This is a genomic window from Primorskyibacter flagellatus, from assembly GCF_900176485.1.
GTDB classification, from domain to species: domain Bacteria; phylum Pseudomonadota; class Alphaproteobacteria; order Rhodobacterales; family Rhodobacteraceae; genus Primorskyibacter; species Primorskyibacter flagellatus.
The window spans coordinates 1-57,512 of sequence record NZ_FWYD01000001.1 but is presented as its reverse complement, the minus strand read 5'-3'; the positions used below and the strand labels follow the sequence as shown (position 1 = coordinate 57,512).

The following is a 57,512-nucleotide window of genomic DNA, read 5'->3' as shown; positions in this document are numbered from 1 at the left end:
GGCTGATGAACATGCAAGAGATGGGTACTGCGGTGCAATACCGCTTGCCGGTCAAGCAGTTCATCCTCAACAATGAACGCCTTGGCATGGTGCGTCAGTGGCAGGAGTTGCTGCATGGCGAACGCTATTCGCAAAGCTGGTCGGAAGCCCTGCCCGATTTCGTGAAGCTCGCCGAAGCGTTTGGCGCGAAAGGCATCATCTGCAAGGACCCGGCTGATCTGGACGACGCGATCATGGAAATGCTGGACCACGATGGCCCGGTCATCTTTGACTGCCTTGTCGAGAAGCACGAAAATTGCTTCCCGATGATCCCGTCAGGCGAGCCGCATAACAAGATGCTTCTGGGTGAGGTCTCACTCAAGGACGCCATCGGAACCAAGGGTGCCGTGCTGGTCTGATCCAGCACCGCTTTAGTTTTCAGGAAAACCATTCCAGGGCTTGTTGCAAAAAGCCTTGGAAGCGGCCCCCGCCGGAAAGGAAGTTCATATGTCCGCGCTACATATCAAGAAGGGTTCGAACAAGCATTCGGCCTATAACCTGCGTCCCAACTTTTCGGATGTTACCGAAAAACATACGCTCGCCATTCTGGTCGACAACGAAGCGGGCGTGCTGGCCCGCGTCATCGGCTTGTTCTCGGGACGAGGTTATAACATCGAAAGCCTGACCGTGGCAGAGGTGGACCATACCGGCCATCTCAGCCGGATCACCATCGTAACCACTGGCACGCCTCAGGTAATTGAACAGATCAAGGCACAGCTTGGCCGGATCGTTCCGGTGCACAAGGTGCATGACCTCACCGTCGAAGGACCGTTTGTCGAACGGGAATTGGCGCTTCTCAAGGTCGAAGGCAGTGGCGAAAAGCGCGTCGAGGCGCTCCGCCTTGCAGACATCTTCCGTGCGCATGTCGTCGACAGCACGTTGGAAAGCTTTGTGTTTCAGCTGACAGGCGCGCCCGACAAGATCGATGCTTTCGCGGATCTCATGCGCCCCTTGGGTCTACAGGAAATTGCACGTACGGGCGTCGCTGCCCTGTCGCGAGGCCTGTAGGTCAGGCCATCGCCACATTGCCACGGAAGGTGTCGATCGAAACAACGTTCGACGCCTTCGCAACAAATCTGTCCATGTTGCGCTGCCGGGATCTGGGTGCCACCGGCGCGGACAGCTTGCTTGCCAGATCAGGATATTCCTGCTCCACCACCAGTTGCGGATTACGCGCCAGACGCAGATGCGCATCCTGACGCATATCGAACTGTATCAAATCCCCTGCATCAAGTGACACACCGTCCAACGCACTTTGGTCGGCACCGACGTAATACGCCAAGTCGCCGTGATCCTCGCACCAGATCACTGCCTTGCGATCCTTCGCATCACTCCACAAAACAACTCCAAACATGCTTTTACAGCTCATTGTTACTATACCTTCGAACTTTTCTTAAGTTTCGAACAATTCGATGCGGCTGCACATGATTTTCCAAGCGTCGCGGTCTTGCTTTTTGTGTCGTTTGGCTTCAAGGTTGGTGCCATATAGCAACAGATGTGATGCTATATGACGTCAATAATTACTGTATAAATGATTAGTTTAGAACTATTGGTTAAATTACGATCTATCAAATCAACCCGAGGGTGAATAGCCGATGGCGAGGCCAAAGAGAAATGGGCATCCAGCACCAAGTCCGTCCGATTTACGCAACATGCTGGGTGCCAACCTGCGTCAGCTGACCAAAGAAGCCGCGTCGATTTCAGGCCTTTGCAGGGATCTGGGGATCAACCGGACACAATTCAACAGATACCTCACCGGCGAGAGCTTTCCCCGACCGGATGTCCTGCACAGGATTTGCAGCTTCTTCAGGGTCGACGCGCGCATCCTGCTGGAACCAGTCTGCCAGATCAGCACGGTCAAGCATGACCTTTTGCATCATCCCGAGATCGCAGATTTTGTCGGCGCGGGCAGCACACGGGTTGACGAAGCCATGTTTCCGCCGGGCTTCTATCGGTTCACCCGGCGCAGCTTCACGGATGACGAGATGTTCGTGCAAGGCTTGGTCTATGTCTACCGCGAGGACGATTACACGTTTATCCGGGGCTACGAAGCAAAAGAGGCAATGCGCCAGCAGGGTCTCAGCACCGACGCACGAACGCGGGAATTCCGCGGCTTCATGGTCCCACAGGAAGGCGGCGTCGCGTCACTGATCAGTCGCCGCAACTCGCTTACCTTCTCGTTCAACTTCCTCGCGCGCGAACCTTCCTTCGAGAATAATTTCTGGATCGGTTACGCAACACGAACAGTGCGCGAATCGATGTCCGGCCGCCGCGTTGCGCGTCAGGTCTATGAACATCTCGGTCAGGATCTGCGTGACGTATTGAAAGCCGCGCGAGGCTCGGGCTTCGTGCGCGCTGAAGATCTGCTGACCTATCACCGCACCCATCTGCGTGTGAACGATCCGTTCAGGTAATGTCAGGGGCGCAGGGCGGGCCACGATGCAATCGGCGTCATGCAGACACTAGCGCGCCCGTCCCTTCCTCAGCCGCTATTCCGCGCTCGACCATCAGCCGATATAGATGCCAGGTGGCATGTCCCAACAAGGGCAGCACCAAGAACAGACCCAGAAACGCCGGCAACATCGCGACAAAGGTCAGTGCCGCGATGAACCCGCCCCAGCACAGCATCGGCACCGGGTTCTGGGCGACCACCTGAAAGCTCGTGATCATTGCCGTTACAAAATCGACTTCCCGGTCCAGCAACAATGGCAACGCCATCACGGTGATCATGTAAAGCAACAAGGCAAAGCCGGCCCCCACCAACGTGCCGACGGCCAGCATCGCAAGCCCGCGAGTCGTCAGAAACACCTCAACCGAACTTGAGACATTGGTCATCGTGCTCAGTCCCAGAAACAGCGCAAAGATCATATGCGCAAGAAAGAACCAGAACAGGAAAACCATCACGATGATGGCGCATATCGACGGCAATTGACGGCGTGACTGCCGCAAGATGACGCTGACGATCTGCATCCAGTCCAGCGGTTGCCCCTGCTCCAAACGGCGACTGACGTCATAAAATGCAACGGCCGCGAAAGGACCAAGCAGTGGAAAGGCGATCGTTGCCAGCACAAGCCAAAACGTGGTGCCGGTCGTCCAGGTGATCCAGGCCATTGTCAAGCCGCCCAACACATAGAACCCCGCGAAGACCAGCGCAAAGGCCGGTGCCCGAAGTATATCGGAAAACCCGCGCCTCAGCGCCTCTCTCAACATGGAAAATTCGATCGGACCAAAGGGCGGCAGGCCCAATTGTGGCGTCTCTGGCATAAGGCCATCCCCCAATAGGTGCGCGCGCTGCTTCCAGATCTATTGGAGCGTCAAATCACGCGAGGATCAAGAGGCATCGGCTGTGCCCCACCCAGGATCGCCCCATCCGCACGCCCTATGCTTCTTCTTGGTCCAAATACTCAACTGCACGACGTCGGTCGCGCAGACAACTCTCGCAATTTATTCGCCCTGCGCCTCTGACCGGCTCTTGCCCGATACCTTCTGCGCAAGCGTCGCCGCCATGAACTGATCCAGATCGCCGTCCAGCACACCCTTGGTGTCCGAAGTTTCGACCTGCGTGCGCAGATCTTTCACCATCTGGTAGGGGTGCAGCACATATGACCGGATCTGATTGCCCCAGCCAGCATCTCCCTTGGCCTCATGCGCCTCGTTTATGGCGGCGTTCCGGCGGTCCAGTTCCATCTGGTAAAGCCGTGATTTCAGGGCCTTCATCGCAATATCGCGGTTCTGGTGTTGAGATTTTTCCGAACTCGTCACCACAATGCCCGTGGGTGTGTGTGTGATCCGCACCGCGGAATCGGTGGTGTTGACGTGCTGTCCGCCTGCGCCGGACGACCTGTAGGTATCGACGCGAATGTCAGCCGGGTTGACCTCGATATCAATATTGTCATCGACCACCGGATAGACCCAGACCGAACAGAACGAGGTATGCCGTTTGGCAGCGGAATCAAATGGCGAGATCCGCACCAAGCGGTGCACACCGGATTCCGATTTCAGCCAGCCATAGGCATTGGTGCCGGAAATCTTGTAGGACGCGGATTTGATCCCCGCTTCATCGCCAGAAGATTCCGATTGCAACTCGACCTTGTAGCCATGCTTTTCGGCCCAGCGGACAAACATCCGCGCCAGCATCGAGGCCCAGTCGCAGGATTCCGTGCCACCCGCCCCTGCGTTGATCTCCAGAAACGTGTCGTTGCCGTCGGCCTCGCCGTCCAGAAGCGCCTCCAGCTCTTTCTGGGCAGCCCGCTTTTCAAGGCTGCGCAGCGCGTCCTCGGCGTCGGTGATGACCTCCTGATCGTCTTCCATCTCGCCCAGTTCGATCATCTCGATATTGTCGCGCATATCCTGCTGGATCGCATTGTGGGTGTCAAAGGCATCGACCAGCATCTGACGGTCACGCATCAGCTTTTGTGCAGCATCGGGATCATTCCACAAGTCCGGGTCTTCAACGCGCGCGTTGAATTCTTCCAACCGGTGCGGCGCGGTTTCCCAATTCATTCGCTGCCGCAAAAGTTCGAGCGACTTCTCGATCTTCTCGACGGAATTCTGAACGTCTGCGCGCATGAGGGACCCTTGCCTGTCTGTGTCAGATCTGCGTGATAGCAAGCGTTGCGAGGCGGGACAAGACGGGCCGCACACGCGCCCGCCCGTTCAGCGCCTCAGGCACCGCGGGCAAACGGGACCACCCGTCGCCCGCAACATCTGTCTCTTAATACAGCCCGCCCGAGCTCATCGAGCCGAAGGTCGCCTTCGGGCCGACAATCGCCTTCTTGCCGGTCGAGGTGGTAACTTCACGCGACGCACTGCCGCCAGTCGGGCTGATCAGGTCAAAGTTTGACCCCATCGCAAAGCCGCCGTCGAACTGGATGCCGAAGATCGGCTCTTCGCCTTGGCGGAAACACTCCGAAACCACATTCTCGCCGCGTGCGCTATCCGACAGGCGCGCACCGGTAGTGCGGTCGATATTGATGAACTGACACGCATCGGGAACCTTGAACGCGGCACCGCCGTATTTTTCCACGGCCTTTGTCATGAACCGCTGGAATACCGGCCCGCAGAAGCCGCCGCCCGACGCCCCGCGCCCCAAGCTGCGCGGCTGATCATATCCGATATAGCAGCCCGCGACGATGTTGGAGGTAAACCCAATGAACCAAACGTCCTTAGCGTCATTGGTGGTCCCGGTCTTGCCCGCCGTGGGAACGGATAGATTGACCACCCTGGAGGCCGTCCCGCGCTGCACCACGCCTTCCATCATCGAGGTCAGCTGATAGGCCGTCACGGCATTCATGACCCGTTCGCGGTTGGAGGTGATGCGCGGGCTGCGATTTGCGGCAATGGAGGGATCGGCGCAATCCTCGCAGACGCGCTGGTCATGGCGGTAGAGCGTCTCGCCATAGCGGTCCTGCACCCGGTCAACCAGCGTGGGTTCGACCCGCTCTCCGCCATTGGCGAACATCGCATAGGCCGCGACCATCTGGAACAGCGTCGTTTCCTGACTGCCCAACGCATTGGCCAGAACATGTTGCAGATGATCGTATACGCCAAACCGCTCGGCATAGCTTGCCACCACGTTCATACCGACCTCTTGCGCCAGACGAACGGTCATCAGGTTCCGCGAGCGTTCAATGCCAGTGCGCAGGGGTGTCGGCCCGTAAAACTGGTTCGACGCGTTCTTGGGCCGCCAGACCCCCTGAGGCGTGTTGATCTCAATCGGCGCGTCCACGATGATCGTGGCCGGCGTATAACCTGAATCCAGCGCCGAGGCATAGACGAAGGGCTTGAAGCTCGAACCCGGTTGGCGTTTGGCCTGTGTCGCGCGGTTGAACACCGAATGCTGGTAGCTGAAGCCCCCCTGCATCGCCAGAACGCGGCCTGTGTTGACGTCCATCGCCATGAACCCGCCCTGCACTTGCGGCACCTGCCGCAGCGTCCAGCGGATGAAGGCACCAGAGCCGTCCTCGACCATGCGGCGCACATGCACCACATCGCCGACTTCGAAATTGTCGAAGAAGTTGCCCTTGATCCAGGAGATGTCGTTGCGGGGCACCACAAAGGGTTCTTCCGCCGTTTCCGTGACACCCTCGATACCAAGGCGCAGTTGTTGATCCTCGATCCCCAGAACCACCGCCGGATGCCAGACCGATTCCAGATCAATGTCGCGCGCGACCCGCACATCGGCAAGTGCGGCACGCCACGCTTCTTCGCTGTTCAGATTGTCGGCAGCGATCTTCTTGCCAGACCCGCGCCAGCGTCCAAGCCCCCGGTCATACTGTTCCAACTGCTGTCGCAGCGCCTCGGCGGCTTCGACCTGCATCTCCGGGTCAAGCGTGGCGCGAATGGTCAGGCCACCGGAAAAGAACTCGCCCTCGCCGAAATCATCCTGCAACTGGCGGCGGATCTCGTCGGTGAAATAGTCGCGCGGCGGCAGTTGTGCCTGAAAGCTCTCGAAATCACCATTCTGGACAGAGCGCAACGGTTGCGCGACTTCCTGCTTGTAAACAGCGTCCGTCAGGTAACCGTTTTCGAACATCTCTTTCAGCACAAAATCGCGGCGCTGGGTCAGCCGCTCCTTGCGGCGCACCGGATGGTAATCCGATGGCGCCTTGGGCAATGACGCCAGAAACGCCGCTTCGTGCGGCGCAAGATCGCTGAGCGGCTTGTTGAAATATGTCTGGCTGGCAGCGGCCACACCGTAGGAGTTTTGCCCGAGGTAAATCTCGTTCATGTAGAGTTCGAGAATCTCTTCCTTGGTCAGTGTCGCCTCAAGCCGGGTCGCAAGGATGATTTCCTTGATCTTGCGCTCCAGCTGGCGGTCGCCGGACAGAAGGAAGTTCTTCATCACCTGCTGGGTGATGGTCGAGGCACCGCGCACGTCGCGGCCACGGCTGCGCACCGCATCATAGGCAGCCGAGGCGATGCCGCGCAGGTCATAGCCCTGATGTTCATAAAAATTCTTGTCCTCGGCGGAGATGAACGCCTGCTTGACCAGGTCCGGAATCTCTTCGGCGGGGGCAAACAGGCGACGTTCCTTGGCAAATTCGTCGATGATACGGCCTTCGGTTGAATAGATCCGGCTGATCGTCGGCGGGCGGTATTGCGCGAGGGATTCGTGGCTGGGCAAATCGCGGCCGTAAATCCAGAAAATCGCACCAAGGCTCAGCGCGATAATCATCGCACCCAGCGTCAGAACGCTGAAGATACCGCCAAAAAAGGATAGGATGAACCTGAGCACGCGAGCGGCCCCCTGTCTGATTGTTGTGCTTATCTATACATAGCCCTGCAAAGGGTCAAAACACATCCACCTGAAGATGCGCGCCTTTCCCCCAAATGCGGCGGGCGTCAGCGACGGCGCAGCTGTGACGTTGCGGCATCTTCTGCCGCCCAGGCGCTTAGCCCGTCGCGGATCCCCGCCGCCATGTTGGCCCGCCACATCGGATCGCGAAGTTTCCGTAGCTCTCCGGAGGTGGACAGGAACGCCACCTCGATCAGGACAGAGGGAATATCGGCGGCCTTCAGCACCGAAAACCCGGCCTGCCGCTGCGGGTGTTTGTAAACCTCGCCCACAGCGTTGCGGATGCCTGTCACCAGATGGCCCGACAGCGCCCGAGAACGCGGCGCATTGTCCAGCCGAGCAAGCTCTATCAGGACATTTGTCAGCCGGTCATCCGCCTCGGTCAGGTCCAGCCCGGACAGAAGATTGTCACGGTCGTGACGCTGTGCCAGCGCGGCACTGGCCGCGTCCGAGGCTGTCTCGGCCAGCGTATAGACCGACGCACCCGTTGCCACCCCCTCTTCCAGCGCGTCGGCATGCAGCGAGATGAAAACATCAGCGCCTTCGTCATGCGCGATGTCCACGCGGGCCTCAAGCGAGATGAAAACATCCGAATCGCGCGTCAGGATCACCTCGAATCCGCCCGCGCGCTGAAGCGTTTCCTTCACTTCGCGCGCAAGCGTGAGCATCAGTCGCGCCTCGGTCGTGCCATCCGCCTCGGCCCCCGGATCAAGCCCGCCATGGCCGGGATCAAGCACTACCCGAAGCAAACGGGTGCCGCTGCCGGTTTGTGACGGTTGAGCGCCGTTCGCGACCGGCAGATCCCGGTTCGGGTCTTGCACATCGCCTGCCCGCGCATCGAAATCCGTCTGATCGGCATTGTCCAACCGAACATGCAGCCGCGCCTTGCCGGTGCCCGCGTCGATTGTCATGGCAGATTGCGCCACAATCATCGGCCGCGCCATCCGGGCCGTCAGGCGCGACCAGCCCGGCCGTGGTGCCCCCAAATGAAGGTTTGAAAACCTGCCGGAATCCAACAATGCGTCGGGATCGACACCGCCCAAATCGACATCTTCGAAATCAATCACCAATCGGTTTGGCTGACCCAGCGTGTAGACCCGGTACGGCACGCCCTTGCTGAGCGTCAGGTCAACATTGGCCCCGCCAAATAGCCGATTCTGTATCACGCTGTTGCGCGGATCCAGCCGGACAGGGCCCGGCAGATCCTGAGCGAATCCCACCTGTGCCAGCACCGCCAGTACCAGCGCCGCGGTCCATGTTCTCAAACTGCTCATCCGTCTCTTCCCGTCCGGTTGAAACACACCCATACGCCCGGTTGGGTTGCTTTGGCCACTACACCGAAGCAATAATTTTTGCAGTTTCCACGCCGCCAGAAGCGAGATTTTCTGCCCTTTGGCGGGAGCCGCTACGGTTTCTGCTGACGCGTGGCCATGTAGTTTTGCAGCCGCGCCAGCCCTTCGGTGATGTCGGCGGTCGAACGGGCATAGGAAAAGCGCAGCGTTCCCGCCCCTCTGGTCGGGTCGAAATCCAGCCCCGGCGTCACGGCAACCCCTGCCCCGTCCAGTATTTCTGCCGCGAATGCACGGCTGTCATCGGTCAGATGCGAGACATCCGCATAGATATAGAACGCTCCGTCCGGCGGTGCGATCCGGTCAAACCCGGCCTTTGGCAGCCCTTCAAGCATCAGCTTTCGATTGGCGGCATAGACCGCAAGATTGCCCTGCAACTCTTCCTCGCAATCCATCGCAGCCAAGGCTGTCACCTGCGAGGCATGCGGCGCGCAGATAAACAGGTTCTGCGCCAATCTTTCGATCTGCCGGACCATGCCGGGGGGCACGACCATCCATCCCGCCCGCCATCCGGTCATGCTGAAATATTTCGAGAAAGAGTTGATCACGACGACATCATCGGACACTTCCAACGCAGTGACCGCCTTCGCCTCATATTCGACGCCGTGGTAAATCTCGTCCGAGATGAAGGCCGCGCCCTTGTCGGCGCAAAGCCCGATCAACGCTTCCATTGCGTCCTTGTTCAGCATGGTCCCGGTCGGGTTTGCCGGAGAGGCCACCAGCAACCCGTCAAATGCCGTGTCGCGCAATTCGGCAGGCACGGGTTGCAAACGATTTTCCGGCTTGGTCTCGATCTCCACCGGCTCCAGCTCCAGCGCGCGCAGGATCTGCCGGTAGGACGGATATCCCGGCTTGCCAAGCGCCACACGGTCGCCCGCATCGAAGAGCGCCGTAAACGCCAGAAGGAAGGCACCTGAAGATCCCGGCGTCACCACGACCCGCGCCGGATCAAGATCGACATTGTACCACTCGCCATAGAGCTTCGCGATCCGCGCGCGCAATGCTGGCAGCCCCAAAGCCACCGTGTAGCCCAACGCATCCTCTTCCAGTGCCTTCGCCAATGCGCGCCGCGCGCCTTCCGGCGCAGGCGTTCCGGGCTGGCCGACCTCCATGTGGATCACGCTGCGCCCGGCAGCCTCCGCGGCCCGCGCGGCCTCCATCACGTCCATCACAATGAAGGGATCGACCGCTCCACGCCTTGAGTTCTGCATCGCAACCTCCCTAAACTGTGCATCCAAAGGCTCTTATTCGAGCGAAACACCGGGGCGTCAATGCATCTGATAAAAACTCTTTGCCTCGCGGTCGGTGTCATGGCGCTGGCAGCAGTTCCTGCGCGGGCGGCGTCGCTGATCCGCGATGCCGATATTGAATACGCTTTGGCGCAACTTGCCGATCCGATCCTACGCGCAGCGGGGCTGAGCCCGGCGCAGGTGCGGGTGTTATTGGTCAATGATTCGTCGCTGAATGCCTTTGTGGCGGACACGCAGCATATTTTCATCCACACTGGCCTTCTACTGAAGCTACCCAACGCACGGTCCCTGCAAGCAGTCATCGCGCATGAGGCAGCCCATATCACCAACGGACATCTGACACGCCGGGCCGGCAACGTCGCCAGCGCCCGGACGGCTGCGGGCCTTGGCATGATCCTTGCCGCGGCTGCGGCTGCGGCAGGTGGCGGTCAGGCCGCAGCCGGTGTCGCCATAGGCACGCAATCCTCGGCGCTCCGCGTTCTGCTGGGCCATAGTCGTGCCGAAGAAGCCTCTGCCGATCAAAGCTCTGTCCGCTATATGGTGCGCGCGGGAGTGAACCCGAAAGGCGCTGTCGAAGTACACGAGATGTTCAAGGGACAAGAGGCGCTAAGCGTCAGCCGTCAGGATCCTTATACGCGGTCGCATCCGTTGAACCGCGACCGGATGCGCGCCATGCAAGGATTTGTTGCGGCTTATGGCAAGGACCTGCCCGACAGCAATGCCGCGCTTTATTGGTTCGCCCGCGCGCAGGGCAAGTTGTCGGCCTTTACCCGCGCGCCGGGATGGACGCTGCGGCGCGCGAAGGACAGCGCCACGCAAGACATCGCGCTTATGCGTCAGGCCGCAGCCCATCACCGCCAGTCAGATCTGAAAAACGCACTGGCCAGCATCGACGGTGCGTTGAAGCTGCGCCCGCGCGATCCGTTCTACATGGATCTCAAGGGCCAGATCCTGCTGGAAAGCCGGCAGGCGGGTGCCGCCGTCAACACCTATGCGCAGGCCTCGAAACTTGCCCCGCGCAATGCGTTGATCCTTGGCGGGTTGGGCCGCGCCCTGCTGGCGGCTGATCGTCCCCGCGATGCCCTGTCGGCGCTGGAAAAGGCCCGCGACCGCGACTGGCGCGACGCGCGGGTGTTGCGCGACCTGTCCGTGGCCTACGCCAAGACCGGCCAGACCGGCATGGCCTCGGTGGTTACGGCGGAACGCTATGCCCTTCAGGGCCGGATGAAAGACGCAGGGCTACACGCCAAACGTGCCGTAGACCTGTTGCCGCGTGGTTCCGGCCCATGGCAACGCGCACAGGATGTGCTATTGACTGCGGAACGCGCCACGAAACGGTAGCCCCGACCCCAGACATACCGATCGGAGAATGACATGAAACGACCCCTCGCCGCTTCCACCCTTGCCCTTGGGATTGCGCTGGCTGCCCCCGCGATGGCCTTTGACATCACCTCGATGAGCGAGGCCGAGCGCGACACCTTTCGCCAAGAAGTGCGCAGCTATCTTCTGGAAAACCCGGAAATCATCATCGAGGCGGTCAACACGCTTGAAGCGCGTCAGGCAGAACAGGCCGCGATGGACGATCGCACGATGGTCGAGGTCAATGCCGAAGCGCTCTTCAATGACGGATTTTCGTGGGAGGGTGGCAATCCCGAAGGCGATGTGACGCTGGTCGAGTTTCTGGACTACCGCTGCGGCTACTGCCGCAAGGCGCATGAAGAGGTCAAGGAACTGGTCAGCAGCGACGGCAATATCCGCTACATTGTGAAGGAACTCCCGATCCTTGGCGAAGAATCCGTGACGTCGTCGCGCTTTGCCATTGCGACCAAGCAAATCGCCGGCGACGAGGCCTATGCCGCGGTCTACGACACGCTGATGAATTTCAAGGGCGAAGTGACGGAAACCGCCCTGCGCCGTATCGCCGATACATTGGACCTGGAGGCCGACCCGATCATCGCGCAGATGCAGGCCGACGAGGTAAGCGAGGTGATCGAAGAGACACGCGCGCTGGCACAGCGGTTGCAAATCAACGGCACGCCGACCTTCGTCATGCAGGACGAAATGCTGCGCGGTTATGTACCGATTGACGGGATGCGACAGGTGGTCGAGACGCTTCGCGAAAATGGCTGAGACATCGCTGGCGGTCATTGCACTGCTGGCCAGCCTGCCCGGATCCGTCGGCGCAGCAGAGCGCTTGTTCGAGACGCCTGCCGCGCAAATAGCGTTGGGCGCTGAGCTTCGGACAGTGCTCGCCGATCATCCTGAAATTGTCGAGACGGCCCTGAGCGCTCCGCCACCGGTTGATCCGTATGCCGCTGAAAAAGCCGCCGACCTTGCCATGATCGGCGGCTACGCACAGCAACTGTTTGCGCGCGACGCGCCGGGTTTGGGCTCGGTGGAGGCTGGTACGGTCTGGGCCGTGTTTCTGAAGCCGGGCTGTGAAAGCTGCACGGATGTGCTGGCGGATCTGAAGGCGCTTGTCGAAAGGCGCGATCTGCGGATCAATCTGTTGCTTTTGTCGGCGGGACCAGAAGACACACGACCAGGACTTTTGCACGCGCTTGCCCGTCGTCAGGATGGGTCCGCTCTGCTCGCGCTGAACACAATCATGGAGCGACCAGAGATCACGGCTGCGGAGATTGTTGGCGGTCTTGCGATTGAAGTGAAGCCGGACAGTGCTGAGGCAGATGCCGATCTGGCAATGTTTGAGCGCATGGGGTTGGACAAAACGCCAAGCTATGTCTTGCCCGATATGATGATCCGCGGGCAGATGCCGGTCTTCGTTCTGGAACGCTATTTCGACAGATAGCGCGAATTCTTTCGGGATATTGCGACCTTGGCTGGGGTCGGAGCGAGGGGCCAGCCCCTCGCGCTCCCCGGAGTATTTTGGCCAAGAAGAAGATGGACGGTTTGGGGTAAGAGCGCAGTCTTTTTATTCGGCGGCGTGGGCGTTTTCTTCGGCGGCGTCGAGCTGGGCGGCACGCGCTTCGACCTGCTCGACGATATGGTCGATCATTTGAGCGTTCGAGAGCTTGTGACTTTGCCTACCTGCAAGATAAACCATTCCTGCACCGTTCCCGCCGCCGGTAAAGCCCACATCGGTCATCAAAGCCTCGCCCGGGCCATTGACGACACAACCGATGATCGACAGGCTCATCGGTGTCTTGATATGTTCGAGACGTTTTTCCAGCTCAGCCACGGTGGCAATGACGTCAAAGCCCTGGCGCGCGCAGCTGGGGCAGGAGATGATGTTCACGCCGCGGTGGCGCAGGCCCAGCGACTTGAGAATTTCGAAGCCGACCTTGACCTCTTCGACCGGATCGGCCGAGAGCGACACACGGATCGTATCGCCGATGCCCATCCACAACAGGTTGCCCAATCCGATGGCCGATTTGATCGTGCCGGACACCAGCCCGCCCGCTTCGGTGATGCCGAGGTGGATCGGCGCGTCGGTGGCTTCGGCGATGCCCTGATAGGCGGCCGCGGCCATAAATACATCGCTGGCCTTGACGCTGATCTTGTAGTCCTGAAAATTGTTGTCTTCCAGGATACGGATGTGATCGAGGCCAGATTCCACCATCGCATCGGGACAGGGTTCGCCGTATTTTTCCAGCAGATGTTTTTCAAGGCTACCGGCATTGACGCCGATCCGTATGGAGCAGCCATTGTCGCGCGCGGCGGCAATTACTTCGCGAACGCGATCGGCGCTGCCGATATTGCCGGGGTTGATCCGTAGGCAGGCAGCCCCTGCAAGTGCAGATTCGATGCCACGCTTATAGTGGAAATGGATGTCGGCCACGATCGGCACCGGGCTTTCGCGCGTGATGTCTGCCAAGGCTTTCGACGACGCCTCGTCCGGGACCGAGATGCGGACAATATCCGCCCCCGCCTCTGCCGCAGCCTGCACCTGCGCCACCGTGGCGGCCACATCGGTTGTGTCGGTGTTGGTCATGGTCTGCACCGAGATCGGCGCGTCGCCGCCGACAGGCACATTGCCAACCATGATCTGACGGGATTTGCGGCGATAGATATTACGCCACGGGCGGATGTGGTTGAGGCTCATGTCACTGTGATTCCGGGTTGTGGACGGTCCTTGAGCCTATGTAGTCCGGCACCAGGCGGTTTGCCACCCTTGCGGGCTGATGTCACTGGGATGGTTGCAGCGGATTGACCTCAGCCGCGTTAAGCTCTGCCACGACACGCGCAAGATCTGAATCGGCATTTGGCACTGCCACGGCATAGGTCTGTGTCAGGTGGTCAATCGAAAGCGCCACCTTTGACGTAACAGATCCATTCGGGCCTGCCGGACCGTAGGTTTGCCCGTTGACGGCGAAATAGACCGCGCCGGAATCGCCCACGCGCAGCGAGGCGGGGTTCTGCGTGCTGGGCACGTCATAGGTGTCGCCCGCGTTCATTATGCCTTCGAAAATCACCGATCCGTCAGCGGCACGCACCCGCACCCATGCCGGACGCACGGCGACCATCATCACACCTGGAACCGCGTCTTCAAGAACTTTAGGGCCGTTCGGTGCCAATTCCACATCCGGTGCGGCCATTGCGAAATCGACCTGCTCGCGGATCTCGACCTCGTCTTTCCGGAGCCGGTGCGCATAGGCCCCCACGGTCGAAGGATCAAGTGTCGAGATGGGTGCGTCACGGGCAACCAGCACCGGCACATCCAGTGCCTCGGGCCGGTAAAGACGGTCAAGCGCATCGTTGCGAGGCGGATCAAAAACGCCCGCCACGGCGGGATCGTCAGATGTGGGGGCCGCAGCCACACTGATCGGATCGAGATCGGACAAGACAACGGGTGTCTGGTCAACCGGGGCAAGCTGCACGCGCTGTACTTCTTGCAGAACGCTCCATGCGCCGTAACCGATACCGCCGACCAGCGCCAATAACACAAAGGTCGAGCCGATCGCGCGCGGCTCAATCTGTGACAGCACGGATGCACCGACCGGCGCAAAGGGCATCGCCGGTTCGGTAAACGGGTCCTTGCCGATACGCGATGGTTTTTCCTGCTTCTTGATGCTGGAAGCGCGGTCGGACATGCCATGTGCGGTCTCGAACCCGCTTTCCTGACAGAAAGCCACAAAGGTATCGTCGGGGTCCATGTTCAGATAACGCGCGTAAGAACGCACATAACCCGCAATGAAACCGGGCGTATCAAACGCGGAAGGATCGCAGTTTTCGATGGCGGCGATGTAGCTGGCCTTGATACGCAATTCGCGCTGCACATCCAAAAGTGATTTGCCGAGAGTCGCGCGTTCACCACGCATGAGATCGCCAAGACGCAGATCGAAATCATCGAAACTGCGTGGGCCGCTTACTAACGGCTTTGGTTCCGGAGGTGATTTCCTTCCGATCATGCCCAGCTGCCCCAATCCACGGTTCGTGGTTCTTGTCATATCTTAGCGCGTCAAAACTCGATTCGTCTCGCGCACTTTATTTGAGGCAAGATAGCATATCACAAGTAAATTTACACCGATGAACGATTCAGGCGCTGAGTTCGGCACGATTCAGCGCACAATGCGACCACAGGGCGTCCATCGCGGAAACCAGCGCGTCCATTTCGCGCGGCCCATGAACCGGCGACGGCGTAAAGCGCAGACGTTCTGTGCCACGGGGAACTGTCGGAAAATTGATCGGCTGCACATAGATGCCGTAACCTTCCAGCAGAAGATCCGATAATTTCTTTGTATGAACCGGATCACCGACGATCACCGGCACAATATGGCTACCGTGGTCGATGATCGGAAGTCCCATCGCCTTCAGCCGTGTCTTGAGGATTTTCGCTTGTGTCTGCTGTTGCTCACGCAGCCCGTGATCACGCTTCAAATGCGCGACAGAGGCTGCGGCCCCCGCAGCAACCGCAGGCGGCAGCGACGTGGTGAAGATGAAGCCCGGCGCGTAAGACCTTATGGCGTCACACATTTTATGCGACGCGGCGATATACCCGCCCATCACGCCATAGGCCTTGGCCAGCGTGCCATTGATGATGTCGAGCCGGTGCATGAGACGGTCGCGCTCTGCAACGCCTGCCCCGCGCGGTCCGTACATGCCCACCGCATGCACCTCGTCGATATAGGTCAACGCACCGAATTCGTCGGCCGCGTCGCAAATCGCCTCAATCGGGCCGAAATCGCCGTCCATCGAGTAGATCGACTCGAACGCGACCAGCTTTGGCGCATCCGGGTCGTCCGCCGCCATAAGCTCGCGCAGATGCTCCACATCGTTGTGGCGGAAAATACGCTTGGCACCGCCGTTGCGGCGCACGCCTTCGATCATCGAGGCGTGGTTAAGCGCATCGGAATAGATGATCAGGCCGGGGAACAGTTTTGGCAGCGTCGAAAGCGTCGCGTCGTTCGCAATATAGGCAGAGGTGAACAGCAGCGCCGATTCCTTGCCATGCAGATCGGCCAGTTCGGCCTCCAGCGCCTTGTGGTAAACCGTCGTGCCGGAAATGTTGCGTGTGCCACCCGATCCGGCACCCGTCGCGTCCAGCGCTTCATGCATCGCTGCCAGAACAACCGGATGCTGGCCCATCCCCAGATAATCGTTGCCGCACCACACCGTCACGGGGGTCTCTGACCCATCCGGCCTGCGCCAAGTCGCGTGCGGGAACTGACCGTTCTTACGCTCGATATCAATGAAGGTACGATAACGGCCCTCGGCATGCAGGTGATTCAGGGCTTCGTCTAGCTTCGCGGTGTAGTCCACCGGCTCCTCCATCATTCGGTCGCTGGCGCGGTCAGCGGCATAGCTTGCAGAGAGGCTCCGCATTCAAGTTAGTGAATGGATATAGGGCGCGCGTCCATCTGACAACCTTTTCACCCATGACCCGGTGTCGCAGCCTTGATTTAGATCAAGCGCCGCCGGAATCGCCGTCAAAGGCAAGGTATCCATTACTTTCCGGGCTTCTCCCATCAAGATATACTGAAACCCTATTCTGCGAACTCTAACACCATTTGACCACCAAGACTTTTCGGTAAATCCATAAGGACTTTACAATGTCCCAGATCCTTATCCACCCGCTGACGGCGACGCTTCTGGTGGTTGGGGCCGCTGTCGGATACGCGGTCGCGACGGTCGGCATGAAAGCCGCATCAGACGGGTTTACCCCGGTCGGTATCAGCTTGGGAATCATCGGGTTTTCCATAGCGTTCCTGGCCGAGATTGTGCTGCTTCGCCGGGCCGACCTGTCGGTGATCTATATCATCATCGTAGCGGCCGAGACGCTGCTGATCCTCGCTTATGCGTCATGGATTGGCGAAGGGCTGAACCTTCGGCAAGCGTTTGGCGCAACGATGGTGCTGGGCGGATTGGTGGCGATTTCGCTTTGATGCACTGGACAGTGGGTATGTCGCTGATACGTTGCGGCGAAACCTCACTTGAACGGAGCGTCCCCCATGTCACTTGATGATGTCCTGGCCCGTATCGACGCCGATCTCGACGGCGCTACAGACCGCCTGCTTGAATTGTTGCGAATCCCTTCGATCTCGACCGATCCTGCTTACAAGGCCGAGTGTGATCGCGCGGCGGACTGGCTGGTGGCCGATCTCGCCTCGATCGGCGTAAAGGCGGAAAAGCGCCCCACCCCTGGCCATCCGATGGTCGTGGGCCATGTCGAGGGCGACGGCCCGCATGTGCTGTTCTACGGCCATTATGATGTGCAGCCCGTCGATCCGCTGAATCTGTGGGATCGTGACCCGTTTGATCCCGCGATCGAAGAAACACCCGCAGGCAAGGTCATCCGTGGACGCGGTTCCTCCGATGACAAGGGCCAGTTGATGACATTTGTCGAGGCCTGCCGCGCCTATCATGAAGTCACAGGCAAATTGCCCTGCCGCATCACCTTCTTCTTTGAAGGCGAAGAGGAATCGGGTTCCCCCAGCCTTGTGCCGTTTATGAAAGAGAATGCCGAAGAGCTGAAATCCGACGTGGCGCTGATCTGCGACACCGGGCTGTTTCAGTCCAAAACGCCGTCAATCGTGACCATGCTGCGCGGGCTTCTGGGCGAGCAGTTGACGATCACCGGCCCCGACAAGGACCTGCATTCCGGCATGTATGGCGGGGCGTCGATCAACCCGATCCGCGTGCTGTCGCGCATCATTGCGGGCTTGCACGACGATCAGGGGCGCGTGACCGTGCCGGGCTTCTATGACGGTGTACCGGAACTGCCCGACGAGATAATGGAACAATGGCGCGGACTGAATTTCGACCATGCGGGCTTTCTGGGCGATGTCGGCCTTTCCCAGCCCGCGGGCGAGCAGGACCGCAGCGCGCTTGAGATGATCTGGTCGCGCCCCACCTGCGAGGTCAACGGCATCATCGGCGGCTATACCGGCGAGGGTTTCAAGACGGTCCTGCCGTCGCAAGCCTCCGCCAAGATCAGCTTTCGTCTGGTCGGCACCCAGGATCCGCATGCCATCCGCGAGAGTTTCCGCGCCTATGTGCAGTCGATGCTTCCGCCCGATTGCACGGCTGATTTCCACGGACACGGTGCCTCACCCGCCTCGCAAATGTCGACGGACCATCCCGCATTCGAGGCCGCGCGCGGCGCGTTGTCCGATGAATGGCCAGAGGACGCGGCCTATACCGGCTGCGGTGGGTCGATCCCGATTGCGGGGTATTTCAAGCAGATCCTCGGGACGGATGCGATGCTGATCGGCTTTGCCAAGGACAATGACCAGATCCATTCACCCAATGAGAAATATGACCTTGAGAGCTTTCACAAAGGCACGCGCAGTTGGGCACGCATCCTGGATGCGCTGGCCAAAAAGGCCTGAACCAATGCGGCAGGGGCACATCAGGGCCCCTGCCGGACGTTCTTGCCGGGGATCGCGGCCAATGCTCAGATCAGACCGTTGAACCGCTCCGGCAGCACGTATTGTCTGGCAATATCCGGCCGGTCGAACTGCCAATAGCCCGTCTCACCGCGCTCTTTCCATGTCCGGTGCATGCGCTTGCGGACCCAGCCAAGGTCGAACCCCTTCTCCATCGACAGATCGGCGAACGCCTCGAACACCGCGCGATCCTCGCCGCGCGCCTCGGCAAACCAATGCCTGCCGATAGAGGCGTCCTGCACACTCGCCCCGGTCTGCGCCGTGACGGCATTCCGGGCATTCATCGTCGTCACGTAATTGCCGAAATCGCAGAATTTCAGATGCAAAAGATACAGCGGATCCGGCGCGAACAATTTGCTGGCTTGGGTAAAATGCCCGCCGCGCGCTATCTTCGTGCCGGTGCTGACGATACAGGGCTTTGAATAATGCGGTGCTAGCCGGACATGCCGACGCGGGCCAAGGATATGGTCGGTGACGGGCGCATCCTCTTTATCTATGCGGTGGATGACTTCCAGCCCGACCGGCGTCAATACGCGCCGGATCGGCTGATCGCGCAGATAGTCCAGCAGCCCCTGCCCGGTTTGTGGATCGACCACCACCAATTCGTCGACATCGCCAACGATGACATGATCGTAATAGCTGCGCAGCCCGTGCACGAGATTGTTCAGCAGCCGCCAGCGTTTCATGTCAAAGTTCTTGTGCGCGTCGCCGGGGATGCCGATCAGATTGCAGCCTTGGGCAAGCTCTGACACCTCTGCCCCGCGACCATGGTTGACGATATAGCAATTCTCGCGCCCCAGCGCCTCGCCGTAATGGCGCAGCCACGCCTTCAGGAAGAACGCGTCGTCCCGCACCATCGTCACGGCGGCCGCCACTGTCTGCATGTTGCCCTGCCTTCCGCTGCCCGCCCGCTGAGGCGACGTTTTGCAAGAACCTAACGGATTACGCTCTATAAGAGAATCGCAAATTGCTGCCCATGCGGCTATCGTGACACCAAAGGCTTGACGGCGCGTGAAACAAGGCAAACGGCAGTGATCGACGACGCATTTCCACAGACCGGATGGCAAATCCGCGGGTTCGACGCCCCGATCACCCGGTTCCAGGTGTTCGGAGAACGATCCTCCGGCACGAACTTTGTCAAACGGCTGATCGGGCGCAATACCGGCCTGACACCGATCGAGGACCTTGGCTGGAAGCATGGATTTCCGCATATGACGGCCATCCCGCGCGACGTGGCGGTGATCTGTGTGGCGCGCAACGCGGTGGATTGGGCGCGGTCGATGTTCACCAAACCCTGGCACTGTACGCCCGCGATGCAATCCCTGCCCTTTGACGCATTCATCCGCGCTGAATGGGACACAATTGCCGACCGTCCGCGCTATTTCCCGCAGGTCCAGGCGCTTGGCGGCGCGGGCGCTCCGCTGCAACTGGACCGGCACCCGCTGACCGGACGCAGGTTCGCCAATATTTTCGACCTGCGGCGGCATAAACTTGAGGGGCTAATGGGGCTTGCAGAGCGCGAGTGTTGCGTGGTTTTCGTGCGGCTGGAATCTGCGCAAGCCGCACCCGAAGTGTTCCTGTCGGATCTGTGCGCAGGGCTGCACCTGCCCGTGCCTGACGCGCCCTTCCGACCGGTCAACAAGCGTCTGGGTTCGCGCTTCAAACCTGCGGTCCCGTCGCGCCCCGATCTGCCAAACCGGATGAGCGCGGGGGATCGCGCATTCATGCTGTCCTGTCTCGATACCGTGATGGAAAGCGGGCTGGGATACGATTACACCATCTAATGTTTTACGTTAGATATGACGTCCAGGAGTTTGATTTTAAACTTAAAACGCGCGCTTTTCCAGTAGCAGCTTTATCGCCAGCCCGATCAGCACAAGACCGGTCACAGCATCCAGGACACGCGGCACGACCGGCCCTTGCAGCGCCCGCGCGAAGGGGCGCGTCGCCAAGGTCAGCGCGCCAAACCAGAGAAGACTCATGGCGACATGCAGGCACGCCAACAACATGGTGAAGCCCGCGACCGGTGCACTTGCGGGCACAAATTGTGGCAGGAAACTGACGTAGAAGACACCGATCTTGGGGTTGAGCAGATTGGTCAGCAGACCGCGCAAAAACCAGTTCGGAACACGGTCAATCCGCCCGGCTTTGCGCGCCGCCGGTTTGCGTGCCGCCCATAGCATCTGTCCGCCAAGCCAGATCAGGTAGACCGCGCCCAGTATCTGTACCAAACGGTATCCCAATTCGGAAACCGCGATCAGCGCACCCAACCCAAGCGCCACGACCAGCCCCCAGATCAGCAACCCGGTGACAATTCCGGCACTGGCCGACAAGGCGCGTCGCTGACCGTCTACCGCTGCGGTCCGCAAGACCAGCGCCGTATCCAGCCCCGGCGTGATGGTGATCAATGCCGCGGCGGCTGAAAACCCCAGAAGCGCTGTCGTTGCGTCCATGCGTAAACCCCTGTCATCTGGCCGGACAAGCCCGTCGATTATCGGACTGCGTCCTGTCTGGTATCAGCCCCACTGAAACGCGACCAGTGTTCGATCAGGACATTCCCATCTTTCAGCCGCCGCATGTGTGAATGGCTACGCCCCATTGCCGTGCGGCAGGCCCGATGCTTCGACGTCGGCTTTCCTTGATCTGCTACGCTACAGATCCCGATACGTCGATGCGTTCCGAGCCAACACAACATCGGGTCCGCGCTTTTTGAGCCATTGCAACACGTTGCAATAGGCTTCACGTCTTCTAATATACCCTTCGCGAAACTGTTCCGGAGCACCGCCAGCCATGGCAGCGACCCTCAAAGACGTTGCCGAACGCGCGGGCGTGTCCCGTTCGGCGGTGTCGCGGACATTCACCGATGGGGCCTCGGTCTCCGCCAAGATGCGCAGCCGCGTCGAAAAGGCCGCGACGGAACTCGGCTATAGCCCCAACGCGCTGGCCTCCAGCCTGACGACCGGACGCACGAAGCTGATCGGACTGGTGTCGAACAACTTCAAGAACCCGATTTTCCTTGAGGTTTTTGACCTTTTCACCCGCGCCCTTCAGGATCAGGGACTACGTCCGCTTCTGGTCAATCTCTCGGACGAGACCGACCCGCAAAGCTCTGTGAAGATGCTGCGTCAATACTCTGTCGATGGTGTTGTCGTCGCCTCCTCAACCTTGCCGCCGGCCTTTTCAAGGGCGTTTCGGGATGCGGGTGTGCCTGTGGTGCATGCCTTTGGCCGCCCATCCGGCACGCCAGCGGTGCATGTCGTTGGTATCGACAATATCGCCTGCGGGCGCATGGCAGCGCAGACGCTGATCGCGCGCGGCTACGCTCAGGTTGGCTTTCTCGGGGGGCCGGAAAGCGCGACCTCGACCCAGGACCGGCTCGAAGGCTTCATGTCCGAAATCGCCCGGCACCCCCGGATCAGCGCCAGCCATTCCTTTGCAGCGGCCTATTCATTTGCCGCAGGCCGCGACGAGATGCTGCACCTGTTGAAGGGTCCTGCCGCACAGGCCTATTTCTGCGGTGACGATGTGCTGTCCATCGGTGCCTTGTCAGCGATCAGCGGAAGCGGGCTGTCCGTGCCCGGTGATATTGGCATCATCGGATTGAACGACATGGCGATGGCCGGCTGGCAGAACATCGACCTGACGACAATCCACATGCCCGTTGAAAAAATCGTGGCGTCGTCGATAGAGCTGATCATGGGCATGTTGACGGATCCGGATCTGACACCAGAGGCCCGGATCTTTGCCTGCGACATCATCGAGCGCGGAACATTGCGCGCTATGCCTGCCTAAACCGGGCGAAGACCCGGTTTCTTGCGGCTGCCTTCAGCGAAACATAGGCGGGCGGGCGTCGACCCAGGCACCGTCCGCTTTGGCAGAGGCAACGGCGGCGTGTACTGCCGCCATGGATCGCAGCCCGTCGGACGCATCGGGCAGCCCGTCGCGCACCTGCCCCCGGATCGCATCGGCAAGATCGCAATAGATGTTTGCCACCGCCAGCGGAAAGCCCTCGGGATGCGCGATCGACACGCGCGACATACGCTGCGCATCCTCGTGCAAACCGCCTTCACCCTTTTCGATGATCTGGGTGCGCCCGCCAACCGGCGTGTAGATCAACTGGTTGGGCTGTTCGGAATGCCAGCGCAGCCCGCCCGTCTCGCCAAAGACCTGAATGTCGAACCCGTGCTGACGCCCGATGGCAACCGATGACGTCCAAAGCCGCCCGACCGTGCCGCGCGCCATGCGGAAGTTGACCATCGCATCGTCTTCCAGTTCCCGGCTGGCAATGGTCGATGCGAAATCGGCCGAGAGTTTTTCCACCGCGTCGCCGCATATGAAGCTTGCCATATGCAGCGCGTGAATGCCGCAATCGGCAAACTGGCCCGAGACACCCGCCATCGCCGGATCATAGCGCCAGCGCACCCGAGGGTTATCGGCATCCGTGGCGTCGCCGTGATGACCGTGGCTGAAGTTGGTCACAACCAGACGCACTTTGCCAATTTCGCCCGCCGCGACCATGGCGCGCGCCTGCCGCACCATCGGATAGGCCGAATAGCAATAGTTCACGGCACAGATCTTGCCGGTCGCTTCGGCGATACGGACAATCTCCTCGCCCTCGTCGACCTGCATCGTCATCGGCTTTTCGCACAGCACGTTGAACCCGGCCTCAAGAAACGCCTTGGTGATCTCGAAATGTGTGGAGTTTGGCGTCGCGACCGTGACCAGATCCACCCGATCATCACGGGTCCGTTCACCGGCCAGCATTTCCTGCCAATCTCCATAGGCGCGATCCGCCGGCACACCCAACCGCCGAGCGTATTCCCTGCCGACATCCGCACGGTGATCCAGCGCGCCGGCCGTGAACTCGAACAATCCATCCGCCTGTGCACCCAAGCGATGCGCTGGTCCGATCTGGCTGCCTTCGCCACCGCCGATCATGCCCCATTTCAGTTTTGCCATGTCTTTGCCTTTCCTCGCACATTGCCAAGGCCTTATGCCCCGGCATTGCGGCTAAAATCCGATGGATTGCAGATATTCTCGATTGGCGCGCGCATCTTCAAGTGGCGTACCCGGCAGCGACGGGTCGCAGTCCTGCTCGACCGTGCACCAGCCGCTGAAACCGGCGTCCAGAAGGCGCTGCCGGACGGCTGGGAAATCCACATCGCCGTGCCCAAGATTGCAAAAGATCCCCTGCCCGCAGGCGGTGTAGAAATCAGTGCTTCTGGCGACAACATCTGCCTTCACAACCGGATCTATATCCTTGAAATGCATGTAGGAAATACGGTCCATATGGCGGTCCATAAAGGCAATGGGATCGAACCCCGCATAGGAATGATGGCCCGTGTCAAAACAGATCTTCAGGATGCCTTCATCAACCTCGTCCAGCAGACGCTCCAATTCTGGTTCGAAATCCATGAAACCGGCCGCGTGGGCGTGGATGGCAACGGTCAGGCCGTATTCCTCGGTGCCCAGTTTCGCGATTGAGGCGATGCGATCGCGGAACGCGACCCACTCTGTCGCGCCCATCTGTTCCGCTTCATTCGCGCGGCCAGCCGTGGGCGCACGGCGCGGCGAGATGCTGTCGATCAGCACCAGATGTTCCGCGCCATGTGCGACCAGCGCCTTGCAGGTGCGCTGGCTGGCATCCTGCACGGCGTCCCATTTTGCCGAATCATGGAATGGCTGAAAGACAACGCCACCGATGATTTCCAGATCACGCTCTGCCAATGCCGGCGCAAGGATCGCGGGGTCCTCGGGCATATAGCCGATGGGGCCAAGCTCTATCCCCCTATAGCCCGCGCCTGCGCATTGATCCAAGACCGACGGCCAGCTGGGATAGGACGGATCGCTGGGAAACTCGATACCCCAGGAACAGGGCGCATTGCCGATACGAATGGTCATGTGAACAAGCCCTTTACAGGTTCAGAACGCCGAGACGTCCTGCCAGGTTTTCAACTCCGACGACGCAAGCGCCGTGGCGATGACACGGTTGACCTCCATACCGTCGCGAAATGTCGGCCAGATCGCCTTGCCCGTGTCGATGGCGGTCAGAAAATCCTTGGCCTCGATGATGATCTGATCCTGATAGCCGGTGCCATGTCCCGGTCCCTGACAGAAGGGTTCATAATCGGGATGTGTCGGTCCGGTCAGGATCTTTGTAAAGCCACGCGTCGCCTCGGGCCCCTCCATCCGGTAGAGCCAAAGCGCGTTCTGATCCTCCTGATCGAAGCGGATCGCGCCTTTCGTTCCCGAGATCTCATACGCGTAGCCCATCTTGCGCCCGGTCGCGACGCGGCTGAAATACATCTGCCCCATGGCACCGTTTTCAAACCGGCACATCATCTGGCCGTGATCGTCATTGGTGACGCGTCCGCCGGGGCGTTCGGCATGCACGGTCTCGACTTCGGCGATCAGTCGTGTGATTGGCCCGACAAGCGCCAGCGCGCCGTTGATCATATGCGGGGCAAGATCCCCCATTGTACCGTTCGACATTCCCTGTGCGCGCCACGTCGCGGGCATCTGCGGATCGGCGTAGAAATCCTCGGTATGTTCCCCTCGGAACCAGGTGATCTCGCCGATGGCACCTTCGGCGATCAACTGGCGCGCAAATTGGCTGGCGGGGGTGCGGATATAGTTGAATCCCACCATATTGACCGCGCCACTGGCCTCTGCCGCGGCCACCATCGTCCGGCTGTCGTCCAGCGTCGCGCCAAGTGGTTTTTCGCAAAACACCGGCTTGCCCAGTTCGAACGCAGCCTCAGCCGCCACCCGATGAGTGCCCTGCGGCGAGGCGATGATAATGGCCTCGACCTTCGGATCGGCGACCAATACCCGCCAGTCAGCGGTCGCCCGCGCAAATCCATAGGCTTGCCTGTAGCGTTCGGCGCTTGTCTCACTGGTCGCGCAAATCATATCAAGCCGCGGACGCAGGGCCGTTGCGAACACCGCCCCGACGCAGGACATCGCCACCGCATGTGCCTTGCCCATGTAGCCACCGCCGATAATCCCTATCCCGATGTCCCGCATCCGCCCTCTCCCACCGCTTTCCATTTGCAACCGGTTGCAAAAACGGTATCGTGGACGTTGACGCACTGCAAGCGGCAATCGGTTCGCTGCATGATTTTCCGAGCCGTGCCACCCAAGGATGAAGGACGAAAGATGGCTGATCTTGAGCGCATCGACGGTAACAGCTTTGTCGTTCTCGGCCGTGCCGGGATGGACATGTATGCCGATCCGCCCGGCGCAAAGGTCGAAGATGCGGCGCAGTTTACGACTGCACTTGGCGGCTCTTCGGCCAATATCAGCGTGGCCTTTACGCGGCATGGCGGAAAAGCGGCGCTGGTCACTTGTGTGTCCGATGATGCGATTGGCCGTTTTGCTTTGAACCAACTTGACCGCTACGGGATCGACCGCAGCCATGTCCGGCCCGTGGGCGGCGAGGCGCGCAATTCGCTGGCCGTCGTGGAAACCCGGCTGGAGGACACGCAATCGGTGATCTACCGCAACGGCGCCGCCGATTTCGCGATGACGACCGAGGATGTCGCAGCCGTTGACTACACGCGATACGCGGCGCTGATCACCACCGGCACCGTCTTTGCGGCAGAGCCGTCGCGTAGTGCAACATTCCACGCGTTTGACCTCGCCCGTGCCGCCGGTCTGCCGCTGATCTTCGATGTCGATTACCGTCCCTATTCCTGGCCCTCAGCCAAGATAGCCGCTGAAACATATTCTCGCGCTGCGGCCATGTGCGACATCATCATCGGCAACGATGTGGAATTCGGCTTCATGGCCGGGGATTACGACAAGGGTCTGGACAAGGCGCGCGAACTTGCGGCCACGACCGCGCGGATCGTCGTCTACAAGATGGGCGAAGAAGGCGCGGTCACCATCACCCGCGACGACGAATTCCGAACCGGAATCTACCCCGTTCAGGCGCTCAAACCCACCGGGGCCGGCGACAGCTTCATGGGCGGTTTCATTGCCGCACTTGCCGCCGGCCTGCCGCTGCGCGACGCGGTGCTGCGCGGCTCTGCCTGCGCCGCCATCGTGGTTGGCCGCGTCGGCTGCGCGCCTGCCATGCCCACCCCTGCCGAGCTGGAGGCGTTCCTGTCTTCGCATCCCGGCCCGACAACACCCTGAATAGGATCACAGACATGCATATCGCCCCCCATGACAACCGGAATGTGCCCATCGTCGATGTGGACAACGCGCTGGTCCCACTGAACTATTTCAACATCGTTAAACTAAAGAAGGGCGAGGCTTTTGAATATCGGGTTCCGGGGTACGAGACCTGCATCGTGCCCGCGACCGGCACCGTGGATGTGGAAGTCGAAGGCGTCAAATTCCCCAGCCTTGGCAGACGCGGCGTGGATGTTTGGGACGGCGAGCCAGAGGGTGTCTATGTTCCGTCCGGCGCAAAGGTGATGTTCAACTGCGTTTCGAACGAGACAGAGGTGTTTGTCGCGGGCGCGAAATACGACAAGGTACTCGACCCGTTCGATGTGCGCGTCGGCGGAATCGACCTTGTGCAATACGGATCGGACGACACCAAGACGCATCGCAAGATCAAGCATATCCTTGGTGCCAACCAGCATGACAAGGTGGGCCGTCTTTTGGTCAGCGAGCTTTATACCGTCGGTCAGGGCGGTTGGTCGGGCTTCCCCAGCCACAAGCATGACACGGACCGCCTGCCCACCGAGACCCGGCATGACGAGACCTATAATTTCCGTTTCCGGCCCAATTACGGGTCAGGTTTGCAAATGCTCCAGCGCGAGGACAACACTCCCGGCGACGCCTACCATATCATGGACGGATCGACGGTCTGCATCGACAAGGGCTATCACCCTTGCGCGGTTCTGCCAGGCTATGAAATGTATTATTTCACCATCCTTGGCGGGCTGAGCCAGCGGTCGCTGGTGCAGTATTTTCAGCCGACCCATGCGGCACAGCTGGAAACCATCCCCGGCATCAAGGACATGATAGCGAAGTTCAAATGACACTCGTGACGCTCGCCGATGTTCTTCAGCCCGCACTCAAAGGTGGCTATGCCGTGGCTGGGCTGGTGACATTGGGCTGGGAGGACATGCGCGCTTTCGTGGCGGCGGCCGAGGCCGAGTGCCTGCCGGTGATCCTTCAGGCCGGTCCGGGATGCCGCGCGCACACCCCCCTGCCCGTTCTGGCCGCAATGTTCCGTCATCTGGCCGAAGGCGCGTCGGTGCCGGTCGTCGCGCATCTGGATCACGGATATACGCTGGAGGAGTGCAGACAGGCGCTGGAATGCGGCTTTACCTCGGTCATGTTCGACGGGTCGCGCAAGCCACTTCAGCAGAATATCGACGAGACCGCCGCGATTGCACAGATGGCCCATGCGGCGGGAATTTCCTGCGAGGGCGAGATCGGATTTGTCGGCTATGCGGATGGCGAAGCTTCTGCTGGAACGGACCCGGAAGAAGCGGAACGTTTTGCCCGCGAAACCGGTGTGGACGCGCTGGCAATCTCGGTCGGCAACGTGCATTTGCAACAGGACAGATCCGGTGCCGGACTGGACGAAGCGCGCATCCGCGCGATCGAGGCTGTCACGCAGGTACCTTTGGTGATCCATGGCGGCTCTGGCGTGCCGGTCGCGCAACGGAAGGCACTGGCGCGTGGGTCCGCGATTTGCAAGTTCAACATTGGCACCGAGCTGCGCATGGCCTTCGGCGACGCGTTGAGGTCGGCCGTGAATGCAGACCCGTCCCGCTTTGACAGAAATGCGATACTGGCGGAGACCCACACCCCCGTGGTTGCGGCCACCCGACAGGTGTTGCGTATGTTGAAACCAAAGTCGTCATAACCATTCGTGGTCATGATGCACCCGGTGCACAGCGAGCGTTTGCGTCAGCGATCAACGCTGTTTTGTCGATGCCCGATGGTCTACAATCTGGTCAATACAGCTTGGAAACAGGTCAGTGGGGCGCGCCGCGCATCTTTCGCCACAGATTGAATACTCTCTCTATTTTCGAAACGGAACTGACATGAACCGACTGACAGGAAAGATCTGCATCGTCACCGGCAGTGGCCGCGGCATTGGTGCAGCCATCGCGCGCGCCTTCGCAAACGAGGGCGCAAAGGTGGTTGTCACCGACAGACATGCCGAAAGCGCCAAAGCCGTCGCGTCTGAACTGGGCTGCGACTTCCTGCGGCTCGACGTGTCGTCAGAGGCCGATTGGGACGCGCTGAAGGCGGGGTTTCCGCATTGCGATGTTCTGGTCAATAACGCGGGCGTCACCGGGTTCGAGGATGCAATGCGCCCGCATGATCCAGAAAACGCCACCCTTGAAGACTGGCGCGCCGTTCATGCGGTGAACCTGGATGGCACCTTTCTTGGGTGCCGCTACGCGATTGGCGCGATGCGCGACAAGGGCGCAGGATCGATCGTCAATATCTCGTCACGGTCTGGTCTGGTGGGCATTCCAGCAGCCGCTGCTTATGCCTCTTCCAAGGCGGCGGTGCGCAATCATACGAAATCCGTGGCGCTGTACTGCGCCGAACAGGGGCTGAACATCCGCTGCAACTCGATCCATCCTGCGGCGGTCCTGACTCCGATGTGGGAGCCGATGCTAGGTGACGGCCCGGACCGCGAAGCGCGCATGGCCGCCTTTGTCGCCGACACGCCGCTGCGCCGTTTCGGCGATCCGGCGGAGGTGGCTGCACTCGCGGTCCTGCTTGCATCTGACGAGGCTGCCTACATGACAGGTGCCGAATTGAACATCGACGGCGGCCTGCTGGCAGGCAGTGCGGCAACCCCCAACGCCAGCAGCTGAGACGTGGGTTTCGGACCCCGCTTGCGCAGGCGGTCGCAAGACAACACTGCCTGCAACACATGCGAGCCATTCCAGGTCAAAAGCGATCAGGCTTTGGAAAGACCTGCCCCGCTATCGGCGGCTGGTCTGAATTTTGCGGGCAGATTTCACCCGGATCTCGCGAATGTCGCGCAGTTCCTGATCAGTGAGGTAAACAGCGACAGTGACGGTCCGGGGCCAATCGCTTTGAGTGGTGGGATTTGCAGGCTGATAGGCGCGCATATCATAGGTCAGGGTATCTGCGTCCGTCTCATCGTCATTCTTGACCAGCTTCGCCTCGAACGGCCCCAACCGATCAGACACGCCCGTGGCCCGGATCACGGCGCCGCCGGGACGTCGTTCAATCAACAGTTCCGAGACCTCGCCGATCAACTGACCGGAATAGGCCGCCGCCTCCGGCCGAAAGATAGAGGCGCGCCGGCGCGGGATCAGCGGATTGACCGCACCGGTGCCATCCGTCACCACCGTGGCTTGACTGCGCCCGAACCAATTGAACGGGTTGAGACGAGACTCGCGGATCGTGCCGCAGCTTGCCAGAACCAAAGCCGAAACCACCAGAGCCGAAAGTGCCTTTTGCATGCGCTGCCTGCCTTTGTTACCGTCCTCAACCCGGTTACCGCATTGCGCAGCGCTTGAAAAGCGTGAAGGCGGGCTGGACCTTTGGCTATGCGCGACTTAGGTCACAAACAGACAGGCAAAAAGGGTGTCCGCCATGGCGCAAACCGCATTTGAGGATATCGCCGAAGACTTCGAGTTTCTCGACGATTGGGAAGATCGCTATCGCATGGTGATCGAACTTGGCCGCGATATGGATCCGCTGGCCGAGGAACTGAAAGTCCCCGCCACAAAGGTCGAGGGCTGTGCCAGCCAAGTCTGGCTGTTCCCCAACTGGCAGGGAAAGACCTTTCACTTTGACGGCGACAGCGACGCGATGATTGTGCGTGGCCTGATCGCGGTATTGCGTACGCTCTACAACGGCCTGTCACCGGCAGAGGTTCTGAAGGTCGACGCTCGCGCAGAACTGGGCCGATTGGGGCTTAACGATCATCTGTCCGCACAGCGTTCGAACGGTTTGCGCGCAATGGTCGAAAGAATCCGCGACGTCAACGAAGCGCATATCTGAACCGTTTGTTTTGTCTTGAGCCAAGACCCGTTTAGTTTGCCGGTTGGCATGGTGCGTCACAGAAAACAGGACGGCGGAAAAGCAAGATAGTAGGCTGCCTGCCTTGCGAGAGCCGGCACCGCAAGAATAGCAGAAAGCAAGAGATGCGCATTTTCGAGAGATCCGGCCTGAAAATACTGCCTTTCCTGCTGGGTCTGCTATTTTTCGCGGCATCGCTGACCCCGTCCCTTATCCCACGCGAATGGGTTGTGCAGGGCGTGCTTGGTGGCTTGGTCACGGCACTGGGCTATCTGATCGGGCGGATCATCATGGGTGCCTGGTGGGTGATGGAATTGCCAACGCTCAAAGGGCGAGCCGCGACGATCTTCCATGCAGTGCTCACCCTTCCCGTGCTGATCCTTCTGTTCATCTGCCTGAGGCAATCCAATATTTGGCAGAACGACATTCGGTCGCGCATGGGTATGGAACTGGCCGACAGCAGTCAAACCGTCCAGATGGTATTGGTCGCAGCGACCGTATTTGGCGCACTCTTCCTGCTTGGTTTTTTGATGCGCATCACGTTTAACGTTTTGCAACGTCGATTGTATCTGTTCATGCCCGCACGCACCGCCAATATCATTGGCCTCGCGCTGATGGCGATCCTTGTGGTAATCGTCACCCGTGACGGCATATTGGACAGGGTCATTGCCAATCTTGATGAATCGGTAACCATTGCGCAGGATCTGTTCGACACCGCCCCGCCCGCCCCCACCGATGAAGAAGCAGTCGGAGGAAAAGCGTCACTGATAGACTGGGATGCGATGGGCAAGCCCGGCCGTGATTATGTGACACGAGGCCCCAGCGCAGCTGACATCGCACGGTTCACGGGCCGGGATGCCTTGCAACCAATCCGCGTCTATGCGGGCCTGGCCCAAGCCGATACGCCGCAGTTGCGCGCGGACATCGCGTTGGGGGAACTCAAGCGGCTTGGTGGGTTTGATCGGAAGGTGCTGATCGTCGCATTGCCGACGGGCACCGGATGGCTCGATCCCGGCGCGGTCGATACCGTGGAATATATGCATGGCGGCGACATCGCCACGATTGCCGTACAATATTCCTATCTGCAATCGCCGCTGGCGCTTATCCTTGAAACGCGCTCTGGTCTGGATCAGGCGGTCGCGCTGATTTCAGCCGTGCACAGCTACTGGAAAACCCTGCCCGAGGACGCGCGCCCGAAGCTATATATACATGGTCTCAGCCTCGGTGCATGGTCGTCGATGCACGGAACGGGCTTGTTCGCCCTGCTGGACGATCCGATCAACGGCGCGTTGTGGGCCGGGCCGCCATTTCCGTCGGACCGGTGGATCAGGGTCTATGCCGACAGGGATCCCGACAGCCCCTATGTGCGGCCAACCATCGGAGACGGGCGCATCGTGCGTTTCGCCTCTCACACAGAGGATGCGGGCGGTCCCGATGGCTGGGGTACGATACGGATTGTCTATCTGCAATATTCAAGCGACCCGATCGTGTTTTACGAACCTGCTTCGTTGTTTCGTCGCCCTGAATGGATGCGCGAGCCTGCGGCCGAAGATGTGTCGTCGCATATGACATTCATGCCTGTGGTCACGCAATTTCAGTTGGCCGTCGATATGGCGCTGGCGACAACCGCTCCTGCTGGACACGGACACAGTTATTATGGGCCGGATTATGTGCGCCCATGGGTCGCCGTCACCAATCCCGAGAATTGGTCCGAGGCTGACAGCGCAAGACTGGCCGCCCATTGCAATGGCGGCTTCAAGCTTGGGTGCAGGAACTCTGACTGACCCCCATAAGCCGCTGTGCGAGGGCCCGGCTGGCCGTATCTCTCCTGTGCCGGATAGGCAGCCTTCTCGCTTGCCCGGTCATCAACCGCGTTCACGTTACCGTCGCGGTGCCTAGTGACATGCGTTCAGGACAACGCCCTGGCAGCCTTGTTGGTTGCAGGGCAGTATAAACCTTGGGCCATTTTCGGGAACGCTCATGGAACCCTTGCTCGACGTCGCGCGTTGGTCATTCACAATCGGCCCTTTCCGAGAAGAAACAGACACACCGCAAAGGAGAGAACCTGATGCCCCCCGCCAATCCTAAAGCATCGAATACCGTTACCCGCAGAACGCTTTTGTCTGCTGTTTCTGCCATGTCGGTCCTGTCTCTTTCTCAATGGCCCGGTCGCGCATTCGCTGCGGATCTGGATGTTGATGCCTTTCTTGCGCTATCCCAAAAATTGACACAGCAGGACGATCTGTCCGCCGATATTGCAGCCGACATGCTGGCGGCATTTTCCGCAACCGGTCAAGCAGAAGATCTTGCCGTTTTGGCCGAGGATGAAAACGATGAAGCATTGGCAAATGCAGTCGTGGCATCCTGGTATACTGGAGTTTCGCCCGATCAGGACGATTTTCAGGTGGTGACCTATACCGATGCGTTGATCTGGCAGGCGATGGATTACACCAAACCCATGGCCTATTGCGGCGGCGAAGTGGGCTATTGGGCCGATCCACCCAGCGCGTAACGCTTTTCCCTAACGCTTGTCTCCTAGATCCAATTCACGACCCGAGGAATTCCAGAAATGGCAAACGACATCACGGCAGATATTCTGATTATCGGCACTGGCATCGCTGGCGCGATTGCTGGTGCGAAACTGGCGCAAAAGGGGCTGAAGGTCGCTTTTCTGGAAAGTGGCAAGCGTATTGACAGATATGATGCGGTAGAGACCTTCTGGAATGCGAAGATCAAGGTGCCGGAATCGGCTTACCCCAATGATCCCACCGCGCCGCATCCTTTGACCCACCGCATCAGCGATTATTACCAGCAGATGGGACCGGAAGATTTCAAGTCGACCTACATCAAGGTCGTCGGCGGCACGACGTGGCATTGGCTGGGAACGACGCTGCGCAACGTGCCCGGTGATTTCAAACTCAACTCGCTTTACGGACACGGAGTCGATTGGCCGTTCGACTATGACGCGCTGGAGCCGTTCTATTTGGCAGCCGAGCAGGAAATCGGTGTCTCTGGTGACAGCAGCGAAGATCTGGGATCTCCACGGTCCGGCGATTTCCCAATGGAGATGATCCCGGTAACATATCTGGACAAGCAGGTTGGCAAAGCACTTGAAGGCACAAAATTTCAACTGCGCGCCACACCTCAGGGACGAAATTCGACCTTTCACGCAGACCGTCCGGAATGCTGCGGTAACGCGTCGTGCATCCCGATCTGCCCGATTCAGGCAAAGTATGATGCGACGGTTCATGTGCTCCAGGCTGAAGAGGCCGGTGCTGTCGTCTACGACGAGACGACGGCCACACGGCTAAATCTGGGCGCTGATGGCGTGATCACTTCGGTTGATTTCAAACGTGCCGATGGCAGCGAAGGAACGGCCACCGGCAAGGTGGTGGTGGTTGCGGCACATGGGATCGAGACCCCGCGCCTCTTGTTGAATTCGGCTCAGGAAGGTGCAGAAAACGGGGTTGCAAACAGTTCTGACCAGGTTGGCCGCAACCTGATGGACCATCCCAGCAAACTCAGCTGGGCAGAAACCCCAGAGCCGGTCTGGCCATATCGCGGGCCTCTCTCAACATCCGGTATCGAAAATCTGCGCGACGGAGAGTTCCGGAAGGATTATGCGGCTTTCCGCATAGAGCTTGGCAATGACGGCCACGCCTGGCCCACCGGTGCGCCACAGTCGACGGCTGACGATCTGGCAAAATCCGGCCTGCGCGGTGCCGAACTGGACGCGGCAATCAAGGACAAGACTTCGCGCCAGGTCCGTCTGGCATCCCTGGTCGAGCAATCGCCCGACGCAGAGAACCGGGTGACGCTCGACCCTGAAAAACGCGATGCCAACGGGATGCCGCTGCCCCGTATCAACTATGACTATTCCGATTACACCCGTGCTGGTCTGGACGCCGCGCAAAAGGCGCATGACGAAGTGTTTGCGGCAATGGGCGCGACCAATATCAATCATTCCCCGGATGCTCAGGGATCGGGGCACATCATCGGAACGGTACGCATGGGCACGGACGCCAAAACTGCGGTGGTGGATGCGGATTTGCGCAGCTTTGACCATCGCAACCTGTTCGTGTTGGGGTCAGGCACGTTTCCCACGTCTGCCACCGCCAACCCAAGCCTTACGATTGCTGCCCTATCGCTGCGCGCAGTAGATGTGATCGCAGCAAGCGTCACATAAAGCGAAATGGGCGGACCAGTCTGTGCATTTCAGCAAGGTTGACACAAATGTCCGGTTGCTCTGAACCAAAGCGCAGGCGAACAGGTCCATTCCGCTTTGCAGACCTGAATAACAGGAAAACTCGGCAGCTTTATATGCAATAGACGCTGCCGAGTGTTTCCTGAAGGTCCGTGGATGTCCGTTTCATCATGTGTGCCCACCCTGCCCGCAGCTGATTATAACAGTCTGCAATGGGCGAGTGATACTTTGGAACTGCAATTGAAGTGCGCTCTAGTCAGCTTCCAGATACGCTTTCAAGGCAACGGCATTGTTGTGTTCTTCGTCCTTCGCGGCGAAGATCAGCGTGACGCGCCCGGCATCAACACGTTTGCGCAGGGCGTCGACGTCCTCTTTGTTGGCGTCCAGTTCCTTTGCATATTTCGTCTTGAACCCGTCCCATTTGTTCGGGTCGTGATCGAACCAGTCGCGCAGGTCGTCGCTTGGGGCGATCTCTTTCATCCAGTCGTCCAGTTCCAAGTCCTCCTTGGAAACGCCGCGCGGCCAGATCCGATCCACAAGAATCCGCTGTCCGTCTGCGTCACCGACCTCGTCATAGGCGCGTCTCAACCAGATTTGAGTCATGTCCGTTCTCCTTTATTGTCTGATTGAAGAACGGCGTCAGCAGGGTTCAGGTTCCAATCACGACCTGTCTCAACCGGCCGACGAGACATCGAGACGCTGCGCTGCGGGCACGCTCGCTGAAAAGCTGCCAGCCCGTCATTGCGTTTGGCGCATCTGTTGTTGCCGCCTTGGGCCGCGTCATGTCAGGAACGGTGACAAACGGAACCGTCAGCAAGAACGACAGTATCCATTGGAACATCCCACGGCATCGGAAAAATCGTCGAAAGGATGCAATCGGCAAATCCGACACCGATCACCTTTGGCATCGGGTCGATCCGCGCCAAGGTGCGGTCGTAATAACCGCCACCATTGCCAAGCCGAAAACATGCCTCATCCGCGCCCAGCAATGGTGAAATCACGACATCCGGCCTCATGGCCTCGCCTTTGGCAGGCACCGGGATGTTCCACACACCGCGTTCCATTGCACAGCCCGGCGACCAGTCACGGAAGATCAGCGGTGCATTCTTTTTGACCACGACCGGAAGAAGCACATTGGCACCGGCATCATGCGCCCGCCCCATCCAGTCACGAAGATCCGGTTCGCCCCGAATGGGCCAATAGGCTGCGATGCGCATGCCTGGTTCCGGCGCGACAATGGTCTCAAGCGTCTGGGATAGTTTTGTGGTCATCGCCGCGCGCTGCTGCGTCGAAATGCTCCGCCGGGCGTCCATCAGCCGAGCGCGCTCTGCGCTGCGAAAGCGGGCCACATCCCGCATCGTCGCCGGGTCCACGGGGTTTCCATCAACCAGAAGATGCGCCATGCATGGGTCCGACCCACCGCTGTCGCCGTCATCTTCCATGTTCACCCCTCTTGTGCAGCCACGGTTTTTTGGTCCGACGGTGCCGGTGCGTTCAATGTGCTTCGCGCGAGGGCGCTGATCAAGTCCGTGCGGGTCACGATCCCGATGATGCGGTCAGCTTCCAGCACCGGCACGGCATCTACCTCGCCATCCGCCATCAACGGCAGAAGCGCCGCCAGAGATGTCGATGGGCGCGCGCAGGGACCGTCAGCCGCCATGATGTCGGATGCTGTCAGCGGCGCATCTCCGGTTCTGTCCATCAAACGTCGCATGGCAGACCGAAAGGTGCGTCGGCTCAGGTTCGTTTCCCGGCTGGCGCGGTCGATCAGATGCATCTGGAAAATGACACCCAGATAATAATCGCCCGCGCCGATGACCGGCAAACAGGTAAATCTGTGCTGCCGGAACAACTCCGCGATCTCCGCCAATTTTGTATTACTGCGGACCGTCACCAGATTGCGGGACATGATGTCGGCCGCTGCCATCGGGTTCGTCCGATGCGTGGCCGCCTGAATTTCCGCGGCCCCGATCAACCGGGCCAGATCCTCGACGCCGAGGTTGAACGACTGCCGATACCGGTTGAGAAGGTTGGTCAGTTCTTCTTCGGACAATCCCAGACGTTCCATCGGTTCGGGGTCAGAGGTGCCGTGCGTGTTCGGATCGTCGAATTGCCGGAACGGGTAATGCCGACCGGTCAGTCTTCCATATGCGATTGCAATCAGAACAAGCAGAACCGTGCCCAGGGCAATCGGCGTCAATGCGAACATGAAGCCCAGTTCATCAACCGCGTCGGGGCTCATTGCGACGGTCATCGCGACTGCACCCGCCGGGGGATGCAACGCCCGGCACAGAATCGTGGCGGCGATGGCAAGCCCTACGGACAATGCGATACGAAGCATCGGTTCCGCGACGATCAGACACACAGCGACAGCCACGACGGCGGCAACCGAATTGCCGACAATCGCCGACCAGGGCTGTGCCAAGGGGCTGTTCGGAACGGCAAACAGAAGGACAGAGCTTGCCCCGAACGGCGCCACGAGGAACAGACCCAAATTGAAATCAACCGAGGACGACAGGACCAACAGGCCACAGATCGCAAGTCCGACAAAGGCACCAAGACCCGCCCGCGCAGCTTCAAGTGGAGATGTGCCCGCGACTGCTGGACCAAATGAGCTAAGTTTTGACAAAGATCCACCCCAGCGAATTTTGCAACCTCAACGCGACCTGTGCTTGCTAACGCAAGCGCCGCACGAGTGCCCGCTTATTCAGGGCAACGACCCGATTGTAAATATTGAAGATACGGTTAAGAAACATCTTTCGGGTGCGGTGAACGCGGTCGCGACCCTTTCGAAGATCAGCAATCAGCCTTGTGACCTTCTCTGTAGCTTCAATCCGGGATCAGCACGCAATCATCTTCGCGATGTTCCCAATCAATTTCCACCGTGGCATGCGCAATGCCGAACGTGGTGGACAGGCAGTGCTTGATCGCGGCTGTGGTAGCGGCCGGATCAGCGCTGTCGCTTAGGCGCACCTCCATCGTGGCGACGGGCTGCCCGGAGGTGATCGACCACACATGCACATGCTGAACATCTTCGACACCCGGCACGTCGGCCACCAGCGTCTGCTGCATGTCCGACACGACGATATTGTTCGGCGCGCCCTCCATCAGCACATTCATCGACGCCTTGAGCAACATCCACGCGCTGCGCAGCACAATCACCGACAGCAGCACCGACAGGATAGGGTCAATCGGCGTCCAACCCGTCAGCCAGATCGTGATCGCCGCCACAATTGCCGCAACCGAGCCCAGAAGGTCGCCCAGGACATGCACCATCGCGCCGCGGATATTGACATGATCGCGGTCGCCGCGGCGGAGCATCCAATAGACGCCGATATTGACCACCAGGCCCAGCACCGCAATCACCAGCATTGGCCCGGCCAGTACCGGACTGGGGGCTATCAGGCGCATCACCGCCTCCCACGCGATCCAGCCGACGAGCAAAATCAACGTCACCGCGTTGACGAAGCCGGCCAGAATCTCAAACCGCATATAGCCGAACGTCCGGCGATCATCGCTCTTGCGGCGACCAAAGCGAAACCCTGCCCAGGCCAAAGCCAGCGCCCCCGCATCGGTCAGCATGTGCCCGGCATCGGCGATCAGCGCCAGCGAGCCGGACAGCAGCCCACCAATCAGTTCCGCCAGCATGAAACTGAAGGTCAGCAGAAATGCGACCAGCACCACCTTTTCGTTTTCCGAACGCACCTTGGGTGCATGATGGTGGTCACCTGAGGAATGATCGTGATTGTGATCGTTTGGCATACTTGCTCTCTGAGACGGTCGCACCGGCAGCATGTCCAATGGACATGCGGACAAATCCCGTATTTGAAAGTAACATTCGAATGAAGCGGATAAAACGCGCGATTTATGCAATTGTTCCCGCGTCCTAACAGCGCGCGTTCATGGACATCCGTAATGCGTCACGATTGACTCGGAAAAGATAGTATACAATCATACGAAATTAATAAGAGGATCATTCGATTGGCCGTACCGACCATCAGCCGAATTAGCTGTCCGATCGACTTTGACAAGGATGGACGGCAGGCAGGATATGCGCGCGCCCCGCTGTCACGCAACACAGCAGGTTGGGGCGTGATCGAGATACCGATAATCAGCATCAAGAATGGCACGGGACCAACAATTCTGTTGACCGGCGGCGTGCATGGCGACGAATATGAGGGCCAGATCGCGATTTCCCGTCTCGCGCAGACATTGGACCCCGGCGAGGTTCAGGGCCGTGTCATCATGCTGCCTTGCGTAAACGTTCCTGCGGCATTGGCGGACACACGGCTTTCTCCGATAGACGGGTTTGACATCAACCGGTGTTTTCCAGGCGATCCACGCGGCACATTCAGCCCGATGCTGGCGCATTTTCTGGACAGCGTCGTGCTCCCCTACGCCGATGTGTCCATTGATATGCACACTGCTGGCCACAGCTGCGATTCCGCCTTATCGACCAACATGCATCACTCGAAAGACGCGGAAATGCTGCGCAAGACCCTGAGGGCGGCCGAAGCCTTTGGCGCGCCATACAACGTGGTCTTCGCGGGCGTTGACGAGGGCGCGACCTTCACCTCCTGCGTGGAGGCACGCGGGCTGGTGTCGTTGGGAACGGAACTGGGCGGCTGGGGCCGGGTCAGTATCGACGGCGTGCGGGTCGGCTCCTGCGGCATCCGGAATATCCTGAAACACTTCAACGTTCTGGAGGGCACTCCGAATGTAACGCATAAAGACGGCACCCCGGTCACGCGCCACATGATGGTGCGCGGCACCGATGCGTATCTGACCGCGCCACGCAACGGCATATTCGAACCCTCACATTATCACGGTGCCACTGTGTTTGCGGGGCATATTGCGGGATATCTGCATTTCCCCGAAGATATCGACACGCCCGCACAAGTCCTGCATTACCCAAGCTCGGGCGTGATCTGGATGGGGGCGGGTCCGGGGCGCGTGACGCGCGGTGATCCGGTTGCGGTCCTCATGGAAGATTTCCGCGATGACTGGCCGTAACATGGCCACCAAACTTGGCAGTGCCGCGTCCGAGCGACCGAATATCCTGTATATCATGTCCGACCAACATTCCCGCCGTGTGGCCGGATGCTATGGCGACCCCGTCGCCCGGACGCCCAATCTGGACCGGCTGGCCGCGCGCGGTGTGCGCTTCGACAACGCCTACAGCCCGTCCCCGATCTGCGTCCCCAGCCGAATGTCGGCTTTTACCGGGCAGTACCCGTATGAGCAGCGCTGCTGGACGCTTCAGGACCACCTCGGCAGTGATCGCCCGACATGGATGCATGCGCTTGGGGCAGCGGGATACCGACCCACCCTGATCGGCCGCATGCACTCTGTCGGTCCAGACCAGATGCACGGGTTTTGCGAACGACTGGGCGGCGACGCAGGACCGAATTGGCCCGGCGCTCCGACGCAAAGCCTAGGCCCGCTGGCATGGGCGCAGGGGCCGGGGCCCACATCCTTGCAGCGGTCGGGTGCCGGCCGGTCTGGCTATCAGACGGTTGACGAGGAAACGGCGGCGCTTGCCTGTGACTGGCTTGCCGCCAAGGGGGATGAGGGTGTCGAGACCCGCAACCCGTTCTGCCTGATGGTCGGTTTTTTATTGCCGCATTGCCCCTTCGTCGCCGACCCCAAGGATTACGCGCTCTTTGACGGCAAGGTGCCACCACCGTCGCAGCCTGCCCCCGATCCGGAACATCCCTGGCTGGCCAGATGGCGCAAGGATTGCGGCCTTGAAAAGACCACTGTCGAGGATATGGCCCGCGCCCGCACGGCTTATTACGCGCTGGTCATGCGGATGGATCGGCTGATCGGGCAGGTTCTGGATGCGCTTGCAAAAGCAGGACTCGATGACAACACATTGATTGTCTATTGCTCCGATCACGGCGAACAGATCGGCGAACACGGCCATTGGTGGAAGAACACCTTCTACGAAGACTCGGTCGCCGTCCCGTTGATCCTGTCCTGGCCCGGTAGGGTGCCGGAAGGTGCCGCGCGTGGCCAGGTCACGAACCTGATGGATATCGGCGCGACGCTGATCGACGCGGCTGGCGCGCCCGCCCTGCCCGCCTCGCACGGGCGCAGCCTGCTGCGCATATGCAAGACACCCGCGCCAAGGTGGGACAACGTCACCTTCTCGGAATATGTCACCGATGCAACCGCCAACTGGTGCGGGTCCGAACCGACGCGCCAGCGAATGATCCGCAAAGGGCGTTACAAGCTGATCTTCATTGATGGCTATGAACCGATGCTGTTCGATCTGGAAACCGACCCCGAAGAGGCCAACGATTTGGCGGGTGTGCCAGAGCTTGCCGATATCCGCTCACATCTGACTGCCGAAGTGCTGGAGGACTGGGATCCCGTCAAGATCGCGCAAGAGGTCCGCAACCGTGAACGCGAGAAAGCGATCCTGCATGAATGGGCCAGCCAGACCCGGCCGGACCAACGTCATGTCCGGCGCCTTGATCCCGCCGAAAGCTGGCTGGAACCGCCGGTCGTGAAATAACTGCCGAAAGGGTTGCCGATGAAACGCATTCTGATCGTCGCGCTGCAACAGGAGGTTTCCAGCTTCAACCCGGTGCGCAGCACCCGCGCCGATTTCGAAGAGCATCTGGCCCAGAACATGCGGCAGACTTTTGCAGGCACAGACACCTATGCGGGGGGCGCGCTGAAGGTGCTGGACGGTGCTGAGGACGTTACACCTATCTGCGTCTACTCCGCCACCGCGTGCAGTGCCGGGACATTGCAGCATGAGGATTTTCTTGCCCTGAAGACGGCCCTGCTTGACGCCGTTCGCGCACAACTGGCTGACGGCATCGACGGTATTCTGTTCCTGCTGCACGGCGCGATGGCCACAACGGCAGAGACCGACCCAGAGGGCGATATTCTGGAAGCCGTGCGGGCGCTTGTCGGCCCGAAGCCCGCCTTTGCCATGTCGCTCGATCTGCACGGCATTCTGACCGCCCGGATGATCGCCGCCTGCCCTGCATTCGAGACGTTGCGCACCTATCCGCATGTGGACTTTGCCGATACAGGCGCGCGGGCGGCACGGATGATGCTGCGTCTGCTGCGCGAGGACCTGTCGCCTGTCGTGGCACGGCTGCGCATTCCGATGCTGGTGCGCGGCGACGCGTGCATCACCGAGACCGGCATATACGGTCAATACATGGCCCGCGCGGTGGCGCGCGCCGCCTCCGACGGGCTGCTTGCAGCCACGGTGATGATCGGCAATCCTTTCACCGATGTGCCGGAACTGTGCTGTCAGGTGTTGGCCATCAGCGATGGCGATGCGGAGAAAGCCGACGCTGCGGTGCGCGACATTGCCGATGGATTCTTCGATCACCGTGCAACCATGCAGGCCGATCTTGTCTCGCTAAATGACGCGGTGGCGCTGGCCCGAGATGGGCGATTTCCGCTGATACTGAAAGACGCCGCCGACGCACCCAGTTCCGGGGCATCGGGCGACAGCGCAGAACTGATCCACGCGCTTCTGGACGCCGATGTGACCGCTACGATCCTCGCCCCCATTGTCGACGCTCCCACCGTCGCGCGCGCATTCGAGCTGGGCGTCGGTGTCACCGCCTGTTTCCATCTCGGCGGAAGCTGCGACAGACGCTTCGCGCCGGTCAGGGTGAAGGCCAAGGTCGCGATGCTGTCGGACGGTCACTACCGAATGGAGACTTGGGGGACGTGGGACAGTGCCGGCCCCTGTGCCAAGCTGCGCAGCGGCAATCTGACCGTGATCGCCTCGACCCGCCCTGTGCAGCTCTTCGACCGGTCGCTGTTTTTCGGCCATGGCGAAGACCCCCGCGATTTTGACATCACGGTGGTCAAGTCCCCGCATTGCCAACACCGCTATTTCGATGCCTGGGCCGATACGGTTGTGTCCGTGGATGCGCAAGGCGCGACCTCTGCTCGGGTCGAGACGCTGGGGCACAAGCTGTGTCAGCGGCCGATCTATCCGCTTGATCCCATCGACACATTCACACCTCAGATAGAGATTTTCCGCTGACCCGTTTGCGCAGGTGATAGGTCAGCGCACTGGCGATGAACATGCACAAACGGTCCTCTTGCAGAGCTTCGCCTGTGTCGAGAAGAATGGCGCGATTGCCCTCATACCGGAACGCATCGGGCAGAATGGCGCGGAAATCCGAAATCAGTGTCGTTTGGCAATGGGTATAAATCGCCACCCCGCCCGTTTTCGGCACCCCAAGCCGGATGGTGGAGCCGGACTTGCTCTGTGCTGTCAGATAGGCAGGCTGGCCCCATTTCAGCACTTCCTGCAACGCCCCCACGCCCGGCGTCTGGGCCGCCGTTTCCAATATCAGCCGACGCAAATCCAGCAGATGTGGGCGCGCCGCGTCGGGAAACGCAGCAAATGCGGCTGCGACTGACGGCGTCTGAAAGGCGGGATCGGCATTTGTCATGCGACAAGGCTATGGGGCACGGGGCGGCCTGTCAAAGCCGCATCAGTTCTCGTCGTCCGGCGGCCCGCGCACATATCCATCGCCATCGTGGCTATATCAAAGGTTGCGCAAGCGCGGGTCGAGCGTATCGCGCAGCCCGTCGCCAATGATATTCAACCCCAGCACGGTCATCGCGATGGCAATGCCGGGCATCAACGCGACCCAGGGCGCTTCCTGAATATAGGACCGTCCCTCGGCGATGATATTGCCAAGGCTCGGCGTCGGCGGCGGCGGACCGACGCCCATGAAACTCAGCACCGCCTCGGCCAGGATCGAGACCGAGAACACGAAGGTCAGTTGCACGATCAGCGGCGGCAGTGCGTTGGGCAATATGTGTTTCAGCACGATGCGGGCATGGCTGGCACCGCAGGCCTTTGCCGCCTCGACATAGGGCATTTCGCGCAGGACCAGCACGGACCCACGCACGATACGGGCGGTGCGCGGCGTGAATGTGATGGTCAGCGCAAGCGCCGCGTTGCTCACCGACGGCCCCAGAACCGCCGCCAAGGCAATCGCCAGAAGGATACCTGGAAAGGCCATCAACCCGTCCATCACCCGCATGACCGGGCCATCAAGCCACCTGACATAGCCGGTAAATGTCCCGACGATGACGCCCAGAATACCCGTGGCGACAACCACAAGCAGCCCGACCAGCAGCGACAGGCGCGTGCCATGAATCACCCGGCTGAGGATGTCGCGCCCGAAAGCGTCGGTGCCAAAGATATTCACGGCATCAGGCGCGCTCAGCAAGGCGCGAAAGTTGTTCTTGTTGGGATCGAACGGGGCAATCAGGTCGGCGAAGATCGCCAGCAGCACGATGAAGCCGAAAAGCACACCGCCTACCTGGATGGACCGGTGGCGCGCGGCTGTTCCAAGGCCCAGCTTCAGACGCGCCACCCAGGCACGCGTTGCGCTTATGTCGGGAACCCCCGCTTCAGCGGTCATTGCGCACCCGCGGATCGACGATTGTGTACAGAATATCCACCGCGATATTGACGAAGACAAAAATGCCCGCCGTCATCAGCAACCCTCCCTGCACGATGGGGTAATCACGGTTCTGGATCGCGCCGATGATCAACCGCCCGACGCCGGGCAGCGAATAGACCACCTCGATCACCACAGTGCCGCCAAGCAGCAACCCCGTCATGATCCCCACCAGCGTGATCACAGGGATCAGCGCATTGCGCAGCGCATGCTTGAACAGCACCAGTCCGCGCGGCAACCCCTTTGCCTTGGCGGTGCGGATATAGTCCTGGCCCATTTGCTCCAGCATGCTGGATCGGACCATGCGTGCGATCACCCCCATCTGGGTGAAGGCCAGCGTGCAGGCCGGCAGGGTCATGCTGCGCAGCCAGCCAAGCGGGCTTTCGGTGAACGGCGTGTAGCCACCGGTCGGGAACCACCCCATGCCGACCGCGAAAAAGAAGATCAGCACCAGACCGAACCAGAAATCCGGCAGCGACAGGCCCAGCAGCGCCCCGGCCATGGTGACCTGATCAATCCAGTTGTTGTGGTTTGTCGCCGCCAGCACGCCCAGCAGAACCCCGAAAATGACGGCCAGCACAAGCGACATGAAGGCCAGCGACAGCGTGACCGGCAGGCGCTCGAACACCGCGTCCACAACCGAGCGGTGCAACAGATAACTTTGGCCCAGATCGCCCTGCAACAGGTTCCCGTACCAGCGGAAAGCCTGAATATGGATAGGTTGATCGAGCTGGAGACGTTGGCGTATCGCCTCCAGCTCGGCTGCCGTGGCATCCGGACCGGCGATCTGGGAGGCGACATCACCGGGCACAAGCCACATCAGAAGAAAGGTCACAAGCGACACCACGAAAAGCACCGGGACCGCTGACAGCACGCGGGAGAGAATGTATCTCGTCACTAAAGGCGTCTCCTGGGCCCGTTTCCTTTCCCGGCCAGCCGCGCGCTTGTCGGTCCGGGCGTTTCAAGACCCGCCAGAGGTTCCGGCGGGCGCATGATCATGCTGGTCTAGTCCTCCAGCCAGATGTCGTTCAGACGCGGCGCACGGAACGGCTTGAACCCTTTCAGCCGAGCCGAGCCTGCCTGCATCCGGCCAACATCGCCGATCTTGATCTGCGGGACCAGATCGTAAATCGCGGTCTGGATTTCGGCAAAGGCTTTCTGCCGGTCCTCTACCGTCTTGCCGGTAATCAGGCGGTTATAGCTTTCTTCGAACACATCCGCCGTGCCGCGCATATGGGTCTGGTCGCCCCGCATCTTGGCGGCAATGCCATATGGTCCCAGGAACGGCTCCAGCCCCTGCATCAGCGTCCAGCCATTCCAGCCCTCGTCTGTCAGGCGGATCTTCAGCACAGTCGCCCAGTCCAGTTGTTTGACCACCGCATTGATGCCGATGGGTTTCAGCTGCTCTGCCAGCACAACCGCGGCGCGGCTGTGTTCGGCATAGTTTGGATCGGTGAGGATCAGGAATTCTTCGCCGTCATAATCTGACATCGCCAGAAACTCCTTGGCCTTGTCGATATGCGCGCTCTCGTAGATCTCCTTGCCGATGTCGCCCGCGTTGTAGGTCCGGCCCGGATATTGCCAGCCATGATTGAGGTCGTAGAAACCTTCGGTGGCGATCGCCATCACCTCTTCCGGCTCTATCGCATAGAGAACGGCGCGGCGGAAATTCACGTCATCGGTCGGCGGCAGGTTCCAGTTCATGATGAAGGTCATGAAGGCCCATTGCCGCGCCTCGTAGACGTTCAGATTTTCATCTGCGCTCATCCGCTTGGCAGCGGGCACCGGGATCTGGTCGGCCCATTGCACCTCTCCGGCCTCAAGCGCCGCGATACGCGCGCCGGCCTCGGGGATAATCCGGTAAACGGCGCTGTCCAGATAGGCGGTTTTCTTGCCGCCAAAGCCAGTGGGGCCGTCGAAATCCTCGTTCGGGACATAATCGGCAAACTTTTCCAACGTCACATGATCGTCGGGGACAAATTCAACGAATTTGAAGGGACCGGTTCCGATGATCTCAATCTCGTTGGCGGGTTTCGCGGCCTCTTCGGCGGGGATGATGACGGCAGGCGCCCGAGGCGAGGAGAACCCTTCGATAAAGGTGGGCGTCGCCTCTGACATATGGAAGGTCACTTCGTAATCGCCGGTGATCTCGATCTCTTTGACCTTGTCCAGCATGCCGCGCGTCGCCCCGACCTCGCGGTAGCGTTCAAGCGAGGCTTTGACATCCTCGGCCGTCATTTCCTTGCCGTTATGGAACAGAACCCCCTGTCGCAGCGGAAAGACATAGGTCAGCAGATCCTCGGATGGCTCGATGCTCTTGGCCAGCATCGGGATCGGATTGACGTTTTCATCTATGGCGACCAGCGGCTCGTAAATGTTCATGTTGATGTTGCGCGCCGTTTCCGAAGAAGAGGTCATGGCGTCAAGGCTGGGCGGGTTTGCGCTTTGCGCCAAGACAAGCTCGCCGCCCTCAACCTGACCCACGACCGGAGAGGCCGCAATGCCCAACACCAAAGCGGGAATCGCCAGCGCTTTGCGCAGCTTGGCCTTGTTGGTGATCCATTTCTTTTTACGCATAGCTTTCTCCCCTGATTGAACACGGCTCAGCCCGATCAGCATGCAACGTAAAGGTGCAGCGGCCTTAAAGTGCAGCGGCCCTTATTTTTCGTATTATCGTATACGATAGAGGGCTTGATGCAATCCATATTTGAGAATAGATTCCAATTGCGCGCATGTCATGGCAAGACCCGGCCCGAGGCTGGCCCCGGGCCATGTGCAGACCGACGAGGATCAAGAGAAAATGAAACCGCCATCACGGCCGATAATAAAGACTCAGCTTGCTCCGATCGCGCCCAGGATGCTTGCAGAAACCATTGTCGATGCGATTGTCGAGGCTGCGGCCAAGGGTCAATTCCTGCCCGGCGACCGCATCATCGAAGCCGATCTTGCCCGCCAGTTGAATGTCAGCCGGGTGCCGGTGCGCGAGGCGCTGCGCCTGTTGGAAAGCCGCGGCGTGGTGGAAAACACGCCCTATCGTGGCATGCGTCTCATGGAAGTTTCCAAAGACAGCATGCGCAGCCTGCGCAAGGTTCGCCTGACGCTGGAAATGCTGGCTGCGACCGAGATTCAGAACCGTGCAGAAAAGGAACCCGAACTTCTGAATCCACTGGCCGAATGCGTGCAATCGCTTCGCGATGCCTCCCGTGCCAAGGATTATTACCGCGTCGCCATCCACGACATAGAATTTCATCGCCGTCTCTGTCAGGTGCCGGGCAATCGCGCGTTGATGCAGGCATGGGAACCGCTGGCGCAACAACTGACCATCGTGATCGGGCTTTCGACTTTTCTTCAACCCACACTGGTCAATATCGTCGAGGAACATGAAGAATTGCTGGGGATTCTACAGAGTGGCACCCCCGAAGAGCTGGAACGCAATATGCAAACCCATATCCTCGAAGTGCCCGATGCGGTAAATTACGAACGACTTCGCGCCAATCGCGACAACGTCAAAAAGCAAGATCCGTGATCGGGTAATCATCCCCGGCCTCGGCCAGAAGTCGGATCAGCTTTTGGTGCATATCGCGGACGCGTTCGGGGTCTTGCTCGATCAGGTTGCGCTGCTCGAACGGATCGGTAGCAAGATCATGCAGCATCCAGGGCCGGACCCCATTTGTGGCGTTACCCAACACGGTGTATTTTGTATCCCGCGTGCGAATGCCGCGCCACGTCTCGTCATGGTAGCGCCGGTTCGGGCGCAGTTCTGCGGTGAATTCCAACAGAACGCCATCGCGATCCGGTAACGCCCCCTGCCCGGTCACAAAGCCAGAGACATCCAGCCCCGGCAGGTTTGGCGACGCCCCGCCGCCAAGGCCCACCAAGGTCGGAAAAAGATCCTCGGTACACAGCGGTAGGTCGCTGCGGCGTCCAGACGCGACCAGACCTGCATCCGTGGACCACAGGATAAGCGGCACACCGATGGATTCCTCGAACGGCTCTCCCTTGCCCAGCATGCCATGACTGCCGCCCAACTCGCCGTGATCGGACAGGAAAACGACGATGGTTTCCCGGTCCGATGGCATCGCCTGCACGGTCTCCAGCAGCGCGTTCATGTTACGGTCAATCTCCTCGATCATCGCGTAATAGATCTGCATGTTTGCGACAAAGATCGCATCGCGTTCCGCGCCCCGGACCGCATCGATCGTGGATCCATCCTTCGCCATTTTTTGCCATTCCGGCGGGAAGGTGCGGATCGCCTGCACATCGACATTCGGTCGTCTGGCATACCCCCCGCGGGAGGCCACCCTCCGGATGGCCTCCTCTGGTGCCGTGAAGGGCGGGTGCGGTGCCTCCACGGAAAGGATCAGAAAAGACGGATCACCACGCGGCACGGACAGCCAGTCACGCGCCCGCTGAAACAGCGCGTCGGTCTGGTAGCCCTCCAACGGGACAGACTGAGCCGCCTCTCCTTCGAACAGATGGGTGTCGTAGAAATCGTTGCGCAGCTCGAACCCCTGCCAATCGGCAAAACCGCGCCGGTGGCTGGCCGGGATTGGCGTCCGGTTGGCCTCTTGCAGGGATTGCCCGCCGGCAATGCCGTAAAGCGAATACAGATGCCATTTGCCAAGATAGCCGGTGTGATAGCCGCATTCCTGCATGGCCTCGCCCAGCGTGCGTTCTGCCGGTGACATGCGGTAGCCCAGCGCGGGGACCATCCGGCTATGCGCATATTCGCCGGTCAGAAACGAAAACCGAAACGGCACACAGGCCGGAAAGGTCGAGGACATGGCATCAAACACCAGCCCCTCTGCGGCCATGCGGTCAATCGCGGGCGTGCGTAGATTCGTGTCGCCGTAAAAGCCCAGCGCGTCGCGGCGAAGCTGATCCACCAGCACCACCACGATATTCGGCGCAGGCCCGCTCATGTCAGAGGCTGCTGACGGCAAATTTCTCTATCACCTCGTAGTTGGGCTCAAAGCCAAGCCCCGGTGCATCCGGCACATCCATGAATCCGTCTTTCTGCTTGAACGGCTCGCGGGCCAGGTTGCGGGAAATCTCGGACGGCTCCACACAGTATTCCAGAACATAGGCGTTGGGCACGGCCGCCAGAAAAGTCAGCGACGCGGCGGTGTTCAGATCCGTGGTGAAATTGTGGTTGGCGACCAGCACTCCTTTGTCGGCGGCATATTGCGCGATCTTCATCGCCTGCGTCAGACCACAGCGCGTCAGATCAATCTGCGCAAGTCCGATACCGCCTTCATCGATCAGCCGCTGGAACCCGCGCAGGGTACATTCTTCTTCGCCCGCCGCCAGACGCTGGGTGATATTCTCGGAAATCCGCCGATAGCCGTTCAGATCGTCGGGATGCACCGGCTCTTCGATCCATGCGAGGTTATACGGCTCGAACAGCTTGGCGCGCTGGATCGTGGTGGTCGCGTCCCAGATCAGACCGACATCCAGCATGATGTCAAAATCGTCGCCCGCCGCCTTGCGCAGTGCATCAAGATAGGCGCAATCGGTGGCCGGGTCCTTGCCGAACGGCTCCCATCCGAATTTGGCGGCGCTGAACCCTTCATCCTTGGCCGCCCGCAGCCGGTCTGCCGTGTCCTCGGGCGTGAACTGGAACATGTTCGACGAATAGACCCGCAGCTTGTCACGGTAGCGCCCACCCAAAAGCTTCCATACCGGTTGGTCCAGCGCTTTGCCCTTGATGTCCCACAGTGCCAGATCACAGCCTGCCATCGCCTGAATGACCGCGCCCTCGCGCCCGTAATACAGCGTGCCCTCATACATCTTTGTCCACAACCGGGCGACATCCATCGGGTCCTCACCGATCAGCAGGTTGCGCAAGCCGGTCACGATGGTGTGGGACATCGGTGCGTCGATGATCGCCTTCACCACCCATGGGCAGCCGTCCACTTCCCCCCAACCCGTCACACCCGCATCGGTGTCAATCCGCACCAGCAACGCATCTTGTGAACTGTCGGTGCGCGCCTCGATCTCTGGGAGCCGGAGGTAAATCGCGGTAACGTCAATAATTTTCATTCCTGGCTCCAATATCTTTGTTTACCCCAGCAGGCCCATCCGCGCCATGTCGGCAGCGTTCCGGGTCAATGACCGAAAAACGCCGCCGCTTGTGCAGATACCGCGCACGTTGACTCGCATTTTTCGGATTGTATAAACGTATACGAAGATCGCAAGCTGCTATTTTGTAACGCGTCTTTTCTTGCGGCTATGTGCATAATGGCCGACATGCAGATTCGGAGATCCGACATGGCGGTCGCGCCTTTGCTTTCGGTCCGCGGACTAAGTGTCAGCTATGGCGGCGCGGCGCTGGTTGAGGGAGTCGAACTGGACCTGATGATGGGCAAGACCCACGGGCTGGTCGGAGAGTCAGGCAGTGGAAAATCAGTCTCGGCAATGGCGATCATGCGCCTGCTTGAGCCCAAGCAATTCCGCGTAGAGGCACAGCGCATCACCTTTGACGGGCGCGAGTTGCCCTCACTTGGCACACATGAGATGCGCCGCGTGCGCGGAGCAGAAATCTCGATGATCTTTCAGGAGCCCATGACCGCGCTGAACCCGGTGCTGCCGGTGGGCGAACAAATCGTGGAAACCTTGCGCGTGCATCAGAAGCTGGATCGCGCCACGGCCCGGAAACGAGCACTGGAAATGCTGGAATGGGTCCGCATCCCCGCCGCAGACAGGCGGATCGACGAATACCCTCATCAGCTATCCGGTGGGATGCGGCAGCGTGTGATGATCGCCATCGCCATCGCCTGCCAGCCCAAACTGTTGATCGCGGATGAGCCGACGACGGCACTGGATGTGACCATCCAGGCGCAGATCCTTGAATTGCTGCACGAGTTGCAACGCGAGTTGGGCATGGGCATCCTGCTGATCACACATGATCTGGGCGTGGTTGCAGGCTATGCCGATAATGTCTCGGTGATGTATGCTGGCCGGATCATCGAGTCCGGGACAACGTCACAGATCTTCGAACACGCGCTGCACCCTTATACACAAGGCCTCTTGCGCAGCCATCCGCCGGTGGATCGTGATGTGAACGAATTGCCAACCATCCCCGGCACCGTACCGCAACCACATGAACGGCCCAATGGCTGCCGCTTTGGTCCGCGTTGCGCGCATTTTCGTCAGATCTGCGACCGGACTGATCCGCGGCTGATGGGTTTTGAGGCTCGCCATCGCGCCGCCTGCATACGGCCCAAAGGCTACCTCTTTGACGGTCCGCTGGAGGTTAGTGATGGATGATCGCGCCATACCATTTCTGCGTGTCAGCAACCTGACGAAGCACTTTCAGGTCGGGCGTGGCGGGCTGCTTGGCCGTAACCGCTCTGTGGTGCGGGCGGTGGATAACGTATCTTTTTCAATAGCGCGCGGCGAGACGCTGGCCGTGGTCGGGGAATCCGGCTGCGGCAAGACCACCCTCGGCCGTCTGGTGCTGCGCCTGATCGAGGCTGACTCCGGACAGATAGAGATTGCGGGAACCGAGATTCGCGGCCTGGATCATCGAGCCATGCAAGAATTCCGCCGCCGCGTGCAGATCGTCATTCAGGATCCCTTCGGCTCGCTCAACCCGCGTATGCTGATCGGACAGGCGATCATGGAACCGCTGGACATTCATTCTGTCGGCACCGCCAAAGCGCGGCGGGCGCGTCTTGCCGAACTGCTTGACCTTGTCGGCCTGCCCCAGAGTTTCGCCGCGCGCTTCCCCCACCAGCTATCGGGCGGTCAGCGCCAGCGCGTTGGCATTGCCCGCGCACTTGCCTTGGAAACCGATCTGCTGATCTGCGACGAGGCGGTCTCGGCGCTTGATGTCAGCGTGCAGGCGCAAATCGTCAACCTGTTGCAAAAGCTCAAGCACGAGCGCCAACTGACTTACCTGTTCATCAGCCATGATATGGCCATCGTCCGCCACATCGCCGACCATGTTGCCGTGATGTATCTGGGCGAGATCGTCGAGATCGCACCCAAGGCGCAACTTTTCGCACACCCCGCCCATCCCTACACGCAGGCTTTGCTGAAATCCGTACCGCGCGCCCGTGTCCATGAACGCCCCGAACTTGCCATCAAGGGCGACATTCCCAGCCCCATCGACCCTCCGTCGGGCTGCCGGTTTCACACCCGCTGCCCGCATGTGATGGGGATATGCCGAAGCACGCCCCCCGCGCGAACGACTGTTGGCCCGGACCACAGCGCCAACTGCCACCTGCTGGCCCAAGCCCTGCCCGCCGCAAAAGGACAGACCGCATGACCAAACCGCCCAATATCGTCGTGATCTTCTCGGACCAGCACCGCGCCGATGCGATGGGCTGCGCAGGCAGCGCCTTCGTTCAGACACCCAACCTGGACCGGCTGGCGGCAGAGGGTGTGCGGTTCCAGAACGCCTACACGCCTTGGCCGGTTTGCACGCCCGCCCGCGCCACCATGTGGACCGGCGTCTACCCGCATGCGCATCAGATCATCGACAATGTCTACGGCATCGACAACGCGTTTCAGAGCGTCGGCGCGGTCAAACGCACCGTGTTTGACCAGCTACAGGATGCGGGCTACCTGACCGCGCATTTCGGCAAATGGCATCTGGGCGAAGGCCACCCGCCGTTCTTCGACATCTGGGAAGAAAGCTTTAACAGCCGTGTCGGACATTGGGTTGGCGGACGGCTGGACGGACAATACCGGCCCACCTTGCAGACCGATGCCTGTATCGGTTTTCTGCGAGATCAGGCACAGGCGGACAGTGACCAACCCTTCGTCATGGTCCAAAGCTACTACCCGCCCCATGACCCATTCACTGCGCCCGCGCGTTTCTACGAACCCTATCGCCATAAGGGCGTGCCCTTCGCGGGCTATTATGCCGCCGTCACCGCACTCGACCATGAGATCGGACGTATTCTGGCCACGCTGGAATCCACCGGACTGCGCGAGAACACCGTTGTCCTGTATTACTCCGACCACGGCGAGACCTTCCGATACCGGGCCGAGGGCGAGCATAAATTCGTCTGCACCGACGATTCAATCCGCATCCCGATGCTGATTTCATGGCCAGGCACGATTGCCGCCGGTGCCGTGCGGTCGGATCTGGTGGGGTTGCAGGATCTGACGCCAACCTTACTGGATTTTGCCGGCGCGCCACCGCTGGACCAATGCCACGGGCACAGTCTCAAACCCTTGCTCGATGGCATACCTGCCCCGGACTGGCGGCGCGGCTTTTACGTTCAGAACATCACCCATGTCAGCGCATTGCACCAACGCGCGTGGCTATCCGAGGGATGGAAACTCATCGCATCGGATGATGGCAACCACGAGCTTTACAACCGACATGCCGACCCCGAGGAAGAGCTGAACCTTTTCATCACGCCGCGTTCCGATCCAGGTTTCGACCGCTACACCCATTATCCGTCTTATCGACCCGTGATTGAAACGATGCTGCGGGACGCGCGGGAATTTGCGCAGCGCATCGACGATGCGGAAGGCTTCGCGATTCTGGAAATGGCGGCGTGACGCGAGACGGGACTGTTTGTCGGCGCTTCCCGGTCGCATCATTGGTTAAGATGGCAGCCTCGTCCCGGACCTGGCCCCGATAGAAAATCGCTGCCGCGCCACCCCGCACGTCCCGCTCGGGATACAAAATCACTTTTTCCAATTATTGGGCGTCGCCAGAGAAATCCCAGATTGGCCGAAAATTTCATACGTCTGATCCGTTTGTAACTTCGCGATCATTCCTTACGCTCAAGTCACACGCGATAAAGCGTATATTACACATTTTCATTGGGGCTTGTCGTTCGATCTTCGCCCAACCACGTCGGACCAGAATGATCTTGCTGGAAGGCACCACCTTACCTGGGTGGTGATGGTGCGGTCGAGACGCCTTAACTCAGCAACCAAAGAACACCTAACATCTTGTATTCAAACTATTTTAATAGACAGCAGCTCCCCTCTGTGTCCCATAGGGACTCCTATTTGTGTCCCACGATTGTAAGTATGAAGCAATCCCTGATTGGGATATCCGTTATGCCCGACGTACGTTCAATAACTCGGCCGCGTTAACGCCGACACAACTTCTCGCACGCCCCCCCTCACCTGCTGCAGGCGATCAGAGAGAGTTGTTTTTACCCGAAAATGAACTTGCACCGTCTGCATCGCGTTTCTTCTTTCTTCAGCGGAAATGCTAAACGCTATCCTATGACGTCTCCGGAAAATGTCTGTTATGTGGATTTCCAGTTTCCGTGACTGGCCCACTTCGACAAGTGTTTCGCCGTGGTCAATGTTGTTTTGAGACGTTCCACTGTAAAGGTGAACGCGCCCTTCATACAATCCATATACGTAGAGAATTGCAGTTTCGCCGACTGGGATTTTTGTCTTAAATGGTTTGTTCTCAGGCTCACCCTGCCAGCGCATTAAATGTCCTTGGTAGACACGTTTCTCTGGGTCGTAAATCCGCGCCGATTGGACCTGAAAATCGTCACGGCTTACAGGATACCCAAAAAAATATGGAGTGTTAGTGATACTTAAACGCCTATATTCAAATGGTTTTCCATCGTCCGTTTTTTTGCTTCCGCCGCTACCGCCTGTCACTTTTAACTTTGGAAGTTTCAAACGATGGTGAACAAAAACAATCACCACCGATGTTGCTATCCCCAACCAATACTCAAACGTCGCGACCGCCGCTCCAATGGCTTCCAAACGATCAATCGACCAATCCATTAATACAAACTCCTTCTGTGCAACTTTTGCACTGAATTCTTATCGCCTAAAGGGCGGCGGGAGGCCGCGAACAAACTCGGTAAAGACTGATTTGTTACCCCTACGCACTCGCTCGTGTAAATCATGAGGCACACCCTTACTAAAAGTTACGTCTTTCTCTCCTCCTCTAGTATGCGGTAAACGCTTGCTCTGCCAATACCCAGCCGCTTGGCGATCTCGGTCGCCCCCACCCCTTCGGCGCGCAGACATAACACCTCGTTCGCCTTGGCCTTCGCTGTGGGCTTCCTGCCCTTGTACTTGCCCGCTGCCTTGGCCTTGGCAATGCCTTCGCGTTGGCGTTCCAGCATGATCGACCGCTCAAATTCGGCCACACCCCCCAAGAGGGTCAGCATCAGCTTGCCCGTAGCGGTGCCTGTGTCAATGCCCATGGAGAGAATGCGGAGGGTCGCCCCTTTGGCCTCAATCTTCTCCAGCACCTCCAGCAGATGCGCCACAGAGCGTGCCAGACGGTCGAGCTTGGTCACTACAAGGGCGTCGCCTTCGCGGATGTAATCGAGAGCCTGAGCGAGTTGTTCTCGGGCCGTTACGTCCACCGAAGAGACCTGTTCAACAAACACCTTCTCACAGCCTGCGTCAGCCAGATCACGCTGTTGAGCTTCAAGACCTGCGGTCTGGTCGAGGGTGGAAGTGCGAGCATATCCAACGATCATCTGTCTCATCCTTCTGTCTCAATGAAGTCTAGAACGATGTAGGGCTGTTGTCCCATAATGTCCAGATAACTTGTGTGAGACGGTCGGTAGAGGCGGCGTGAGACGACTCAATAGACCTTGCCTTAGTGGGACAGCAAGGGCCTCTGGACCTCGGCGAGGACACTTCCTACAGTGCCCAAAACAATACGGAGTTATTGAAATGAAGGGGCTTTTTTGGAACGCATTCGGTATTGCCATTGTCTACTTGTTCACTCAGTCGGTTAACTGGTCGCTGTGGCTATCCATTCCAGTTGGCTCTCTGGTGGCAGCTGTTGCCGTCCTATTTTCTGGCTACTTGGTTGGAAGGGCAAAAGAGCCTCACATGTATGGTGATTAGCCCTCCCGCCGGGGGAAATTTGCGCGGCCCATTATATGATCTCTACCACTCAGATTTTTGTGGTATTTTTGTTTCGAACTTGTCTGGGCCACATTCAGGGCCCCAAGATCGGTAACGAGACCCCCTCCACAAGCTCGCTAAGGAACCTGTAAAGGGGGAGTGAGGGGAGATCACGCGGGACACCTGCAGGTGCCTGATATGCCACACGAGAGTGTTACCTCCTATCCACCTCTAACATGCAACTGTAATGACGGGTGCTGTGTGAGAGATGATGATGGTGGTGAACCTTACGTTAAACCGCAGCGGGCACCTTAAGGGTAACCTTAAAGGGTAGGTGAGGATGTATGAGATAGAAGAGGGACACCTTCCCTCCATCATCCATACACCTTCACATACTCTCTATCACTATAACCTTTCCTATCATCTATCCTATGGGGTGGTTTTATTGACCTGTCTAGGGTGGGTTAATCGATTTTGTTGTGCGTTATCAAACGCGTAATACAAGAACAGCCTTTGAGGTGTCCAGCGGGTCACTCACGGCCTGCCCAGCGCCTCCCTTCGTGGCCTTTTGAGTTCCTCACGGATGATGCTCGGGTGCCTCGAATGGGCGATGTTGGGGTCTTCCTGATCGGTGGCCTGCCGAGACCTCAAATGGGTCTAGTAGCTCCACAAGCCCAGTTATGGCATCAGCGCGTGCGCCAAATTCATTGCTTCAGCGGCAGCCTTTAGCTTTGCGATATCGCCGCCGTACACCCGGTTACCTACTCCGCCGAGCGAGTGGCCTAGGATGCGATGCTCATCCCGCTCGGGGACACCTGCGGATACCAAAAGGTCTTTCATGTTGTGGCGGAGGGAATAGACCACATGGCGCTTGTTCGTCGTGAATCCGCGCAGATGCTTCATCAGGGCTTGCGAAACGGTGTCAGGGCCTCCCTCATAAGCATATCGTGGGAAGAGCATGCGCTCACCCTTGACCAACTCCAGAGCTTCTTTCGCTGCTGTCAGAGCGTCACCGACAAGCGGCACTGAGCGGATAGACACCTTGGTCTTAACCCGCCTGTTTTCATGCCACATAACGCGGATGTGAGGATATGGTCCGGTGACTTGGACATCCTCCACCCTCAGTCCCACTACCTCAGCACCACGGCACCCAGTACCCTCCAGCATGCGCCAGATGATGGACCTGTCACGGTTTGATGCCGCTCCTTTGATAGCATTTACTGCACCAAAGGAGATGAACTATGGGACTGAAACGAACTGACGAATTCCGCCG

General features: G+C 59.6%; 53 protein-coding genes (1 of these 53 running past the window's edge). 25 read left to right on the top strand and 28 right to left on the bottom strand.

Annotated features, from left to right (window positions below):
- Both B8991_RS00265 and ilvN read left to right on the top strand, forming a co-directional pair.
- A protein-coding gene (locus tag B8991_RS00265) for an acetolactate synthase 3 large subunit (RefSeq protein ID WP_084349818.1) crosses the window boundary here: on the top strand, window positions 1-398 show its 3' portion. 1,357 nt of this gene lie to the left of the window's left edge; the window shows 398 of its 1,755 coding nt (coding positions 1,358-1,755); its start codon lies off the left edge, out of view; its stop codon occupies window positions 396-398.
- A gap of 88 nt (window positions 399-486) precedes the next feature.
- The gene (gene ilvN, locus B8991_RS00260; RefSeq protein ID WP_084350271.1) at window positions 487-1,047 is read left to right on the top strand and encodes an acetolactate synthase small subunit; all 561 of its coding nucleotides are present in this window, start codon (window positions 487-489) and stop codon (window positions 1,045-1,047) included.
- A 1-nt stretch (window position 1,048) separates the two neighbouring features.
- Here ilvN and B8991_RS00255 read toward each other — a convergent pair whose 3' ends face one another.
- Window positions 1,049-1,393: a hypothetical protein gene (locus B8991_RS00255; protein ID WP_084349817.1), complete on the bottom strand. Its 345-nt coding sequence runs from the start codon at window positions 1,391-1,393 to the stop codon at window positions 1,049-1,051.
- Window positions 1,394-1,691: 298 nt separating this feature from the next.
- Here B8991_RS00255 and B8991_RS00250 point away from each other — a divergent pair, with 298 nt between their 5' ends.
- Window positions 1,692-2,453 carry a helix-turn-helix domain-containing protein gene (locus B8991_RS00250; RefSeq protein WP_143514452.1) on the top strand — a complete coding sequence of 254 codons (762 nt, stop codon included), beginning with the start codon at window positions 1,692-1,694 and terminating at the stop codon, window positions 2,451-2,453.
- Between the two features lie 37 nt (window positions 2,454-2,490).
- On the opposite strand, the gene B8991_RS00245 is transcribed toward B8991_RS00250, so the two are convergent.
- From B8991_RS00245 to B8991_RS00225, 5 genes are all read right to left on the bottom strand, one after another.
- Complete coding sequence (locus B8991_RS00245; protein ID WP_084349815.1) at window positions 2,491-3,303, bottom strand: DUF2189 domain-containing protein; 813 nt, start codon at window positions 3,301-3,303, stop codon at window positions 2,491-2,493.
- Between the two features lie 180 nt (window positions 3,304-3,483).
- Entirely contained in the window at window positions 3,484-4,608 is a 1,125-nt protein-coding gene (gene prfB, locus B8991_RS00240; RefSeq protein WP_084349814.1) for a peptide chain release factor 2, read from the bottom strand.
- Window positions 4,609-4,753: 145 nt separating this feature from the next.
- Window positions 4,754-7,276: a penicillin-binding protein 1A gene (locus B8991_RS00235; RefSeq protein WP_084349813.1), complete on the bottom strand. Its 2,523-nt coding sequence runs from the start codon at window positions 7,274-7,276 to the stop codon at window positions 4,754-4,756.
- 107 nt (window positions 7,277-7,383) lie between these two features.
- Complete coding sequence (locus tag B8991_RS00230; protein ID WP_084349812.1) at window positions 7,384-8,610, bottom strand: N-acetylmuramoyl-L-alanine amidase; 1,227 nt, start codon at window positions 8,608-8,610, stop codon at window positions 7,384-7,386.
- Window positions 8,611-8,741: 131 nt separating this feature from the next.
- On the bottom strand, window positions 8,742-9,896 hold the full coding sequence (locus B8991_RS00225; protein ID WP_084349811.1) for a pyridoxal phosphate-dependent aminotransferase: 1,155 nt from the start codon (window positions 9,894-9,896) through the stop codon (window positions 8,742-8,744).
- Between the two features lie 60 nt (window positions 9,897-9,956).
- Between B8991_RS00225 and B8991_RS00220 the strand changes: the two genes are divergently transcribed.
- The 3 genes from B8991_RS00220 to B8991_RS00210 are packed head-to-tail and all read left to right on the top strand — an operon-like array spanning window position 9,957 to window position 12,744.
- Window positions 9,957-11,276 (top strand): M48 family metalloprotease, encoded by a 1,320-nt coding sequence (locus tag B8991_RS00220; RefSeq protein WP_084349810.1) that lies wholly within the window; start codon window positions 9,957-9,959, stop codon window positions 11,274-11,276.
- A 33-nt stretch (window positions 11,277-11,309) separates the two neighbouring features.
- A complete protein-coding gene (locus B8991_RS00215; RefSeq protein WP_084349809.1) occupies window positions 11,310-12,065 on the top strand; it encodes a DsbA family protein in 756 nt (251 codons plus the stop codon).
- Entirely contained in the window at window positions 12,058-12,744 is a 687-nt protein-coding gene (locus B8991_RS00210; protein WP_084349808.1) for a hypothetical protein, read from the top strand. The genes B8991_RS00215 and B8991_RS00210 overlap by 8 nt, the downstream gene beginning before the upstream one ends.
- 123 nt (window positions 12,745-12,867) lie before the next feature.
- Here the strand turns inward: B8991_RS00210 and ispG are convergent, their stop codons facing one another.
- The 3 genes from ispG to hemA form a co-directional block, all read right to left on the bottom strand.
- The gene (ispG, locus tag B8991_RS00205; protein ID WP_084349807.1) at window positions 12,868-13,998 is read right to left on the bottom strand and encodes a flavodoxin-dependent (E)-4-hydroxy-3-methylbut-2-enyl-diphosphate synthase; all 1,131 of its coding nucleotides are present in this window, start codon (window positions 13,996-13,998) and stop codon (window positions 12,868-12,870) included.
- Between the two features lie 82 nt (window positions 13,999-14,080).
- Window positions 14,081-15,304, bottom strand: a complete 1,224-nt coding sequence (locus tag B8991_RS00200; RefSeq protein WP_084349806.1) for a helix-turn-helix domain-containing protein — start codon at window positions 15,302-15,304, stop codon at window positions 14,081-14,083.
- Window positions 15,305-15,431: 127 nt separating this feature from the next.
- Complete coding sequence (gene hemA, locus B8991_RS00195) at window positions 15,432-16,655, bottom strand: 5-aminolevulinate synthase (protein WP_084350270.1); 1,224 nt, start codon at window positions 16,653-16,655, stop codon at window positions 15,432-15,434.
- A gap of 290 nt (window positions 16,656-16,945) precedes the next feature.
- On the opposite strand from hemA, the gene B8991_RS00190 reads away from it, so the two are divergent.
- Window positions 16,946-17,278, top strand: a complete 333-nt coding sequence (locus B8991_RS00190) for a 5-aminolevulinate synthase (protein ID WP_084349805.1) — start codon at window positions 16,946-16,948, stop codon at window positions 17,276-17,278.
- 66 nt (window positions 17,279-17,344) lie between these two features.
- On the top strand, window positions 17,345-18,724 hold the full coding sequence (locus tag B8991_RS00185; RefSeq protein ID WP_084349804.1) for a M20/M25/M40 family metallo-hydrolase: 1,380 nt from the start codon (window positions 17,345-17,347) through the stop codon (window positions 18,722-18,724).
- Between the two features lie 65 nt (window positions 18,725-18,789).
- Here B8991_RS00185 and B8991_RS00180 read toward each other — a convergent pair whose 3' ends face one another.
- Complete coding sequence (locus B8991_RS00180) at window positions 18,790-19,665, bottom strand: glycosyltransferase family 2 protein (protein ID WP_084349803.1); 876 nt, start codon at window positions 19,663-19,665, stop codon at window positions 18,790-18,792.
- Between the two features lie 147 nt (window positions 19,666-19,812).
- Between B8991_RS00180 and B8991_RS00175 the strand changes: the two genes are divergently transcribed.
- A complete protein-coding gene (locus tag B8991_RS00175) occupies window positions 19,813-20,565 on the top strand; it encodes a hypothetical protein (protein ID WP_084349802.1) in 753 nt (250 codons plus the stop codon).
- Between the two features lie 42 nt (window positions 20,566-20,607).
- Here B8991_RS00175 and B8991_RS00170 read toward each other — a convergent pair whose 3' ends face one another.
- Entirely contained in the window at window positions 20,608-21,234 is a 627-nt protein-coding gene (locus B8991_RS00170) for a LysE family translocator (protein ID WP_084349801.1), read from the bottom strand.
- A gap of 337 nt (window positions 21,235-21,571) precedes the next feature.
- On the opposite strand from B8991_RS00170, the gene B8991_RS00165 reads away from it, so the two are divergent.
- Window positions 21,572-22,573 (top strand): LacI family DNA-binding transcriptional regulator, encoded by a 1,002-nt coding sequence (locus B8991_RS00165; RefSeq protein WP_084349800.1) that lies wholly within the window; start codon window positions 21,572-21,574, stop codon window positions 22,571-22,573.
- A gap of 33 nt (window positions 22,574-22,606) precedes the next feature.
- On the opposite strand, the gene B8991_RS00160 is transcribed toward B8991_RS00165, so the two are convergent.
- Genes B8991_RS00160 through B8991_RS00150 form a run of 3 tightly spaced genes read right to left on the bottom strand, consistent with a single transcriptional unit; the run spans window position 22,607 to window position 25,807 of the window.
- Complete coding sequence (locus tag B8991_RS00160) at window positions 22,607-23,740, bottom strand: Gfo/Idh/MocA family protein (protein WP_084349799.1); 1,134 nt, start codon at window positions 23,738-23,740, stop codon at window positions 22,607-22,609.
- A 51-nt stretch (window positions 23,741-23,791) separates the two neighbouring features.
- On the bottom strand, window positions 23,792-24,682 hold the full coding sequence (locus B8991_RS00155; RefSeq protein ID WP_084349798.1) for a sugar phosphate isomerase/epimerase family protein: 891 nt from the start codon (window positions 24,680-24,682) through the stop codon (window positions 23,792-23,794).
- Between the two features lie 21 nt (window positions 24,683-24,703).
- Window positions 24,704-25,807, bottom strand: coding sequence for a Gfo/Idh/MocA family protein (locus B8991_RS00150; RefSeq protein ID WP_084349797.1), 1,104 nt, complete (start codon window positions 25,805-25,807; stop codon window positions 24,704-24,706).
- A gap of 132 nt (window positions 25,808-25,939) precedes the next feature.
- On the opposite strand from B8991_RS00150, the gene iolC reads away from it, so the two are divergent.
- The 4 genes from iolC (at window position 25,940) to B8991_RS00130 (ending at window position 29,583) form a co-directional block, all read left to right on the top strand.
- The gene (gene iolC, locus B8991_RS00145; RefSeq protein WP_084349796.1) at window positions 25,940-26,920 is read left to right on the top strand and encodes a 5-dehydro-2-deoxygluconokinase; all 981 of its coding nucleotides are present in this window, start codon (window positions 25,940-25,942) and stop codon (window positions 26,918-26,920) included.
- A gap of 14 nt (window positions 26,921-26,934) precedes the next feature.
- Window positions 26,935-27,777: a 5-deoxy-glucuronate isomerase gene (locus B8991_RS00140; protein ID WP_084349795.1), complete on the top strand. Its 843-nt coding sequence runs from the start codon at window positions 26,935-26,937 to the stop codon at window positions 27,775-27,777.
- Window positions 27,774-28,613 (top strand): class II fructose-bisphosphate aldolase, encoded by an 840-nt coding sequence (locus B8991_RS00135; RefSeq protein WP_084349794.1) that lies wholly within the window; start codon window positions 27,774-27,776, stop codon window positions 28,611-28,613. The genes B8991_RS00140 and B8991_RS00135 overlap by 4 nt, the downstream gene beginning before the upstream one ends.
- A 181-nt stretch (window positions 28,614-28,794) precedes the next feature.
- Window positions 28,795-29,583 carry an SDR family oxidoreductase gene (locus B8991_RS00130; RefSeq protein WP_084350269.1) on the top strand — a complete coding sequence of 263 codons (789 nt, stop codon included), beginning with the start codon at window positions 28,795-28,797 and terminating at the stop codon, window positions 29,581-29,583.
- A 111-nt stretch (window positions 29,584-29,694) separates the two neighbouring features.
- On the opposite strand, the gene B8991_RS00125 is transcribed toward B8991_RS00130, so the two are convergent.
- Window positions 29,695-30,201 carry a hypothetical protein gene (locus B8991_RS00125; RefSeq protein WP_084349793.1) on the bottom strand — a complete coding sequence of 169 codons (507 nt, stop codon included), beginning with the start codon at window positions 30,199-30,201 and terminating at the stop codon, window positions 29,695-29,697.
- A 133-nt stretch (window positions 30,202-30,334) separates the two neighbouring features.
- On the opposite strand from B8991_RS00125, the gene B8991_RS00120 reads away from it, so the two are divergent.
- The 4 genes from B8991_RS00120 to B8991_RS00105 all read left to right on the top strand — a co-directional run bounded on the left by B8991_RS00120 (window position 30,335) and on the right by B8991_RS00105 (window position 34,949).
- Window positions 30,335-30,745, top strand: coding sequence for a SufE family protein (locus tag B8991_RS00120; RefSeq protein WP_084349792.1), 411 nt, complete (start codon window positions 30,335-30,337; stop codon window positions 30,743-30,745).
- 143 nt (window positions 30,746-30,888) lie between these two features.
- Entirely contained in the window at window positions 30,889-32,547 is a 1,659-nt protein-coding gene (locus B8991_RS00115) for an alpha/beta hydrolase (RefSeq protein ID WP_084349791.1), read from the top strand.
- 284 nt (window positions 32,548-32,831) lie between these two features.
- A complete protein-coding gene (locus B8991_RS00110) occupies window positions 32,832-33,275 on the top strand; it encodes a sugar dehydrogenase complex small subunit (RefSeq protein WP_084349790.1) in 444 nt (147 codons plus the stop codon).
- A 57-nt stretch (window positions 33,276-33,332) separates the two neighbouring features.
- Window positions 33,333-34,949 (top strand): GMC family oxidoreductase, encoded by a 1,617-nt coding sequence (locus B8991_RS00105; protein WP_084349789.1) that lies wholly within the window; start codon window positions 33,333-33,335, stop codon window positions 34,947-34,949.
- A 270-nt stretch (window positions 34,950-35,219) separates the two neighbouring features.
- Here B8991_RS00105 and B8991_RS00100 read toward each other — a convergent pair whose 3' ends face one another.
- From B8991_RS00100 to B8991_RS00085, 4 genes are all read right to left on the bottom strand, one after another.
- Window positions 35,220-35,570 carry a DUF488 domain-containing protein gene (locus B8991_RS00100; RefSeq protein ID WP_084349788.1) on the bottom strand — a complete coding sequence of 117 codons (351 nt, stop codon included), beginning with the start codon at window positions 35,568-35,570 and terminating at the stop codon, window positions 35,220-35,222.
- Between the two features lie 182 nt (window positions 35,571-35,752).
- Window positions 35,753-36,409, bottom strand: coding sequence for a 5-formyltetrahydrofolate cyclo-ligase (locus tag B8991_RS00095; RefSeq protein WP_084349787.1), 657 nt, complete (start codon window positions 36,407-36,409; stop codon window positions 35,753-35,755).
- A gap of 2 nt (window positions 36,410-36,411) precedes the next feature.
- Complete coding sequence (locus B8991_RS00090) at window positions 36,412-37,596, bottom strand: HPP family protein (protein ID WP_143514451.1); 1,185 nt, start codon at window positions 37,594-37,596, stop codon at window positions 36,412-36,414.
- 200 nt (window positions 37,597-37,796) lie between these two features.
- Window positions 37,797-38,729, bottom strand: a complete 933-nt coding sequence (locus B8991_RS00085; RefSeq protein WP_143514450.1) for a cation diffusion facilitator family transporter — start codon at window positions 38,727-38,729, stop codon at window positions 37,797-37,799.
- A gap of 219 nt (window positions 38,730-38,948) precedes the next feature.
- Between B8991_RS00085 and B8991_RS00080 the strand changes: the two genes are divergently transcribed.
- The 3 genes from B8991_RS00080 to B8991_RS00070 are packed head-to-tail and all read left to right on the top strand — an operon-like array spanning window position 38,949 to window position 42,993.
- Window positions 38,949-39,980 (top strand): succinylglutamate desuccinylase/aspartoacylase family protein, encoded by a 1,032-nt coding sequence (locus B8991_RS00080; protein WP_084349784.1) that lies wholly within the window; start codon window positions 38,949-38,951, stop codon window positions 39,978-39,980.
- Window positions 39,967-41,487, top strand: a complete 1,521-nt coding sequence (locus B8991_RS00075; protein ID WP_143514449.1) for a sulfatase family protein — start codon at window positions 39,967-39,969, stop codon at window positions 41,485-41,487. The genes B8991_RS00080 and B8991_RS00075 overlap by 14 nt, the downstream gene beginning before the upstream one ends.
- Before the next feature lie 18 nt (window positions 41,488-41,505).
- On the top strand, window positions 41,506-42,993 hold the full coding sequence (locus B8991_RS00070; RefSeq protein ID WP_084349782.1) for a M81 family metallopeptidase: 1,488 nt from the start codon (window positions 41,506-41,508) through the stop codon (window positions 42,991-42,993).
- Here the strand turns inward: B8991_RS00070 and B8991_RS00065 are convergent.
- The 4 genes from B8991_RS00065 to B8991_RS00050 all read right to left on the bottom strand — a co-directional run bounded on the left by B8991_RS00065 (window position 42,965) and on the right by B8991_RS00050 (window position 47,008).
- Window positions 42,965-43,408 (bottom strand): DUF1801 domain-containing protein, encoded by a 444-nt coding sequence (locus B8991_RS00065; RefSeq protein ID WP_084349781.1) that lies wholly within the window; start codon window positions 43,406-43,408, stop codon window positions 42,965-42,967. The genes B8991_RS00070 and B8991_RS00065 overlap by 29 nt on opposite strands.
- A 96-nt stretch (window positions 43,409-43,504) precedes the next feature.
- Window positions 43,505-44,392 carry an ABC transporter permease gene (locus B8991_RS00060; protein ID WP_084349780.1) on the bottom strand — a complete coding sequence of 296 codons (888 nt, stop codon included), beginning with the start codon at window positions 44,390-44,392 and terminating at the stop codon, window positions 43,505-43,507.
- Window positions 44,382-45,329 (bottom strand): ABC transporter permease, encoded by a 948-nt coding sequence (locus tag B8991_RS00055; RefSeq protein WP_084349779.1) that lies wholly within the window; start codon window positions 45,327-45,329, stop codon window positions 44,382-44,384. The genes B8991_RS00060 and B8991_RS00055 overlap by 11 nt, the downstream gene beginning before the upstream one ends.
- A 107-nt stretch (window positions 45,330-45,436) precedes the next feature.
- Window positions 45,437-47,008 carry an ABC transporter substrate-binding protein gene (locus tag B8991_RS00050; RefSeq protein ID WP_084349778.1) on the bottom strand — a complete coding sequence of 524 codons (1,572 nt, stop codon included), beginning with the start codon at window positions 47,006-47,008 and terminating at the stop codon, window positions 45,437-45,439.
- Window positions 47,009-47,288: 280 nt separating this feature from the next.
- Between B8991_RS00050 and B8991_RS00045 the strand changes: the two genes are divergently transcribed.
- Window positions 47,289-47,957 carry a GntR family transcriptional regulator gene (locus B8991_RS00045; RefSeq protein WP_084350268.1) on the top strand — a complete coding sequence of 223 codons (669 nt, stop codon included), beginning with the start codon at window positions 47,289-47,291 and terminating at the stop codon, window positions 47,955-47,957.
- On the opposite strand, the gene B8991_RS00040 is transcribed toward B8991_RS00045, so the two are convergent.
- On the bottom strand, window positions 47,938-49,353 hold the full coding sequence (locus B8991_RS00040; RefSeq protein WP_084349777.1) for a sulfatase-like hydrolase/transferase: 1,416 nt from the start codon (window positions 49,351-49,353) through the stop codon (window positions 47,938-47,940). The two genes, B8991_RS00045 and B8991_RS00040, sit on opposite strands and share 20 nt — an antisense overlap.
- A gap of 1 nt (window position 49,354) precedes the next feature.
- Complete coding sequence (locus B8991_RS00035) at window positions 49,355-50,473, bottom strand: mandelate racemase/muconate lactonizing enzyme family protein (RefSeq protein WP_084349776.1); 1,119 nt, start codon at window positions 50,471-50,473, stop codon at window positions 49,355-49,357.
- 228 nt (window positions 50,474-50,701) lie between these two features.
- Between B8991_RS00035 and B8991_RS00030 the strand changes: the two genes are divergently transcribed.
- The 3 genes from B8991_RS00030 to B8991_RS00020 are packed head-to-tail and all read left to right on the top strand — an operon-like array spanning window position 50,702 to window position 53,950.
- Window positions 50,702-51,700: an ABC transporter ATP-binding protein gene (locus B8991_RS00030; protein ID WP_084349775.1), complete on the top strand. Its 999-nt coding sequence runs from the start codon at window positions 50,702-50,704 to the stop codon at window positions 51,698-51,700.
- Window positions 51,693-52,703, top strand: coding sequence for an ABC transporter ATP-binding protein (locus B8991_RS00025; protein WP_084349774.1), 1,011 nt, complete (start codon window positions 51,693-51,695; stop codon window positions 52,701-52,703). The genes B8991_RS00030 and B8991_RS00025 overlap by 8 nt, the downstream gene beginning before the upstream one ends.
- Window positions 52,700-53,950 carry a sulfatase family protein gene (locus B8991_RS00020; protein ID WP_179141393.1) on the top strand — a complete coding sequence of 417 codons (1,251 nt, stop codon included), beginning with the start codon at window positions 52,700-52,702 and terminating at the stop codon, window positions 53,948-53,950. The genes B8991_RS00025 and B8991_RS00020 overlap by 4 nt, the downstream gene beginning before the upstream one ends.
- 525 nt (window positions 53,951-54,475) lie before the next feature.
- Here B8991_RS00020 and B8991_RS00015 read toward each other — a convergent pair.
- From B8991_RS00015 to B8991_RS00005, 3 genes are all read right to left on the bottom strand, one after another.
- Window positions 54,476-55,153 (bottom strand): hypothetical protein, encoded by a 678-nt coding sequence (locus tag B8991_RS00015; protein WP_084349772.1) that lies wholly within the window; start codon window positions 55,151-55,153, stop codon window positions 54,476-54,478.
- Between the two features lie 146 nt (window positions 55,154-55,299).
- Window positions 55,300-55,863 (bottom strand): recombinase family protein, encoded by a 564-nt coding sequence (locus B8991_RS00010; RefSeq protein WP_084350267.1) that lies wholly within the window; start codon window positions 55,861-55,863, stop codon window positions 55,300-55,302.
- Between the two features lie 1,054 nt (window positions 55,864-56,917).
- Complete coding sequence (locus tag B8991_RS00005) at window positions 56,918-57,451, bottom strand: tyrosine-type recombinase/integrase (RefSeq protein WP_459562008.1); 534 nt, start codon at window positions 57,449-57,451, stop codon at window positions 56,918-56,920.
- Window positions 57,452-57,512: the final 61 nt, after the last annotated feature.

Coding starts and splice junctions, on each gene's coding strand:
- ilvN (WP_084350271.1), top strand. CDS start 487: ATGTCCGCGCTACATATCAAGAAGGGTTCGAACAAGCATTCGGCCTAT.
- B8991_RS00255 (WP_084349817.1), bottom strand. CDS start 1,393: ATGTTTGGAGTTGTTTTGTGGAGTGATGCGAAGGATCGCAAGGCAGTG.
- B8991_RS00250 (WP_143514452.1), top strand. CDS start 1,692: ATGCTGGGTGCCAACCTGCGTCAGCTGACCAAAGAAGCCGCGTCGATT.
- B8991_RS00245 (WP_084349815.1), bottom strand. CDS start 3,303: ATGCCAGAGACGCCACAATTGGGCCTGCCGCCCTTTGGTCCGATCGAA.
- prfB (WP_084349814.1), bottom strand. CDS start 4,608: ATGCGCGCAGACGTTCAGAATTCCGTCGAGAAGATCGAGAAGTCGCTC.
- B8991_RS00230 (WP_084349812.1), bottom strand. CDS start 8,610: ATGAGCAGTTTGAGAACATGGACCGCGGCGCTGGTACTGGCGGTGCTG.
- B8991_RS00225 (WP_084349811.1), bottom strand. CDS start 9,896: ATGCAGAACTCAAGGCGTGGAGCGGTCGATCCCTTCATTGTGATGGAC.
- B8991_RS00220 (WP_084349810.1), top strand. CDS start 9,957: ATGCATCTGATAAAAACTCTTTGCCTCGCGGTCGGTGTCATGGCGCTG.
- B8991_RS00215 (WP_084349809.1), top strand. CDS start 11,310: ATGAAACGACCCCTCGCCGCTTCCACCCTTGCCCTTGGGATTGCGCTG.
- B8991_RS00210 (WP_084349808.1), top strand. CDS start 12,058: ATGGCTGAGACATCGCTGGCGGTCATTGCACTGCTGGCCAGCCTGCCC.
- ispG (WP_084349807.1), bottom strand. CDS start 13,998: ATGAGCCTCAACCACATCCGCCCGTGGCGTAATATCTATCGCCGCAAA.
- B8991_RS00200 (WP_084349806.1), bottom strand. CDS start 15,304: ATGATCGGAAGGAAATCACCTCCGGAACCAAAGCCGTTAGTAAGCGGC.
- B8991_RS00190 (WP_084349805.1), top strand. CDS start 16,946: ATGTCCCAGATCCTTATCCACCCGCTGACGGCGACGCTTCTGGTGGTT.
- B8991_RS00185 (WP_084349804.1), top strand. CDS start 17,345: ATGTCACTTGATGATGTCCTGGCCCGTATCGACGCCGATCTCGACGGC.
- B8991_RS00180 (WP_084349803.1), bottom strand. CDS start 19,665: ATGCAGACAGTGGCGGCCGCCGTGACGATGGTGCGGGACGACGCGTTC.
- B8991_RS00170 (WP_084349801.1), bottom strand. CDS start 21,234: ATGGACGCAACGACAGCGCTTCTGGGGTTTTCAGCCGCCGCGGCATTG.
- B8991_RS00165 (WP_084349800.1), top strand. CDS start 21,572: ATGGCAGCGACCCTCAAAGACGTTGCCGAACGCGCGGGCGTGTCCCGT.
- B8991_RS00160 (WP_084349799.1), bottom strand. CDS start 23,740: ATGGCAAAACTGAAATGGGGCATGATCGGCGGTGGCGAAGGCAGCCAG.
- B8991_RS00155 (WP_084349798.1), bottom strand. CDS start 24,682: ATGACCATTCGTATCGGCAATGCGCCCTGTTCCTGGGGTATCGAGTTT.
- B8991_RS00150 (WP_084349797.1), bottom strand. CDS start 25,807: ATGCGGGACATCGGGATAGGGATTATCGGCGGTGGCTACATGGGCAAG.
- iolC (WP_084349796.1), top strand. CDS start 25,940: ATGGCTGATCTTGAGCGCATCGACGGTAACAGCTTTGTCGTTCTCGGC.
- B8991_RS00140 (WP_084349795.1), top strand. CDS start 26,935: ATGCATATCGCCCCCCATGACAACCGGAATGTGCCCATCGTCGATGTG.
- B8991_RS00135 (WP_084349794.1), top strand. CDS start 27,774: ATGACACTCGTGACGCTCGCCGATGTTCTTCAGCCCGCACTCAAAGGT.
- B8991_RS00130 (WP_084350269.1), top strand. CDS start 28,795: ATGAACCGACTGACAGGAAAGATCTGCATCGTCACCGGCAGTGGCCGC.
- B8991_RS00125 (WP_084349793.1), bottom strand. CDS start 30,201: ATGCAAAAGGCACTTTCGGCTCTGGTGGTTTCGGCTTTGGTTCTGGCA.
- B8991_RS00120 (WP_084349792.1), top strand. CDS start 30,335: ATGGCGCAAACCGCATTTGAGGATATCGCCGAAGACTTCGAGTTTCTC.
- B8991_RS00115 (WP_084349791.1), top strand. CDS start 30,889: ATGCGCATTTTCGAGAGATCCGGCCTGAAAATACTGCCTTTCCTGCTG.
- B8991_RS00110 (WP_084349790.1), top strand. CDS start 32,832: ATGCCCCCCGCCAATCCTAAAGCATCGAATACCGTTACCCGCAGAACG.
- B8991_RS00105 (WP_084349789.1), top strand. CDS start 33,333: ATGGCAAACGACATCACGGCAGATATTCTGATTATCGGCACTGGCATC.
- B8991_RS00100 (WP_084349788.1), bottom strand. CDS start 35,570: ATGACTCAAATCTGGTTGAGACGCGCCTATGACGAGGTCGGTGACGCA.
- B8991_RS00095 (WP_084349787.1), bottom strand. CDS start 36,409: ATGGAAGATGACGGCGACAGCGGTGGGTCGGACCCATGCATGGCGCAT.
- B8991_RS00085 (WP_143514450.1), bottom strand. CDS start 38,729: ATGCCAAACGATCACAATCACGATCATTCCTCAGGTGACCACCATCAT.
- B8991_RS00075 (WP_143514449.1), top strand. CDS start 39,967: ATGACTGGCCGTAACATGGCCACCAAACTTGGCAGTGCCGCGTCCGAG.
- B8991_RS00070 (WP_084349782.1), top strand. CDS start 41,506: ATGAAACGCATTCTGATCGTCGCGCTGCAACAGGAGGTTTCCAGCTTC.
- B8991_RS00065 (WP_084349781.1), bottom strand. CDS start 43,408: ATGACAAATGCCGATCCCGCCTTTCAGACGCCGTCAGTCGCAGCCGCA.
- B8991_RS00060 (WP_084349780.1), bottom strand. CDS start 44,392: ATGACCGCTGAAGCGGGGGTTCCCGACATAAGCGCAACGCGTGCCTGG.
- B8991_RS00050 (WP_084349778.1), bottom strand. CDS start 47,008: ATGCGTAAAAAGAAATGGATCACCAACAAGGCCAAGCTGCGCAAAGCG.
- B8991_RS00045 (WP_084350268.1), top strand. CDS start 47,289: ATGCTTGCAGAAACCATTGTCGATGCGATTGTCGAGGCTGCGGCCAAG.
- B8991_RS00040 (WP_084349777.1), bottom strand. CDS start 49,353: ATGAGCGGGCCTGCGCCGAATATCGTGGTGGTGCTGGTGGATCAGCTT.
- B8991_RS00035 (WP_084349776.1), bottom strand. CDS start 50,473: ATGAAAATTATTGACGTTACCGCGATTTACCTCCGGCTCCCAGAGATC.
- B8991_RS00030 (WP_084349775.1), top strand. CDS start 50,702: ATGGCGGTCGCGCCTTTGCTTTCGGTCCGCGGACTAAGTGTCAGCTAT.
- B8991_RS00025 (WP_084349774.1), top strand. CDS start 51,693: ATGGATGATCGCGCCATACCATTTCTGCGTGTCAGCAACCTGACGAAG.
- B8991_RS00020 (WP_179141393.1), top strand. CDS start 52,700: ATGACCAAACCGCCCAATATCGTCGTGATCTTCTCGGACCAGCACCGC.
- B8991_RS00015 (WP_084349772.1), bottom strand. CDS start 55,153: ATGGATTGGTCGATTGATCGTTTGGAAGCCATTGGAGCGGCGGTCGCG.
- B8991_RS00010 (WP_084350267.1), bottom strand. CDS start 55,863: ATGATCGTTGGATATGCTCGCACTTCCACCCTCGACCAGACCGCAGGT.